The sequence below is a fragment of the Flavobacterium panacis genome (assembly GCF_024649945.1).
Lineage (GTDB): Bacteria > Bacteroidota > Bacteroidia > Flavobacteriales > Flavobacteriaceae > Flavobacterium > Flavobacterium panacis.
Genome location: NZ_JANKMS010000001.1, coordinates 230686 through 288356, shown reverse-complemented (window position 1 = coordinate 288356; position 57671 = coordinate 230686). Strand labels below are relative to the sequence as shown.

The 57671-nt window shown below is 32.8% G+C and carries 58 protein-coding genes and 1 tRNA gene (1 of these 59 running past the window's edge); 41 read left to right on the top strand and 18 right to left on the bottom strand.

The genetic code is table 11. The annotated features are described in order from the left end of the window. On the top strand, positions 1-1081 hold the 3' portion of the coding sequence (locus tag NQQ59_RS01425) for an AAA family ATPase (protein WP_257698103.1). 50 nt of this gene lie to the left of the window's left edge; the window shows 1081 of its 1131 coding nt (coding positions 51-1131); its start codon lies off the left edge, out of view; the stop codon is at positions 1079-1081. Next, positions 1078-1800: a hypothetical protein gene (locus NQQ59_RS01420; protein ID WP_257698102.1), complete on the top strand. Its 723-nt coding sequence runs from the start codon at positions 1078-1080 to the stop codon at positions 1798-1800. The genes NQQ59_RS01425 and NQQ59_RS01420 overlap by 4 nt, the downstream gene beginning before the upstream one ends. A gap of 47 nt (positions 1801-1847) precedes the next feature. On the opposite strand, the gene NQQ59_RS01415 is transcribed toward NQQ59_RS01420, so the two are convergent. Further along, entirely contained in the window at positions 1848-3530 is a 1683-nt protein-coding gene (locus NQQ59_RS01415; RefSeq protein WP_257698101.1) for an AraC family transcriptional regulator, read from the bottom strand. A gap of 335 nt (positions 3531-3865) precedes the next feature. On the opposite strand from NQQ59_RS01415, the gene NQQ59_RS01410 reads away from it, so the two are divergent. The 21 genes from NQQ59_RS01410 (at position 3866) to NQQ59_RS01310 (ending at position 21473) form a co-directional block, all read left to right on the top strand. Further along, positions 3866-4558, top strand: coding sequence for a hypothetical protein (locus NQQ59_RS01410; protein ID WP_257698100.1), 693 nt, complete (start codon positions 3866-3868; stop codon positions 4556-4558). Between the two features lie 300 nt (positions 4559-4858). Further along, complete coding sequence (locus NQQ59_RS01405) at positions 4859-5746, top strand: helix-turn-helix domain-containing protein (protein WP_257698099.1); 888 nt, start codon at positions 4859-4861, stop codon at positions 5744-5746. 35 nt (positions 5747-5781) lie between these two features. Continuing rightward, positions 5782-6975 carry a hypothetical protein gene (locus tag NQQ59_RS01400; protein ID WP_257698098.1) on the top strand — a complete coding sequence of 398 codons (1194 nt, stop codon included), beginning with the start codon at positions 5782-5784 and terminating at the stop codon, positions 6973-6975. A 100-nt stretch (positions 6976-7075) separates the two neighbouring features. Beyond that, positions 7076-7270, top strand: a complete 195-nt coding sequence (locus NQQ59_RS01395; protein ID WP_257698097.1) for a YqaE/Pmp3 family membrane protein — start codon at positions 7076-7078, stop codon at positions 7268-7270. Between the two features lie 232 nt (positions 7271-7502). Continuing rightward, the gene (locus NQQ59_RS01390; RefSeq protein WP_257698096.1) at positions 7503-7976 is read left to right on the top strand and encodes a hypothetical protein; all 474 of its coding nucleotides are present in this window, start codon (positions 7503-7505) and stop codon (positions 7974-7976) included. A 130-nt stretch (positions 7977-8106) separates the two neighbouring features. Next, positions 8107-8445, top strand: coding sequence for a DUF4134 domain-containing protein (locus NQQ59_RS01385; RefSeq protein ID WP_257698144.1), 339 nt, complete (start codon positions 8107-8109; stop codon positions 8443-8445). 12 nt (positions 8446-8457) lie between these two features. Continuing rightward, positions 8458-8772 (top strand): DUF4133 domain-containing protein, encoded by a 315-nt coding sequence (locus NQQ59_RS01380; RefSeq protein ID WP_257698095.1) that lies wholly within the window; start codon positions 8458-8460, stop codon positions 8770-8772. 33 nt (positions 8773-8805) lie between these two features. After that, on the top strand, positions 8806-11274 hold the full coding sequence (locus tag NQQ59_RS01375) for a TraG family conjugative transposon ATPase (RefSeq protein ID WP_257698094.1): 2469 nt from the start codon (positions 8806-8808) through the stop codon (positions 11272-11274). A gap of 12 nt (positions 11275-11286) precedes the next feature. After that, the gene (locus NQQ59_RS01370) at positions 11287-11970 is read left to right on the top strand and encodes a conjugal transfer protein TraI (protein ID WP_257698093.1); all 684 of its coding nucleotides are present in this window, start codon (positions 11287-11289) and stop codon (positions 11968-11970) included. A 14-nt stretch (positions 11971-11984) separates the two neighbouring features. After that, the gene (locus NQQ59_RS01365; protein ID WP_257698092.1) at positions 11985-12605 is read left to right on the top strand and encodes a hypothetical protein; all 621 of its coding nucleotides are present in this window, start codon (positions 11985-11987) and stop codon (positions 12603-12605) included. Between the two features lie 4 nt (positions 12606-12609). Beyond that, positions 12610-13245, top strand: coding sequence for a TerB family tellurite resistance protein (locus NQQ59_RS01360; RefSeq protein WP_257698091.1), 636 nt, complete (start codon positions 12610-12612; stop codon positions 13243-13245). Between the two features lie 4 nt (positions 13246-13249). Continuing rightward, complete coding sequence (gene traJ / locus NQQ59_RS01355; protein WP_307777117.1) at positions 13250-14452, top strand: conjugative transposon protein TraJ; 1203 nt, start codon at positions 13250-13252, stop codon at positions 14450-14452. 16 nt (positions 14453-14468) lie between these two features. Further along, positions 14469-15089 carry a conjugative transposon protein TraK gene (traK, locus tag NQQ59_RS01350; RefSeq protein ID WP_257698090.1) on the top strand — a complete coding sequence of 207 codons (621 nt, stop codon included), beginning with the start codon at positions 14469-14471 and terminating at the stop codon, positions 15087-15089. A 6-nt stretch (positions 15090-15095) separates the two neighbouring features. Then, entirely contained in the window at positions 15096-15362 is a 267-nt protein-coding gene (locus NQQ59_RS01345; RefSeq protein WP_257698089.1) for a hypothetical protein, read from the top strand. Between the two features lie 4 nt (positions 15363-15366). Further along, the gene (traM, locus tag NQQ59_RS01340; protein ID WP_144212948.1) at positions 15367-16641 is read left to right on the top strand and encodes a conjugative transposon protein TraM; all 1275 of its coding nucleotides are present in this window, start codon (positions 15367-15369) and stop codon (positions 16639-16641) included. Between the two features lie 15 nt (positions 16642-16656). Continuing rightward, complete coding sequence (gene traN / locus NQQ59_RS01335) at positions 16657-17505, top strand: conjugative transposon protein TraN (protein WP_144212946.1); 849 nt, start codon at positions 16657-16659, stop codon at positions 17503-17505. 28 nt (positions 17506-17533) lie between these two features. Beyond that, on the top strand, positions 17534-18337 hold the full coding sequence (locus NQQ59_RS01330) for a hypothetical protein (protein ID WP_257698086.1): 804 nt from the start codon (positions 17534-17536) through the stop codon (positions 18335-18337). A 28-nt stretch (positions 18338-18365) separates the two neighbouring features. Next, entirely contained in the window at positions 18366-19406 is a 1041-nt protein-coding gene (locus NQQ59_RS01325; protein ID WP_257698084.1) for a hypothetical protein, read from the top strand. Positions 19407-19416: 10 nt separating this feature from the next. Then, positions 19417-19701, top strand: coding sequence for a hypothetical protein (locus NQQ59_RS01320; protein WP_115887091.1), 285 nt, complete (start codon positions 19417-19419; stop codon positions 19699-19701). A 60-nt stretch (positions 19702-19761) separates the two neighbouring features. After that, positions 19762-19926, top strand: coding sequence for a hypothetical protein (locus NQQ59_RS01315; protein ID WP_167443804.1), 165 nt, complete (start codon positions 19762-19764; stop codon positions 19924-19926). Next, entirely contained in the window at positions 19923-21473 is a 1551-nt protein-coding gene (locus NQQ59_RS01310; RefSeq protein WP_257698078.1) for a recombinase family protein, read from the top strand. Before NQQ59_RS01315 ends, NQQ59_RS01310 begins: the two co-directional genes overlap by 4 nt. On the opposite strand, the gene NQQ59_RS01305 is transcribed toward NQQ59_RS01310, so the two are convergent. Beyond that, a tRNA-Arg gene (locus NQQ59_RS01305) sits at positions 21439-21512 on the bottom strand. The genes NQQ59_RS01310 and NQQ59_RS01305 overlap by 35 nt on opposite strands. Before the next feature lie 117 nt (positions 21513-21629). Here NQQ59_RS01305 and NQQ59_RS01300 point away from each other — a divergent pair. Next, positions 21630-22142 carry an adenine phosphoribosyltransferase gene (locus NQQ59_RS01300; RefSeq protein ID WP_144212936.1) on the top strand — a complete coding sequence of 171 codons (513 nt, stop codon included), beginning with the start codon at positions 21630-21632 and terminating at the stop codon, positions 22140-22142. A 1-nt stretch (position 22143) separates the two neighbouring features. On the opposite strand, the gene NQQ59_RS01295 is transcribed toward NQQ59_RS01300, so the two are convergent. From NQQ59_RS01295 to pheT, 5 genes are all read right to left on the bottom strand, one after another. After that, positions 22144-22794, bottom strand: coding sequence for a response regulator transcription factor (locus NQQ59_RS01295; protein WP_144212934.1), 651 nt, complete (start codon positions 22792-22794; stop codon positions 22144-22146). Next, positions 22784-23566 carry a sensor histidine kinase gene (locus tag NQQ59_RS01290; RefSeq protein WP_144212932.1) on the bottom strand — a complete coding sequence of 261 codons (783 nt, stop codon included), beginning with the start codon at positions 23564-23566 and terminating at the stop codon, positions 22784-22786. The genes NQQ59_RS01295 and NQQ59_RS01290 overlap by 11 nt, the downstream gene beginning before the upstream one ends. Beyond that, complete coding sequence (locus tag NQQ59_RS01285) at positions 23539-24186, bottom strand: hypothetical protein (protein ID WP_144212930.1); 648 nt, start codon at positions 24184-24186, stop codon at positions 23539-23541. The genes NQQ59_RS01290 and NQQ59_RS01285 overlap by 28 nt, the downstream gene beginning before the upstream one ends. Positions 24187-24193: 7 nt before the next feature. Continuing rightward, a complete protein-coding gene (locus NQQ59_RS01280; protein ID WP_144212928.1) occupies positions 24194-24622 on the bottom strand; it encodes a hypothetical protein in 429 nt (142 codons plus the stop codon). A 249-nt stretch (positions 24623-24871) separates the two neighbouring features. Beyond that, entirely contained in the window at positions 24872-27328 is a 2457-nt protein-coding gene (gene pheT, locus NQQ59_RS01275; RefSeq protein WP_372497203.1) for a phenylalanine--tRNA ligase subunit beta, read from the bottom strand. A gap of 237 nt (positions 27329-27565) precedes the next feature. Here pheT and NQQ59_RS01270 point away from each other — a divergent pair, with 237 nt between their 5' ends. From NQQ59_RS01270 to NQQ59_RS01260, 3 genes are all read left to right on the top strand, one after another. Continuing rightward, positions 27566-29071: an aldehyde dehydrogenase family protein gene (locus NQQ59_RS01270; protein ID WP_144212924.1), complete on the top strand. Its 1506-nt coding sequence runs from the start codon at positions 27566-27568 to the stop codon at positions 29069-29071. Positions 29072-29133: 62 nt separating this feature from the next. Continuing rightward, the gene (gene adhP / locus NQQ59_RS01265) at positions 29134-30168 is read left to right on the top strand and encodes an alcohol dehydrogenase AdhP (protein WP_144221458.1); all 1035 of its coding nucleotides are present in this window, start codon (positions 29134-29136) and stop codon (positions 30166-30168) included. A 66-nt stretch (positions 30169-30234) separates the two neighbouring features. Beyond that, positions 30235-30609, top strand: coding sequence for a DUF779 domain-containing protein (locus NQQ59_RS01260; protein ID WP_144212922.1), 375 nt, complete (start codon positions 30235-30237; stop codon positions 30607-30609). 93 nt (positions 30610-30702) lie between these two features. On the opposite strand, the gene NQQ59_RS01255 is transcribed toward NQQ59_RS01260, so the two are convergent. The 5 genes from NQQ59_RS01255 to NQQ59_RS01235 form a co-directional block, all read right to left on the bottom strand. Next, positions 30703-31626, bottom strand: a complete 924-nt coding sequence (locus NQQ59_RS01255; protein ID WP_144212920.1) for an AraC family transcriptional regulator — start codon at positions 31624-31626, stop codon at positions 30703-30705. 74 nt (positions 31627-31700) lie between these two features. Beyond that, positions 31701-32564: a bestrophin family protein gene (locus tag NQQ59_RS01250; RefSeq protein WP_144212918.1), complete on the bottom strand. Its 864-nt coding sequence runs from the start codon at positions 32562-32564 to the stop codon at positions 31701-31703. Positions 32565-32752: 188 nt separating this feature from the next. Next, positions 32753-34063, bottom strand: coding sequence for a TolC family protein (locus NQQ59_RS01245; protein ID WP_144212916.1), 1311 nt, complete (start codon positions 34061-34063; stop codon positions 32753-32755). 63 nt (positions 34064-34126) lie between these two features. Next, the gene (locus NQQ59_RS01240; protein WP_257698076.1) at positions 34127-37225 is read right to left on the bottom strand and encodes an efflux RND transporter permease subunit; all 3099 of its coding nucleotides are present in this window, start codon (positions 37223-37225) and stop codon (positions 34127-34129) included. An 87-nt stretch (positions 37226-37312) separates the two neighbouring features. Beyond that, positions 37313-38374, bottom strand: a complete 1062-nt coding sequence (locus NQQ59_RS01235; RefSeq protein ID WP_144212912.1) for an efflux RND transporter periplasmic adaptor subunit — start codon at positions 38372-38374, stop codon at positions 37313-37315. Between the two features lie 482 nt (positions 38375-38856). Here NQQ59_RS01235 and NQQ59_RS01230 point away from each other — a divergent pair, with 482 nt between their 5' ends. The 4 genes from NQQ59_RS01230 (at position 38857) to NQQ59_RS01215 (ending at position 41405) form a co-directional block, all read left to right on the top strand. Further along, positions 38857-39456: a TlpA family protein disulfide reductase gene (locus tag NQQ59_RS01230; protein ID WP_144212910.1), complete on the top strand. Its 600-nt coding sequence runs from the start codon at positions 38857-38859 to the stop codon at positions 39454-39456. Between the two features lie 33 nt (positions 39457-39489). Then, on the top strand, positions 39490-40344 hold the full coding sequence (locus tag NQQ59_RS01225; protein WP_144212908.1) for a hypothetical protein: 855 nt from the start codon (positions 39490-39492) through the stop codon (positions 40342-40344). A gap of 49 nt (positions 40345-40393) precedes the next feature. Then, a complete protein-coding gene (locus NQQ59_RS01220; RefSeq protein WP_144212906.1) occupies positions 40394-40738 on the top strand; it encodes a hypothetical protein in 345 nt (114 codons plus the stop codon). A 64-nt stretch (positions 40739-40802) separates the two neighbouring features. Next, a complete protein-coding gene (locus tag NQQ59_RS01215; RefSeq protein ID WP_144212904.1) occupies positions 40803-41405 on the top strand; it encodes a PAS domain-containing protein in 603 nt (200 codons plus the stop codon). A gap of 212 nt (positions 41406-41617) precedes the next feature. On the opposite strand, the gene recG is transcribed toward NQQ59_RS01215, so the two are convergent. Next, positions 41618-43726, bottom strand: coding sequence for an ATP-dependent DNA helicase RecG (recG, locus tag NQQ59_RS01210; protein ID WP_144212902.1), 2109 nt, complete (start codon positions 43724-43726; stop codon positions 41618-41620). Positions 43727-43960: 234 nt separating this feature from the next. Here recG and NQQ59_RS01205 point away from each other — a divergent pair, with 234 nt between their 5' ends. The 4 genes from NQQ59_RS01205 to NQQ59_RS01190 all read left to right on the top strand — a co-directional run bounded on the left by NQQ59_RS01205 (position 43961) and on the right by NQQ59_RS01190 (position 47242). Then, on the top strand, positions 43961-44368 hold the full coding sequence (locus NQQ59_RS01205) for a hypothetical protein (RefSeq protein WP_144212900.1): 408 nt from the start codon (positions 43961-43963) through the stop codon (positions 44366-44368). 135 nt (positions 44369-44503) lie between these two features. Then, positions 44504-46273, top strand: a complete 1770-nt coding sequence (locus NQQ59_RS01200) for an LYR motif-containing protein (protein ID WP_257698071.1) — start codon at positions 44504-44506, stop codon at positions 46271-46273. 31 nt (positions 46274-46304) lie between these two features. Continuing rightward, positions 46305-46844 (top strand): DUF1697 domain-containing protein, encoded by a 540-nt coding sequence (locus NQQ59_RS01195; protein WP_144212898.1) that lies wholly within the window; start codon positions 46305-46307, stop codon positions 46842-46844. Next, positions 46844-47242 (top strand): DUF4348 domain-containing protein, encoded by a 399-nt coding sequence (locus NQQ59_RS01190; protein ID WP_144212896.1) that lies wholly within the window; start codon positions 46844-46846, stop codon positions 47240-47242. The genes NQQ59_RS01195 and NQQ59_RS01190 overlap by 1 nt, the downstream gene beginning before the upstream one ends. A gap of 2 nt (positions 47243-47244) precedes the next feature. Here the strand turns inward: NQQ59_RS01190 and NQQ59_RS01185 are convergent, their stop codons facing one another. From NQQ59_RS01185 to NQQ59_RS01175, 3 genes are read right to left on the bottom strand one after another with little or no spacing between them, the layout of a single operon-like run. Then, the gene (locus NQQ59_RS01185; RefSeq protein WP_144212895.1) at positions 47245-47748 is read right to left on the bottom strand and encodes a hypothetical protein; all 504 of its coding nucleotides are present in this window, start codon (positions 47746-47748) and stop codon (positions 47245-47247) included. A gap of 1 nt (position 47749) precedes the next feature. Continuing rightward, a complete protein-coding gene (locus tag NQQ59_RS01180) occupies positions 47750-48070 on the bottom strand; it encodes a peptidase associated/transthyretin-like domain-containing protein (protein ID WP_257698069.1) in 321 nt (106 codons plus the stop codon). A 59-nt stretch (positions 48071-48129) separates the two neighbouring features. Further along, a complete protein-coding gene (locus tag NQQ59_RS01175; protein WP_144212891.1) occupies positions 48130-48873 on the bottom strand; it encodes a Dph6-related ATP pyrophosphatase in 744 nt (247 codons plus the stop codon). 94 nt (positions 48874-48967) lie between these two features. Here NQQ59_RS01175 and NQQ59_RS01170 point away from each other — a divergent pair, with 94 nt between their 5' ends. Together NQQ59_RS01170 and NQQ59_RS01165 are read left to right on the top strand one after the other, a co-directional pair. Then, a complete protein-coding gene (locus NQQ59_RS01170; protein WP_144212889.1) occupies positions 48968-51028 on the top strand; it encodes a M1 family metallopeptidase in 2061 nt (686 codons plus the stop codon). A 114-nt stretch (positions 51029-51142) separates the two neighbouring features. Further along, positions 51143-52051: a patatin-like phospholipase family protein gene (locus NQQ59_RS01165; RefSeq protein ID WP_144212887.1), complete on the top strand. Its 909-nt coding sequence runs from the start codon at positions 51143-51145 to the stop codon at positions 52049-52051. 64 nt (positions 52052-52115) lie between these two features. Here NQQ59_RS01165 and NQQ59_RS01160 read toward each other — a convergent pair whose 3' ends face one another. Continuing rightward, positions 52116-52637, bottom strand: coding sequence for a DUF7935 family protein (locus NQQ59_RS01160; RefSeq protein WP_144212885.1), 522 nt, complete (start codon positions 52635-52637; stop codon positions 52116-52118). A 123-nt stretch (positions 52638-52760) separates the two neighbouring features. Here NQQ59_RS01160 and NQQ59_RS01155 point away from each other — a divergent pair, with 123 nt between their 5' ends. Together NQQ59_RS01155 and NQQ59_RS01150 are read left to right on the top strand one after the other, a co-directional pair. Then, complete coding sequence (locus tag NQQ59_RS01155; RefSeq protein ID WP_144212883.1) at positions 52761-53528, top strand: sulfite exporter TauE/SafE family protein; 768 nt, start codon at positions 52761-52763, stop codon at positions 53526-53528. A gap of 110 nt (positions 53529-53638) precedes the next feature. Further along, positions 53639-53938, top strand: coding sequence for a hypothetical protein (locus tag NQQ59_RS01150; RefSeq protein WP_144212881.1), 300 nt, complete (start codon positions 53639-53641; stop codon positions 53936-53938). Here NQQ59_RS01150 and NQQ59_RS01145 read toward each other — a convergent pair. After that, complete coding sequence (locus NQQ59_RS01145; RefSeq protein WP_144212879.1) at positions 53915-54202, bottom strand: type II toxin-antitoxin system RelE/ParE family toxin; 288 nt, start codon at positions 54200-54202, stop codon at positions 53915-53917. The genes NQQ59_RS01150 and NQQ59_RS01145 overlap by 24 nt on opposite strands. Before the next feature lie 267 nt (positions 54203-54469). On the opposite strand from NQQ59_RS01145, the gene NQQ59_RS01140 reads away from it, so the two are divergent. Continuing rightward, positions 54470-56806 carry an ATP-dependent helicase gene (locus NQQ59_RS01140; protein WP_144212877.1) on the top strand — a complete coding sequence of 779 codons (2337 nt, stop codon included), beginning with the start codon at positions 54470-54472 and terminating at the stop codon, positions 56804-56806. Between the two features lie 104 nt (positions 56807-56910). Then, positions 56911-57531 carry an L-threonylcarbamoyladenylate synthase gene (locus tag NQQ59_RS01135; RefSeq protein WP_072970810.1) on the top strand — a complete coding sequence of 207 codons (621 nt, stop codon included), beginning with the start codon at positions 56911-56913 and terminating at the stop codon, positions 57529-57531. Positions 57532-57671 lie beyond the last annotated feature (140 nt).

Genomic DNA, 57671 nt, shown 5'->3' with positions numbered 1-57671 from the left:
GTTTGAATTGAATAAAATTACTTTACTTACTGGCTGTAATGGTTCAGGTAAAAGCAGTCTAATTCAAGCTTTGTTGCTTTATAGGACTTGTATTGAAAAAATACATAATAAGTTATCTTATATTGAAATTGCAAAGCCCGAAGTAATTAATGAGATTATTCCATTGAACGGAAATTATTCTTTAAATTTAGGAACGTATTTTGATGTTTTTAGAGAAGATTTAAAGAGAGACTCTATAAATATATCGATTGATTCTTATAATTTAAATCTTCGTATTCCAAAAGAAGAAAATGACGTTACTCTAGTAAATGCTGAAATTATAATTGATAAAAACTTTAAAAAATCGACATTCTGGAACAATGAAAATTTTTATTACTTAAATGCTGAAAGAATAGGACCACGACATCATTTGGAACATAAATTTTATGAGATATTAAGTTGTGGCTACAGTGGTGAAAATACAGCATTTATTTTAGAAAAGTATGGTAGAGATCCTAATTTCGAAAGCGCAATGTTGTCTTCTCAGAAAGAATTATTGCTTAATTTAACTAATTTTTGGTTAAATATTATTTGCCCTGGTACTTCAATAAGAACGAATCAACTCGGGCCTTTAAGTGCGACTATCAAAATTTCAACTAATAATTTTAAAACTGAACTTTCTGCAACAAATATTGGATTTGGAATAAGTTACTCATTACCGGTAATAGTTAGTGGCTTAATAGCAAAAAAGGATAGTATACTTATAGTTGAAAACCCAGAAGCACATCTTCATCCCAAAGGTCAATCCGAAATAGGTTACTTCTTGTCAAAAGTTGCCGAAAGTGGTGTTAAAGTTTTAATTGAAACGCATAGTGAACATGTTACAAACGGGGTTAGAAGAGGTGTTTTAGAAAGTGATGTTTTAAAAAATGAAGACGCTACTATTTATTTTTTCAATGGAGTAACTGATAATAGATTGGATAAAATACAAATAGAAGTTGATAGTGAAGGTGATTTAACACACTTTCCTGCAGATTTTTTTGATCAGTTAAATCAGGATTTAAGTAGAATTTTTCAATTAAAAAATACTAAAAAACAATGAGAAATTTAATTTCTTATAATGCTTCATTTTTGTGGAATGATAAATTGTTGGATAGGAATATATGTATAAGTAACTTGAATACTTTATACGTTAAAGCAAAGGAACAAGATAAATTTTATATTAAGGCAGATTTATATTCTGAAGTAAATTCGATAATTTATGAAATTGCTGCTTATCGTCCTTATGATGATTTAAAAAAAACTTTCCCATGGTTAACCGTAGATTCGTATAGTGCGCTAGGAATTTTGTTACAGATGAAAAAAACAGTGTTGATATCTGATGATTTAAATGGCTATAACAAGAATCATGAATTTGAAACCTCAAGTTGGATGGGGGTTTGCAAAAACGATTTTGTAAATTATGTTCACAATTTAGCAAGTTGGACTGAAATTCATTTGCAATTTGTTATGAATTATACAAGAAAAGAACGAATAGAAAATGAGAAATATTTTAAAAAATTTTGTGTAGGATTTTTAAAAATGGATGCTAATCAAATAAAAAAGAGAATTAGAACTGGTTCGTTTAAAGATTTTGACCGAATCGATATTCCTGTAGAAGTTGATGGTAAAACTGTACATAATCAACAGATTCATATTCACTTTAAATCTGGAGGAGCATTAAATATAGATGGTTCAGCAAAACATGCCTTTTCTAAAATTTCGACATCCGCGGCAAATGATTTAGTTGAAATAGGTTTTATTCTTCCTGAAAATTTGTAAAACATCGTAATTAAATAGAGTCTTTATAAAGCAAAGTTAGAAGTTCTCTAAAGATTTTCTTTTTTAATCTGCTCAATAAAAAACGCAGTAGGCATTCCTGTTTTGGCTTTAAAAATATTTACAAAGAGCTGCGTACTGCTAAAGCCAGCCTCCTCGGCTAGAGCCTTATTTGTAAATAATCTTACTTTCTTGTCACTTTGCAACAATTCAATCACATAATCTATTCTTAGATCATTAATATATTCTGTAAAAACTTTATCGCGGTAATGACGAATTATATTTGACAAATATCTCGGGTTGGAATTAAAGGCAGATGATAGTTTGGAAAGGTTCATGTCCTTTTCGAGAAACTTTTTTTCTTTTTCAAATTTTTCCAGCTGTTTAAGTATGATTGTGACAGTCTCTGGATTTATATCTAAAATTGCAGGTTTTTCGTTTCTTTGGCGTGGCTTATAAGTCTGTTCTGTTATATGACTTTTGTGCATCAGTTCATCATAATTTTTTTTGTATAATTTTCTGTTTCGATAATATCTGAAAGTTAAAAATAGAAAACTCAAAAACAAAAACGATGTAAATCCGACCAGAACTGAGTAGTTGCTGTTTTTCTTATCAAGCTGCTTTTGGATTTTTTCTTTTTCCAGAAGTAATTCCTGAGTCTGGTATTCCTTGTTTATTTTTCCAACTAGATATTTAAAAGTTTCATTAAGGACACGATCGGCCTTAAGGAGCTGATCTATATAATATAACTGCAGTTTTGGATTATCTTTTGTTTTATAATAGTTGATTAGCAGTTCGTACATTTCTCTTAAATCGGGACGAATATATCCTTTCGTATTAAAGAGGTAATCAACTTTTTTAAAATAGGGAATTGCCATTTCGAATTTTCCAAGCGCCCAATAGTCTTTTCCTATGTAAAAATATCCTACAGATTCATTTCCAAAATCTTTTTTATGTTTTAAATCCTCTATTGAGGATTGGATTTTTTTAATTGATGAGGCATAATCTTTCTTGTAGTATTCATTTATGCCTTCCGAATGAATAAAGTATACCTCCAATTTTTGAATTCCCAGATTTTTGCATTCCTGTAAACCTAAAGTATTTATTTCTGTAACATGTCCATAATTTCCTTGGCGATTATAGCACAGACCCAATGAGTGAAGAGAATTCAGATACGGCTGCGATGAATCCTTTTTAAAGTAAGTAACGCATTGATTCAGAAGAGATATTGCTTCGTCGTAGTATCCAAGATAATATTTGACAAGAGCAATATGATATTTTAATTTGTAGGTTAGATAGTCATCATCTATTCTTGAGATGTAATTATTTGCAATTAAATAATTATCCAAAGCCTGATTATGGCGCTTCAAACTATAGTAAACAATTCCTTTGGTTAAATATGAAGACCCAATAATTGCATTGTCACCGGTCTTTTTTGCAGCGTAGACTATACTGTCTGCATATTTAGAGCGAAATTTTTCTGGAGCTGCATGCATCAAGTTTTGATATCCATTTACAATCTCATTCCAGTTTTCTTCCCGTTTTGCTTTTTGTAGATAAGTGTAGAGATAAACTGCAGTTTTTGAATCATCTGATTCTAATTTCTCAATTCTTTTATCCAGATACTTATAACTCTTATTTTTTAGAGAGTCTGGGATTGGAAAACTGTTTCTTTGGGATATTACAAATTGAGAAAAAAACAACAGAGATAATAGTACGGAATTTGGTTTCATATAAATAAGAAGTTTTGGGAGTTATACTTTAGCAAATTACCGTAGGAAGTAAATATTAAGATAACGATATTCTTACAATATCTTAATTCAAATATAATATAAAGTATTGAATTTTAGTTTTTTAATTGTTGTTTTCTATAGTGTGGATTTTCCGAAAATCCATACCATATTTTCGGAAAACCCATACAGGTTAGGTTGCGGGAGATTTTTTAAGAAGATAGATTTGCCATGAATTCAAAAGCAAAATGTTCGGCATCGTGCCGAATTAAAGTTCTGCTTATCCGGATGAAATGAACTGAGAAGAAATTCTCATTCACTGTTCAAACAATCTTATCATGAAAAATTTATTAATCACTTATTTCTTACTATGTTTTTTGACATCTTGCTCTGATGATTCAGATCCTAATCAAACAAAGCTAAATGGTGTCTTACCTGAAAAATCAACAAGCAGTACAATAACTCCAGAGAACAAATTAAACCCATTTGATAAAAAGGGACTTTTGTACTATAACGCTCTGCAGGATTATCAAGCAGTAAATTCAGTTCCCAATTCAATTGGAGAAATTACTGATCAAGTAAAATTTTTATCCTGTCAGATAGCAAAAAGGAGTAACACCCAAAAAGGCGTAATTACATTTAATGATTCCATTGTTGAAGCTATTATGTCTGATCCAGATAGTAATATGATCAATATAGTACAGAATAGTGCACTTTCTACTAATGCTAAAAGTACTCTCATTAGTTTTCTGCAGGGATTGATTAACCATAGGCAAGTTGATTTTACTGTTTCTTACACTTATATAGTTGATTATGAAAAAACCGTCATTGATGATAATCCTTTTGATGATGATGAAACTGAGACAATCTTAACTGTTACTTCTATTTCTAGATACTCTCTCTATTCAGAATCAGAAAGAAAAGATAAAGATTGGGACCTATCGGCGGGGAACAAACCTGCAAAGAAGTTTTTTTCTACTAATGAGAGTTCAATTATTTCAATAATTGCTTTACTGCGCAATATATTTTGAAAATGTCTCTCTGATTAAACTTGTTCCGCTATGAAACCACGAATTATTCTTTATGTACTGTTGATCATTTTTAATCTTGTAAGCCTTTATTTCATCATAGCCCTTTTTGGCTATGATGAAATAGTTGGTTATCTGATTCACGGAGGCAGGAAAATTATTGATCCGCGAAAGCTGGCTTATTTACTTTTTCTGACGTGCCTTTTAAATCTGTATTTTTTATCACTAATACTAATTGAGAACTCGTTTGAAAATAAGAGCTAAATGCTGTTTTTGTCAATACAATCTAGTAAATCAAAAAAAATGATCAAAGATCTGGTAAATATAAACCTAAATGAGTCTCAGGTCGAAGGTCTGGATGTGCATATAATTAAGAAGTACATTGTCAGAACCTCTTTGGATGAATCTTTTACAACGGAAAATCTATCTATATTGCTTATAAAAGCTGGAACATTTAAAGTTCAGATACAACAGAGCATAGAAGATTTAAGTCCCTGGGATTTACTTGTACTACCTCACAATTCGCTTTGTCAAATACTAGAAGTGCATGAGAAGCTTCAGTTATTCATAATTTCCTTTTCTTCGGATTTTGCTTTCAAAAATTGTCTGAAAAAGGAGCTTGTTGAATCTTTTTATTTCTTTATACGTAATAAGCCAATTAAAATAGCATTAGAAGAAAGGGAGTTTTTAGTGCTCTCACTAGTTTATAAACTTATTTATTTTGTAAGCAGGGATTCTAATAGTAAAGGCATAGATTATGAATTGCAACGTATCAGTTTTAATCTATTTCTTTACGAGTTAAAACTAATCTATTCAAAATATACATTGGATTCCGCAATAAATTTTTCGAGAAAAGAAAGCTTAATAATACAGTTTCTTACCATTTTGTCCATTCACTGCAAAAAGCAGCATTACGTAAATTTTTATGCTGGTGCTTTATTTGTTACTCCCGGACACCTGAATAAAATAGTTAAACAGCTCACAGGTAAAACGGCAAAAGATTTGATAGTTGAAGCTATTATAATTGAAGCTAAGAATCTTTTGGAAGATACCCAATCTAACATTGGCAAAATAGCAGAAGAATTGGAGTTCAGCAGTATTTCAAGTTTCAGTATCTTTTTCAAAAAGCATACTGCGTTTTCACCTACCACGTATCGTTCGAATTCTATCGAGAGATTTAAACATCGTTAGTTTTCGTTGTATTAATTTTTTAAATTAAACAAACTATGATGAATAAAATATATCCTCTAGAATGGTTTGACTCACTTATATCTCAGACATTGAATCCTAATAATACGATACTTGAAAGTCTGCTGCCACAAGATTTTAAAATTATATCTGAACATATTGAAAAAGAATCCAAGATAATTCAAATTTCTTTGAAAAAAGAAATTTTTCTTCTTCGCAGGAAAAGGGAAGTACGGCTTCAGGTTAGAAAGTATCATTCAAATCTTGTTTCCTTTATAGATACTGTTATTGATTATCAAAAAAGATGTTCATTTGTTTGCCGTGAATTAGTTAATGTTCTGGATTTGCTTCAGAATAAACTGGAAGAGCTGCTTCTGCTTATCGAAAATCGATTTTCAGAATATTTAAGCCTCGATGAAAGAGTTCCTATTACATATCTAATGCTCTCAAGAAATGAACTTGAATCCAAATTTAAAATACTTTCAGATAAATTGTTCAATGGTCTCGAAAATAATATCATAAGAATTGTTCTTGAAAATGGGTTTCGTTTTCTCAAATCATTTTCTGGTAAAAAAATTACCTACCGTCAGTTGCTTTATCAAAAGGAATTATTAAAAAGTATTAAAAATATTGACATCAATGAACAGACAAGCTTGTTTTCGAATATAGACAAAGTCCTTATTGGTAGGAATTTTAATAGTACGGAATATATTGAGCATATAATTGAACAAATAAGCAAAGAGGTAGAAGATGAGGAATCGCTAGCTTTGCGGATAAATAGACTGCTTTATTATCAAAAAGAATTTGACAGGATCCATTCAGATGAAAGAATATCGTTCGATCCAAGCCGCAGTAATATCAAATGTGCTTTGGAAAGCTGGTTTAAGCAGGAAATCAATTATCTAGAAAGGAATCTCAAAATAGCATTCCAAACTAATAATGAAGTGGACGCTAGTATAAATTCTTTAACTGTCTCGGATTCTAAAATTGAGTGTGATCTATCAGCCGATCAAATTGCATTGATACTCCGAGCGGCAGATGAATCAAGGATAGTGAAAGCAAGATCAATGAATCATTTTTTTAAGATGATAGTTCCATATTTATCAACCCCTTTTAAAAGAGAACTGTCTTACCAGTCAGTCAGAAGCAAATCGTACAATGCAGAAGACCGAGATAAATTTATCGCAGTCCAAACTCTGGAGAAAATTATAAAAAAAATAAATTCCTATTGAAGGTAAATTCTATTCTGCTTCGGCTTTTAGAAGTAGATTTTGAATTAATACTAAGTAACAAATATTTTCATTTACGACATATAACTAAACTAAATTAATCATGACTCTAATTGCTATATTTTTTCCATGTGTTTCTTTTCTATTAAGAGGAAAGATTTTTACAGCTATAATTTGTTTGATTCTGCAAATTACTTTAATAGGATGGGTGCCGGCTGCGATCTGGGCAGTTGTATCTCTTCAGAACTCTAGAGCCGACAGGCGTAATAATAAATTGATTAAAGCTATGCGAAAGTAAAAATTATATAGCTAGTTAATATAAAGCACAAAGAAAATGATAAAACCTATCATTTTCTTTGTGCTTTTTTTTGTGCTAGTTCCTGTGTTTACTGGGGGTACAAAAAGGTACAACAAAAGTTGTACTTGTAGAAGCTTAGTTTTAACCATTCCTTTGACCTATATAAAAAATCACAAAAAATTTTATTTGTGATTAAATCCAAAGAAAATGTTTAACGATTAATGATGATGCTATGTTTACAAATATTTCATGGAGCAGTTACTTAACTGTTTTAGGTGTGGCGGTAATGATCTGGTATTTTATAATACTATTAAAGTTTTATTACAAAGATCTTTTAAAGCTATTTTCAGGAGAAAAGAAATTCAAGTTTACTTCATTTAAAGATATTACCAAAAGTAAAGTACAAGACTCTGGAGAACATAATTCTTTGTCTTCGGCTTTTTCAGAATCATTCGATACTTTGGAAGATGCCGAAGAACTTTCTGTTCGAATACTTCAGGCAGTGAAAGAGAGTAATGAAAAGAACTTTTCAAAAGAACACTTTCAAAACTATTTAAGGATGGTTCTCGATGAATATCCTTATGTGAAGATTTCTTCACTTAGAGAAAACATCAATAAACTAATGGTAACTGAATCTTCAAAATATTCAAACCTGCTTTTGACTTTAAGTGAGGCTGACAGTCTGTGGGAAGGAAGTGTTTTCTAAAATTCAGCGGAGGAATAATCCCTGTACTCTCTTGTGCGGTATGGCTTTATGTGACAAGGAAAAAGAGCTGCAACAGTGATATTTCTCTGCTTTTTAAATAAGTGTATTGAAAACTTTAAAAATGATGGTCATGAAAAAATGCGGATGGAAATTAAAGGAATTAGATGAAGAGAAAGTATTGTCTTACTGTATACTTGCGTTGTTGTTGGTATATGAAACAAAAATTTATGCCCAAGATGGTGTAGCCGGCATTAATGAAGCGAATCAAAAAGTGAGGAGCTATTTTGATGCAGGTACTGAGCTAATGTATGCTGTAGGCGCAATACTGGGCTTGATAGGCGCAGTAAAGGTTTATCAGAAATGGAATGCCGGTGATCCTGATACCGGCAAGGTTGCTGCTGCTTGGTTTGGAAGTTGTGTCTTTCTGGTTGTAGTGGCTACAGTAATTAAATCCTTCTTTGGGGTTTAAACACAGGACCTTATGAGTAACAGTGTTTACCAGATCAACAAAGGAATTAATCAAAGTATAGAATTTAAAGGCTTAAAAGCTCAGTATATCTGGTATTTGGGAGGAGGCGTTGTATCTCTTATGATCATTTTTGCGATCCTTTATATCATTGGGCTTCCTTCGCTATTATGCGTTGGACTCGTTGGGACTGCTGGTGCTTTTTTAGTTTTTAAAATATACAAAATGAGTAATCAGTACGGAGAATTCGGCATGATGAAGGCACTAGCCAAGAAGCAGATTCCAAAATGTATTAAAGTTTATAGTAGAGGTATTTTTATTAAGATATAGCTATAGAACGTTAATAGTAAAAATGAAGTGGAGATGGAGAAGAGGATGGAAGATTTACTGCCCATTATGGCAGTCGAGCATGATTGTATTTTGTCAAAGCATGGTGATGTTACGGTAGCGTTCAGAGTGGAATTACCTGAGATTTTTACCTTATCGGATCAGGAATATGAGGCTTTTCATCAGTCGTGGATCAAGGCACTAAAGGTATTACCTAAGTATTGTGTTTTTCACAAGCAGGATTGGTTTTTAGAAAAGAGATATAAAGCAGATTTTACAAGTGATGACAGCAGTTTTTTGACAAGAAGCAGTGAAAGATTTTTTAATGAACGGCCTTTTCTGGAGCATACCTGCTATATTATGCTGACAAAAAAACCGCAGGGAAGGAAGAATTCAAGTTCTTTATTTTCTAGTCTTATAAGAAATAAACTGGTACCTGACGAAACTCTGAATAAACAGCTGTTGCAGGATTTTATTGACTGCACCGGACAGTTTAAGAGAATACTGGAAGACAACGGTTTTGTTAAAGTTATCCGTTTGAAAAACAATTCGCTCAAAAGTGAAAATAGAAAAATTGGTCTTGTTGAGCAGTACTGTTTCTTATCAGAGGACGAAGATTCATTTGTCTTTAAGGATATTAAGTTTGATGAAGGTCTTGCGGTAGGAGATAAATACTGCCAGCTATTTACTCTCGGTGACGCCGCTGACCTTCCTGGCCTTTGCGGATCTAGAATCAATTTTGACCGCTATTCTACCGATAAAACTAAATTCAGTGTCGGATTTGCGTCAACTTTAGGGCAGCTTTTGTCGTGCAACCATATTTACAATCAGTACATTTTTATTGAAGATGCACAGAAAACTATCCAAAAACTGGAGAGTAAAAGATTAAGACTTCAATCGCTGTCGGCTTACAGCAGGGAGAATATGATTGCCAGAGATGCCACTAATGATTTCCTGAATGAAGCTGTGTCTCAGCAAAGACTTCCAGTAAAGGCACATTTTAATGTGCTGGCCTGGAGTACTGATAAAGAAGAACTGAAAGATATCAAAAACAAGGTATCGTCAGCACTTGCTCAGATGGATTCAGCAGCCAAACAGGAAACGGTTGGAGCTCCACAGATTTATTGGGCTGGAATACCGGGGAATGAAGCAGATTTTCCAATGAATGATACTTTTGACACTTTCACAGAGCAGGCTGTATGTTTTCTAAACATGGAAACAGGTTACAGGTCTTCTTTAAGTCCAACTGGTATCAGACTTGGAGATCGATTAACGGGCAAACCCGTACATGTGGACATTAGCGATGAGCCTGTAAAAATGGGAATATGTACTAACAGGAATAAGTTTATACTAGGCCCTTCAGGAAGCGGTAAATCTTTTTTTACTAATCACATGGTAAGAAGTTATTATGAGCAGGGTACACATATAGTTCTTGTAGATGTTGGACACAGCTATAAAGGACTCTGCGATATGGTCGGCGGCTATTATTTTACTTATGATGAAAAGAGCCCGATCCGTTTTAATCCTTTCTATATTTCTGAAGGTGATAATCTGGATACTGAGAAAAAGGAAAGTATTAAAACACTGCTTTTGGCTCTGTGGAAAAAAGATGACGAAACCTTTAACCGAAGTGAGTATGTGGCGCTTTCCAATGCTCTTCAGCTATATTATGAAAAGCTAGATAATGACTCTAGTATTTTTCCCTGTTTTGATAGCTTTTATGATTTTTTGAAAAATGATTTTGTAAAGATACTGGAAGATGATAGAGTCAAAGAAAAGGATTTTGATGTAAACAATTTTCTCTATGTACTCCGCCCATATTATAAAGGCGGTGAGTTTGACTATCTGCTTAATGCCACTGAGAATCTGGAACTTTTGAAAGAGCGTTTTATTGTATTCGAATTGGACAATATCAAAGATCATCCAATTTTATTTCCTGTAGTTACTATCATTATAATGGAAGTTTTCATAAGTAAAATGCGCAAACTAAAAGGTGTACGCAAGATGATTTTGATCGAGGAAGCATGGAAAGCCATTGCCAAAGAAGGAATGTCCGAATATATTAAGTACTTATTTAAAACTGTTAGGAAGTTCTTTGGGGAAGCCATTGTAGTCACACAGGAGATAGAAGATATCATTTCTTCACCAGTAGTAAAACAAGCCATTATAAATAACAGCGACTGCAAAATCCTATTGGACCAGAGCAAATATCAAAACAAGTTCGATCAGATACAGGAACTTCTGGGGCTTACAGATAAGGAAAAAGCTCTCGTACTTTCGGTTAATAAAGCGAATGAGCCCGATAAAAAGTATAAAGAAGTATTTATTTCTCTGGGTGGAAGGCTTTCGAAGGTCTATAGGACAGAAGTTTCTTTGGAGGAATATCTGGCTTACACAACTGAGGAAAGCGAGAAGGTAAAAATGAACGCCTATGCTAAAAAGTTTGACGGTGACATAAAAAAAGGCATAGCTGCAATGGCTCAAGATATAAGAGATGGAATTTAAATGAAAAAGAAAATGAAAGCAAAATTAATTACCTGCATGATATGTTTGCTGCTTATCGGCAATCCTGCAAGATCTGCAAATAATACAGTGACGTTGCCCATACTGGAGATCGTTAAAGCAGTTACCAAGAAAGTTATTAAAGCAATTGACCTTCGAATTCAAAAACTGCAAAATAAGACAATCTGGCTTCAGAATGCCCAGAAAAAAGTTGAAAATGTATTGTCTAAATTAAAGTTGGATGAAATTTCTGATTGGACGAAAAAGCAGAAAGATTTATATCAGGGTTATTATGAAGAACTGGCAAAAGTAAAATCTATTATTACTTACTATCAGAGGATAAAAGATATTACAAAGAAGCAGACAAAACTGGTTGAGGAATATGAAAGAGCCTGGAATCTGTTCAAGCAGGATTCTCACTTTAAAGAAAGCGAAATTCAGTATATGGAGCGAGTTTATTCAGGGATTCTAGAGGAGAGTGTTAAGAATATTGACCAGATCTTTTTAATTCTGGATTCTTTTTCAACGCAGATGAGTGACTTAAAAAGATTGGAGATTATAAATAAAGCTGCTGATCAAATTGATTCCACTTATGATGACTTGACACTTTTCAATCAACAGAATATAATGCTTAGTCTTCAAAGAGCTAAAACTGAAACGGAAGTAAATCAGGTCAAACAATTTTACGGAATTCCGTAATAAAATTAAATATCATGAAAAAATTAATCATACTGCTCTTCACGGGATTTCTTTTAAATCAAGGAATTCATGCACAGGCCAAGCAGAGAAAGGAACTGTTGCTGCAGATCGCTGCACTTCAGGTTTACATGGATTATGCTAAAAAAGGATATTCAGCTGTTTCCAAAGGTCTAAATTTCATTGGTGATGTAAAGACAGGAGAAGTTAATCTCCATGGTGATTATTTTACATCGTTATTGAAGATTAATCCGAGGGTAAGAAACTATTATAAAACAGCAGAGATTATCTCCTTGCAATTTAAGATAGTGAAAATGTATAAAAGCACTTATACTAAACTCAAGACTGATGATTTATTTCAGGGAAATGAGCTCGATTATATTGAGCGTTCTTTTGAAAGATTACTAGAAAGCTGCAATGAAACTTTAGACCAGCTTCTGGTTCTTACTACTGATTCAGAACTGGAGCTTAAAGATGACCAAAGGATAGATCGTATAGATGAGCTATACAAAACGATGGTTGGTAATTACGATTTCTGTTTGTCTTTTAGTAATGAAGCAAAGTTACTGTCATTGTCAAAATCTCATGAAAAAAGAAGTGCTGAGTCCACACAAAGTATTTACGGACTTAAAAATTAACGCTATGAAAAGGATATTGATTTTAGTATTTCTGGTTTCTTTTGGATTTATCCCAAGCAGCATGAATGCACAGTCGGCAGAAATCCAGCAGTTGATCTTAAACATTGAAAAACTCTCGCAGTTCAAAAAGATTCTAAGCGATATGAAAAAGGGTTATGAACTGCTTTCGGGAGGTTACAAAACAGTTAAAGATATGTCCGAAGGCAACTTTAATCTTCATAAAAAATTCTTAGATGCCCTTATGCAGGTAAGCCCAACGGTCAAAAATTACAAAAGGATAGCAGATATCGTAAACTATCAAATACTGTTGGTAAAAGAAAGTAAAAAAGGATTGAACAGGTTTTTGAAAAGTGAAAGTTTCAGCCATCAGGAGATCAACTATTTTGAGAAAGTTTATGGAAACCTTTTGAACCAGAGTTTAAGAAACCTTGATGAACTAACTATGGTAATTACAGCTGATAAGTTAAGAATGTCAGACGATGAAAGGCTTCAAGCAATTGATAATATTTATATGGAGATGCAGGATAAACTTTTGTTTTTGAGAGACTTTAATAAATCATCAAGCATACTGGTACTGCAGAGAGCAAAGGAAAAGAAAGATGTATATGCTTCCAAAGAACTTCTTGATTTAAAAAATTAAAACAATGAACATATATAAATCTTTTAAAACAGTGCTTTTATTAACTGGTGCAATGATAATACCCTTTGCTGCAAGTGCACAGGGACTTGGCGATAATATGCAGAGTATGCACTCGGTTTTAGATCAGCTTTATGATGAGATGATGCCCTTGTGTAGTAATCTTTTGGCTGTAGGGCAGGGGATAGCCGGATTCGGAACGATTTGGTATATAGCTTCGAGAGTATGGAGACATATTGCTAACGCCGAACCCATTGATTTTTATCCGCTATTCAGGCCTTTTGTAATTGGGTTCTGTATTATGATTTTCCCTTCGGTATTAGCGCTACTTAACGGGGTTATGAAACCAACGGTTACAGCAACTGCCGCTATGGTTACAGGTTCCAATAATGCTGTTGCAGTCCTTCTCAAAGAGAAAGAAAAAGCGATAAGAGAGACTGATCCATGGAAAATGTATGTGGGTGTTGCAGGAACTGGGGATAGGGACAAATGGTATAAGTACACCCATGATGAAGATCCGTCCAATGAGAGCATGCTGGCAGGAATCGGCAACGATGTCAAATTTGCAATGGAAAAAGCTTCTTATAACTTTCGAAATTCTGTAAAGGAATTTATGAGTGAAGTACTGAGAGTTTTATTTGAAGCTGCGGCTCTATGTATTGATACGCTCAGGACATTTCAACTCGTGGTGTTGTCTATTTTGGGACCACTTGTATTTGGTATTGCTGTATTTGATGGCTTTCAGCATACACTCACGGTATGGCTGGCAAGATATATCAATATTTACCTGTGGCTTCCTGTTGCCAATATCTTTGGAAGCATCATCGGTAAAATCCAGGAGCTGATGCTGAAGCTGGATCTGTCGCAGGTGCAGGCTACAGGAGACACCTTTTTTAGCAGGACCGATATGTCTTACTTGATTTTTATGATTATCGGAATCATAGGCTATTTTACTGTCCCATCAGTAGCTAATTACATCGTTCATGCAGGTGGAGGCGGAGCCTTAGGACAGAAAGTTACTGGTATGCTTAGCAGTACTACTAATTCAGTTATTACAAAAACCTCGCAAGGCGCTGGTATGGTAATGGACTCAATGGGAAATGCTGCAGGCCAAATGTCACAAAGTATGTCCTCATCAGCTGGTAATACTCCGTATTTTAAAGAGAAAGGAAATTACATGAACAACAAGCTTAAAGGAAATTCAGAGTAACCTAAAAAGATAAAAGATGTTTACTAAAATGAAAAATATAGATACTGCATTCCGATATGTGAGAGGATTTACAATGCTGGTAATTGTAGGATGTATTATTATCTGCTGTTACACGCTTTATAAGAGCTTTGAGTCTGTAGCTCTGATGCAGGATAAGGTTTATATTCTTGCCAATGGGAAAGCTATGGAAGCATATGCATCAGATAGAAGAGATAATGTACCTGTGGAAGCAAGAGATCATGTAAAAACATTTCATAAATTTTTCTTTACCCTTGATCCTGATGATAAAGTAATTAAAACCAATGTTACAAAAGCTCTTTATCTGGCTGATGACAGTGCAAAGCGAATTTATGATGATCTAAAAGAGAATGGTTTCTACTCTGGAATCATTTCAGGAAATATAAGCCAAACAATTCAGATCGACAGTATAACTATAGACACTAAAGAATATCCGTACCGCTTTCAATGCTATGCCAAACAAAGCATAATAAGGACTACCAGTATCTTAAAAAGAAGCCTTATAACCCAAGGAGGTCTGCGAAATGTATCGAGAAGCGACAACAATCCACATGGTTTTTTAATCGAACGATGGAATACCATCGAAAACAAAGATTTAACTGTTGAAAATAGAAAATAGACAGTTATGAAACCATTGATTAAAAAGCGAGAAGAGCCATTTATTTACAATAAGTATTACTTATCTGCACAAGATAAGTGGGTGCAAAAAATGGAATCTTTAACGGGCAGACTTTCTAAAAGAGCCATTATTTATCTGCTGGTTCTGTTTACTGTTTTGGAGGGAGGGTATTTTCTCTATAACATTTACGCGGCGTTCTCAAAGAAAAATTCTGAAATAAATAAAAATCCGGCAGCTATTTCAAAAATTAAAACAATCAATTTTAAAAAGTAATGTCATGCAGCAAAAAATAATATCACTCAAAGAATCTAAAAGAAGAAAAATGCTTTTAGTTCTGCCTCTTATAACACTTCCTTTTATAACCATATTATTCTACATTTTAGGTGGTGGAAGAATGGAAGCAGAAACGGCCAAAAGAGAAATCAAAAAGGGATTTAACTTTAATCTTCCCATTCCTAAATTTAAAGAAGATTCATCACTCGATAAAATGAGTTACTACGACCAAGCGGCAGTAGATTCGATCAAATTGCTGGAACAAATAAAAAAAGACCCTAATTACTCAAATCAAAAAATAGCAGAAGGATCAATAGATGATTTTACGGATAATAATTTAGTAAGAGCACATAGTGTATTTAATACATCCTCTTATCAAGATGCAAACGAACAGAAAGTTTATCAAAAACTTAAAGCACTTCAAAAAGTAATCAGCCAGCCTGCTGTCCCTGATAATTATGGTCAGGATATGAGTGAGTTTGAAAACTATGGATCATCAAAAGGTGAATCAGATGCGATAAAAAACTTAGAGCAAATGATGTCACAAATAGGCACTTCGCAAGAACCTGATCCAGAACTAAAACAACTCGGCGGTATGCTTGAAAACATTCTTGATATTCAGCATCCATCACGTGTACAGGAAAAGTTAAAGCAAGCTTCAGAAATAAACAAAGGAAAAGTTTTCACTGTTAGCCATAAAAAAGAAGTAGATAACACTACTTCTCTACAGCAAAATACAGCACCTCCAGATCTCTTAAAATCTAACTCATTTTATTCAGTTGATGAAAACTTAGATTCGGAACAGCAGCAGAATTCAATCGAAGCAATAATACACGAGACACAAACTATTGTAAATGGGTCAATTATAAAATTAAGATTAAAAACTGACGTATTTCTCCAGGGCATACTTATTCCTAAGAACACTTTTTTGTATGGCATTGCATCTTTGAAAGGAGAAAGGCTGGAGGTTAAAATTAATAATATCCAGTATCGAAATTCAATTTTCCCTGTTGAACTCTCTGTTTACGACTTGGATGGAATTGACGGAATCTATATTCCGGGAGCAATAAGCAGGGACGTAGCTAAAACTTCTGCAGACCGCTCTCTTCAAACTTTAGGATTAAATGGAGTTACCGACTCATGGGGTGCGCAGGCTGCAGAGATGGGAATTGAAGCAGCAAAAAGCCTTATGAGCAAAAAGGTAAAACTTATAAAAGTTGTGATAAAGGCTGGATATCAAGTTTTACTCTACGATGAAAAACAAAAGAATTTGAAATAATTAAATCTTGAAAAAATGAAAAATAATAATTGGATGAATTTGGTTTGCCTGCTTTTAAGTATACTGTCGGGTAATGCACAATTGATAAATAGAGTTGTTGATTTCAATCAGGATCAGTTTAAAAACGTGCAGATTGCTTATTCTAAAACAACAAGCATAGTGTTTCCTTATGCGATTAAAAGTATAGATAAGGGAAGTCAGGATATTTTAATGCAAAAGGCGAAAGGAGTAGAAAACATTTTACTGCTGAAAGCTGCTAAGCAGAATTTTATACAGACCAATATTACTGTAGTTACAGCCGACAGCAGGCTATATGTCTTTGTTCTGAATTATGATGAGGTATGCCCAGATTTAAACATTAAGGCTGACAATAGTGCAATAGTAAATAATGATATTTTGTTTTCGCTCGATAATGAAAATCAAAAGAAAATTGAACAGTATTCTAAGCTTGCTTTGTTGAAAAAGAAAAAAATAAGCGGTTTAAAGAGTTCAAGATTTGATATTAATCTTAGTGTGAACGGCATATTTATTCATCAGGATGTTCTTTACATCAGACTTGTTTTAGGTAATACTTCACAGATAAATTACGATATAGACCAGCTTCGTTTTTTTATTCGGGATCAGAGAAAATCTAAACGTACAGCTTCACAGGAAATTGAAATACTTCCGCTTTTTTCAACTTCCAGCTCCATGCTGATTCCAGATAAATCTGAAGTGAATTTAGTCTATGCTTTATCAAAGTTTACTATCCCTGAGAAAAAATACCTCACGATTCAACTTATTGAAAAGAATGGCGGCAGACAATTAGAAATAGACATCAAGAATAATGATCTAATTGATCTTGATGTTCTTAATAGCTTTTAAAACAATAATAACATTAAAATAATTTATCATGAATCAGAAAAATTTAGAATTCCTAAAAGATCAGTTGAAATATACTGGATTTGGAGAAACGTTCGATCAGGATCTGAAAGAAAAGATGCTAAAAGGAGAGACAGAGTTTAAGATTATAAAAGAAGGCATTTATGGAAAAGATGCAATGACTGCCGAGCTGAATTTTAAAAAATCCGACCAAAGTGATCTGTACTTTTTTAATTCTTATCATGTGAATCTTAAAAAAGAAGAATCAAAAGAAGGATTAGAACAGACTTTTTATATTAATAGCAACAGCAGTAATATTACCCTTAAAGAAGCTTATAATTTAATGGAAGGTCGTTCTGTAAATAAAGATCTTAAAACGAAGGAAGGTGAAGTGTATAATTCCTGGCTAAAAATTGACTTTAAGGAATCCGAAAGCAATGGAAACTTTAAAATAAATCATTACCATCAAAATTATGGGTACGATTTGGAAGCAAGTTTAGCAAAACATTCTATAAAGGAACTTGAAACACCTAAATACAAAGAAGATCTTTTAAATTCACTTAAAAAAGGTAATCTTCAGTCCGTAACTTTTGTTGTTAGTGGAGTAGAAAGCAAACAGTATGTAGAGGCAAATCCACAATTTAAAACTGTAAATGTTTACGACGATAATTTACAAAGGATTAATCATCGCGAGAGCAAGGATCAAAAGCAGTCGGAATCAAAAGAAAAGTCAGCATCGAAAGAACAATCCCAGAAGCAGGATAGTGATGATGAACCTGATCAGAGGGAAAAGAAAACTGCTGCCCATAAAAGAAAGGCAGGTAAATCTGTATAGAAATTCTTAACCTCTAAAGTTTAAAATTATGAATAGTGAGGTTCATACAAATAGACTGGAGTCAGAGATTGCTGGTTGGAATTCAAAAGAAGACCGACTGAAGAAACTTTTTAAATCAAGTTCATCGTTAGAAAATTCTCTATTAAAAGAGAAACTAAGGTTCTATGAAAGTATTTTATTGAAGTACAAGAATACAAATCAATTAGATGAACGTACTGCATTGCAGATTATAAGAAACGAACGAAACACTTTAATTAAGAAAATTTATCCGGACAGGTTTCGGCAGTATTTCTATAAACTAATGAGCAAATTTGTTGTAGAAAGAATCAATGCTCAAAAAGAAAGCAGAGAGGAACTAAAAAGCAATCAGTTGCTTACAGATAATCTGGAACGTGCTGGCTTTAAAGATGCATACAATAAAGTTGATAGGTATATGAGGCTGGGGCAGGATAAATTTACTGTTCCAATATCTTATTATCTTAATGAGCACGAGCAGATGCAACATTCTCTTCATTTTATCAAAAATGAACAGGGACATTATGATTTTAAAGGTTTTAATTCTAGTCTCCATAATCAGAATGGTAATAATGAGACCAGGCAATATTATTTTGATGTTGACGAGGTAAAAGCTTTTAATTCAGAGCAGGCTTACGAATTACTATCAGGTAGAGCAGTTTTAACAGCAGGGACCTGGAAGCAATTAGATTTTAATCAAAAAGGAGTTGATAATTATCAATTAAAAGAATTTCATGAATCATATGGCTTCAACATTGAAAAAAGTGTATCTGAATTATTTCTGAAGACTTCGGATCAATCGGATATCAATTCTTTAATAGATTCTCTTAAAGAAGGCAGAAGAGAAGCAGTGACTTTAGCCAAAGAAGGAAAGGAATGTAAGGTCTACATCGAAGCTAATCCTCAAAATAAGTGTCTGAATATCTACAATGAAAATTTAAGGAAGGTGACAATTGAAAGTTTGTTTAGAGTTAAAAGGGACGTCTCTTTGAAATTACAATCAAGTTTAAAAAGTCAAGATATCAAAGTCAAAAGTAAATGCAGAAAAATATAAAATAAAGGCTATGGAAAATCTTAAAAGCTTACTGGACTTCTTTTCTGCAATTGAAAATGATTTTCGAATTAGTTCCACCCATATTGCAATTTATGCCGCACTGCTAAAGTATAGAGTTGAAAAAGGTTTCGTGAATCCTATACAGGTCTATAGACATGAAATAACTCCTTTGGCAAAAATTTCTTCAGCTTACACTTATCATAAATGTATTCAGGAATTGAGTAGTTATGGATATATAAAGTACGAGCGGTCGTTTAAGAAAACACAAGGGAGTAAGATTTATTTTTTTGAGTAATATATTAATAAAAAACTAAAGCCCTTATAAGGGCTTTTTTTATATAAAATATTTTTAGGGATGGAAGATGAAGAGGAAAACACAAGAGGGAAAATAACCCCAGAGAAAGCTATGAATATGTTAAACTCTGAGGGTATGAATGTTACAATCGAAGAAGCAACTGAAATTTTGCTATTTTTACGAAAAATGGCACATGTAGCCGTATCTAAATTTTTGGAGTCATGAGTATTATAGCAGATTTATACATACGTGTAAGCACGGACGAACAAGCAGAAAAAGGTTATTCGCAAAGAAATCAGGAAGAAGTTTTAAGGAAATATTGCTCAATAAATTATATTGAAGTGCGTAACGTTATTTATGAGGATCATTCCGCTAAGACATTTAATAGACCACAATGGAATAAACTTTTACTGAATCTGAAAAAACAGAAAAACACAACTGATCTGGTCTTGTTTACCAAATGGGATCGTTTCAGCAGAAACGCCGGAGATGCCTATCAGATGATAAGTTTATTAAGAAAGTTAGGTGTAGAACCTCAAGCGATTGAACAACCTCTTGATTTGGCAATTCCAGAAAATAAAATGATGTTAGCTTTTTACTTAGCGGCTCCTGAAGTTGAAAACGATCGTAGGGCTTTAAATACCTTTCATGGAATGAGAAGGGCGAAAAAAGAAGGTAGATATATGGGTATTGCACCGTTTGGATATGCTAATAAATCCAAAGAAGACGGAAGTAAATATATTGCACTTGTAGAACCTGCCGCTTCTGTTATGCGCTGGATATTTGAAGAATTGGCTAAAGGAATATTCAATACAGAGCAAATATATCATATGGCTTGCAGAAGAGGATTTAAAAGAACTAAAAATAACATGTGGGGCCTAATAAGAAATCCTGTTTATTGTGGTAAAATATTTATACCGAAATATAAAGATGAAGAAAGCAGATTTGTTACAGGGCAGCATGAGCCACTTATTTCTGAAGGCCTTTTTTATAATGTACAAGATATCTTAGATGGAAAATCACGCCTTTACAGACCTAAAATTAAAACTGTCGTTGATTTCCCGTTAAGAGGCTTTTTTATCTGTCCAAAGTGCCAAAAGAAGCTGCAAGGAAGTAAATGTAAAGGAAGACACAAATACTATCATTATTACCACTGTGAAGCGCAATGTAAGTTTAGAATTAACTCAGAAATCGCCAATGAACTTTTTATTGAAGATCTTAATAAGTATCAGCCAATAGCTGAAATTAAGAAATTATACAGCTCGATTTTATATGAAACACATCGTGATCTCGCAAATAATGCCGGCGAACAGAAAAGAAGACTTGTAGAACAGATAAAAGATTTTGAACTCAGATTAAGCAATGCAAGAGATCTTCTCCTTACATCAAAAATTGAAGCCGATGATTATAAGCTAATGAAAGATGACTATGGTGCACGAATTGCAAACCTTGAACGTGAGCTATCAACAGTTACTAAAGATAAGCATAGTATTGAAGAGCTACTGATAAAGGGGGTTGACAACCTTATCAAGCTTAGTGATTCATATTTGAAAAGGGATTTATCTGATGCAAGAAGCCTAATTGGTTTAGTTTACCCCGAAAATTTCACAATTCACGAAAATAAAGTACAAACCGCTAGAGTGAACAAAATAGTGGAGTCTATTTATCTCATTAACAAACAGTTAAAAGCAAAAAAAAACGGGACAAAAGATGATTTTTATCTTTTGTCCCGAGAAGTGACCTCGACTGGATTCAAACCAGTAACCTTCTGAGCCGTAATCAGATGCGCTATTCAGTTGCGCCACGAGGCCTTTTTTTTGTTATCAATTAGCTATTTTTTTGTAGCTTTGTTGATTGCTTATTGCGGGTGCAAAGATAGACATAAATGTGAGATAAACAAGCAAAAAATAACAGAAAATTAAAAAAAAATGAAGATTAAAAATTATGTGCGTGATATTCAGGGATTTCCGAAAGAAGGAATTTTGTTTAAAGATATCACACCTTTGCTAATTAACCCCGAAGCGCGAACAAATTGCTTAAAAGTTTTAATGGATTCTTTAAATGGACAAAAAATAGATAAAGTTGTAGGTGCTGAATCTCGAGGCTTTTTCTTTGGAATGTTATTAGCTCAAGAGTTAAATGCCGGATTTGTTCCAGTTAGAAAACCTAAAAAACTTCCTTTTGATACCATTTCGGCTTCTTATGAATTAGAATACGGTTTTGATAGTTTAGAAATGCATGTTGACGCTATTAAAAAAGGAGAGCGCGTTTTAATTCATGATGATGTTTTGGCAACAGGCGGAACAGCAAAAGCAGTTTGCGAATTAGTAGAGAAACTAGGAGGTGAAATTATACAATGCAATTTCTTGATGGAGTTGACTTTTCTTAACGGAAGGGAAAAAATCAAAGATTATCCAGTTTTTTCAGCATTAACGTATTAGTTTAAACCAGTACGATTTTATGCTTAATGGCGTAAAGCACCAATCCGATTCGGGTTTTTATTTCAAGTTTATCAAAAAGTATTTCTCGGTAACCGTCAATAGTTTTGGGACTCAAACACATTTCCGATGCAATTTCTTTATAAGTCATTTCAGTACAGGCGTGTTTGATAAAAATAATCTCTTTCTCTTTTAAACTGATTTTTTTATTGTCACTGTTGACTTTGTTAATGAGCATTCCAGAAACTAATTCAGTGAAATAAAAACCCTTTTCTATAACACATTCAATGGATTCTCTGAATATTTCTGGTGAAGTATCCTTTAATAAATAGCCTTTTGCACCATTGGTAATCATTTTTATAATGATGTCATCATCATCATTTACAGATAAAGCGATGACCTTTAACTCAGGTCTATTGTCTTTTAGCCATTTCATTGTGCTTAATCCATCAAGAACGGGCATGTTGACATCCAGTAAAATTAGATCGATTTCAGATGATGGATTGGCTTGAAGATGGTCAATAAATACTTTTCCGTTTTCAAAACGTTCTATAACTTCATAATCACCAAAACTTTTGATGAGAAGTTCCAGTGATTGCGAAAATAACAAATGATCGTCTACGATTATTATTTTACTTTTTGAATTAGTTTTCATAGCCTTGAGTTAATGGATATTCGATAGTTACACTTGTTCCTGTTTCATCAGAATTCATAATTAGCTTGGCTCCAATTAGTTTAGCTCTCAGTTTCATGTTATTCAATCCTAAACCTGAGTTTGACTTTTTAAGATCGTAGCCAATTCCAAAATCTTTTAATTTTAATATAAAAAGTGAATTGGTGCTTTCAATAGAAACATCAAATAAATCACTTCTGGAGTGTTTTAAGTTATTGTGAAGCGATTCCTGAAAGATTCGGTAGATAATTAATTGATGTTCTTCGTTTATGGATGGAACGGTACCAATCTGATTAAAGTTATACTGAATCTTTTTGAGTTTCTTAATTCGCTCCAAATCCTGCTGAATGGCCTCCAGAAAGTCATGTTGCAATAAATTGTCTTTGTTTATAATTCTAGAAAGAATTCTAAGTTCGTCGAGAGATTTAGCTAAAACTGCTTTTAAATCTTGAAGTTCTTCAATCTGAATACTTTTATTGCTTATCGAAATATTGAGTTGCATAATAGCGACCGAAATAATCTGTCCGATATTATCGTGAAGTTCTTTACTGATTTCAGATAAAGTCTGGTCTTTTATTTCAATTCTAGTTTTTACCAATTCGGACTGGAAATACAAATCAGCTTCCATTTTTTCTACCAAAAAGTTATTTTTCTTTTTTAAGAAATAAAAGAAAATTACGAGTAACACAATGATTAGGGTAAAGAAAACAATACCCAGAGAAATAACTAATAATTGTATTTCTTTTCGCTCCATATAAATCCTGTTATAAAGCAGCTATGTGCCAGAAAATTCAAAATAAACAAAACCAAACTAAATATAGATTCGTCCTGTTTGATTAAAAACCAGTTAATTGCCAGCATAAATGGAGTAAAAGGAACATGAAAAACCAATATTCCCAATATATACCAGAAAAAAACGGACTTTTTAAAGTTTAATATTTTTTCAGAATTAAAAATCTCAATCAGATAAAAACAAGATAGTATTAATACTAATAGCACTCCGATTGCAAAACTGTATGTAAAAGAGCGGTTCATGTCTTCTTTAAAATATAATATGTTTAAGAAGAAAGAAACTATAAATAAGATTAAAAAAAGTATGGCTGCAATTCGATTGTTGTATTTGGTAAATAAGGCTCTTAAAAGTAAGATATAGGCGGAAAAACTAATGAACATGTAGAAATTGTAGACATAAAAATTCAACAAACCTGTCCATTGAGTAAAATAGTATCCTACAATCTCAGTCAAAATTGAAAACCAGATTAAAAGTACTAAAAATTTAGCCTTATTACCAGGAAGTTTTGGTAATGAAAACAAACCAACAATTCCGGATAAAAAAGCTAAATAAATGATATAAGATCTTAAAAATTCAAACATAGTTTTTTTAGTATAATAAACTTGGCGGCCTTCCGATGTTTCCGTAATTCATTGGTTCAAGGCTTTGTATGTCAGGCGAGGCTTCTTGTACTAAAGCAAAACCTTGAATTTTAGCAGTAGAAGTTTCTACTTGTTTTCCAGTCGGTACTAAGAATAAAGTAGTCAATCCTGCTTTTTCTCCATGTTTTTCGTCGTCAGGATAAACACCAAAATAAAAACGAATTCCGTCAACATTGTAACCTTCTTTTGCTCCGTTTGTTTTGATGTAATGAATATAATTTTCCAGTTCTTCCAAAGAATACCAAATGGCATTTGCATCTTCTTTTTGAGCTTTTTTTGAAGTCAGAGAAGCTTTTTTGTTGTTGTAATTCACATTCAATTGTCTAGCGAATTCTTTAGTGATTAACTGACTTGGTTTTGAGGGAGGATTTTTCATAATGTAATAAAATTTTATTGGTTAAGGGTTTATTTAATAGGTTTTTGAGTTGTTATTGGAAGCAAAAATATCCGAAACATAAAATTTGGGCAAGGGGAAATATACCCTTTTTTTGTTTCAGATTTCAAGTTTTTCAACCACAAAGAACGCAAGTATTTTAGCTAAACATATATAAAAGAAAAGTCCGCAAAGCTTAAAAAAACTTTGCGGACTTTGCGTTTATCCTTGTGCACTTTATGTTTGAAGAACTTATCTCAAACTTGCTCCAAGCTCAGTCTCAAATGTCTGTTGCAATTTAGACATGATTTTGTCGATCTGAGAATCGGTTAATGTTTTACTGTTGTCTTGAATTGTAAAACTCAAAGCATATGATTTCTTTCCTTCGGGTAATTTACTTCCTTGGTAAACGTCAAATAAATTGATGTCTTTTAAAAGTGTTTTTTCGGTCTGTTTAGCCAGATTGAAGATACTTTCATATGTAGTTTTTTCATCAATTAATAAAGCTAAATCTCTACGAACTTCAGGATATTTAGGGATTTCAGTATACTTGATTTTTCCAGTAATAATTTTTAAAACTAAATCCCAGTTGAAATCAGCATAATAAACGTCTTGTTTGATGCCGAAATGTTTTAAAATAGGCTTTTTAACTACACCCATTTCAACTAAAATATCGTTGTTGTATGTAATTGCAGTTCCTTCAGAATAAATGTCTGAATGAACAGGCGCATTAGAAATCTTTTCAATTCCTAAACGAGACAAGATTGCTTTTACATAACCTTTCAATAAGAAGAAATCTGTTGTTTTTTGTGGGCTCGTCCAGCTTTCTTTGTTTCTATTTCCAGAAATTAATAAAGAAAGATGTTTATGTTCTTCAAATCCATTTAAGTATTTGTGGTATGTTTTTCCGAATTCAAATAATTTTAAATCTGAATTTCTTCTGTTAATATTATAAGAAACAGCTTCTAATCCTGAAAATAATAAAGATTGACGAAGTGTTGCCAAATCACTACTCAATGGATTTAACATGGAAACATTATGTTCTTCTTTTAATGAAGTCGATAATTTTGCATAAGAGGCTGTTGTCAATGAATTCGCCATCATTTCGTGGAAACCTTGAGAATTCAATTGAGAAGCAATCGTATTTTGTACTTTATAATCTTCCGTTCTTGGTGAATTTGCTACTGTTGCATTGAATTTCTTAGAGAAATTAATATTGTTGTAACCATAAACTCTTAAGATTTCTTCGATTACATCAATTTCACGCTGCACATCTACACGGTAAGCAGGAATTGTTAAACCTAATCCAGAATCAGAAACACTATTTACTTTAATATCTAAAGAAACTAAAATCTTTTTGATGGTATCTTTTGAAATTTCCTGTCCAATAATCTTAGATACATGGCTGAAATTCAATAAAACAGAGAAATCTTCTACTTTTTTAGGATAAACTTCTACAACGTCAGAAGTGATTTTTCCACCTGCAACTTCTTGGATCAAAAGAGCAGCACGTTTTAAAGCATATTCAGTAATTGTTGGATCGATTCCTCTTTCAAATCTAAAAGAAGCATCCGTACTTAATTGATGTCTTTTAGCCGTTTTACGAATACTAACAGGGTCAAAATAGGCACTTTCTAAGAAGATAGTCGTTGTTCCTTCAGAAACTCCTGATTTTTTACCGCCAAAAACTCCCGCAATACAAAGCGGACCTTTTTCGTCGCAAATCATTAAATCTTCTTTATGAAGTGTTCTTTCTACATCGTCAAGAGTTACAAATTTAGTTCCTTCAACAGCAGTTTTTACAATGATTTTTCCGTTGATTTTCGCAGCATCAAAAGCATGTAAAGGTTGTCCTAGTTCATGAAGAACATAATTAGTAACGTCAACAATATTATTTTTTGGCGTTAAACCAATAGCTTTTAAACGGTCTTGTAGCCAAGCAGGAGATTCCTGAACAGAAATACCTGAAATTGTTACTCCACAATATCTTGGAGCTAAATGATTATCTTCAACATTTACGTCAATTTTTAATGTACGCATGTCTACTCTGAAATTACTTACAGAAGGTGTAATCAATTCAATGTTTACACCACGTTGCAGCATTCCAGCTCTTAAATCACGTGCAGTTCCGTAATGGCTCATCGCATCAGCACGGTTAGGTGTCAAGCCGATTTCAAAAACTTCATCATTTGCAATTTGAAATACTTCAGAAGCAGGTGTTCCAGGAACTAAATCCTCAGCCAAAACCATAATTCCGTCGTGGCTTGTTCCTAAACCTAATTCATCTTCAGCGCAAATCATTCCGTGACTTTCCTGTCCGCGGATTTTACCTTTTTTAATGGTGAATTCAGCACCATCTTTATCGTATAAAATAGTTCCGATTGTGGCAACTGGTACTTTTTGTCCTGCAGCAACGTTTGCAGCTCCACATACAATTTGTATAGGTGCTTCTAAACCAACATTGACTGTAGTAACTTTCAATCTGTCAGCATCAGGGTGTTTTTCGCATGTAAGAACGTGTCCAACAACAACTCCTTCTAATCCTCCTTTAATGGATTGGTATTTTTCGACAACTTCAACTTCCAAACCAAGATCTGTAAGTAATTCTGAAGTCTGCTCAGATGTCCAATCTGTTTTAATAAATTGTTTTAACCAGTTGTAAGATATTTTCATTGTAACTTTTTTATTCTTGAATAAGTTTACAAATATAAGGATTGCGCCGTGGAGTAAGAAAAAAATATTTGGTTTTTTCTTGCTGTTTTTTCTTGATTAAAAAATGCTGCGTAATAATTATTTGATAATTTATATATTAAAATTTTATTAAATAAATAGTATAGTTAACTAAAAAAATCGAATGTGTAATTTTTGTGCTACAAGATGACTGAAAAGTGCTATTCTGTTTCTTTTTATGAAGCTAAATTTGGAGTAAATCAAAAAAGGAATATTATGAGTACCACAGCAAAAAGACCTGAATTTAAGGCACAATACGATAATTATATTGGTGGAAAATTTGTAGCACCAGTTACAGGAGAATACTTTGATGTTGTTTCTCCAATTGATGGAAAAGTATTTACAAAAGCAGCACATTCTGGAAAAGCAGATTTAGAATTAGCGGTAGATACGGCCTATGAAGCATTTAAAACTTGGGGAAAAACTTCGGTAACCGAAAGAAGTATTTTATTGAATAAAATTGCTCAAAAAATTGAAGATAATTTAGAATATATCGCAACAGTTGAAACAATAGACAACGGAAAACCAATTCGCGAAACGCTTGCTGCTGATATTCCATTAGCAATTGATCACTTTAGATATTTTGCTGGCGTTATTCGTGCAGAAGAAAGTTCGATAGCAGAATTAGATTCGCAGACAGTTTCTATCGCATTAAGTGAGCCTTTAGGAGTTGTAGCACAGATTATTCCTTGGAATTTCCCGATTTTAATGGCAGTTTGGAAAATCGCTCCAGCGCTTGCAGCAGGGAATACAATCGTCTTAAAACCTGCAGAAAGCACGCCAATTTCGATTATGGTTTTAATGGAATTAATTGGAGATATTCTTCCTCCTGGAGTTTTAAATATTGTGAATGGTTTTGGAGCAGAATTAGGACGTCCGTTAGTAACCAATAAAAAAGTAGCGAAAGCAGCATTTACAGGTTCTACTACTACAGGACGTTTGGTAATGCAGTATGCTACAGAAAATATTATCCCGGTTACTTTAGAATTAGGTGGAAAATCACCAAATATTTTCTTCCCATCTGTAGCAGATCATGATGATGATTTCTTTGACAAAGCAGTGGAAGGTGCAGTTTTATTCGCTTTAAATCAAGGTGAAATCTGTACATGTCCTTCCAGATTATTAATTCACGAAGATATTTACGACAAGTTTATCAAGAAAGTAATTGAAAGAACAGAAGCAATTGTTGCTGGAAATCCGTTGGATAGATCAACAATGATTGGTGCTCAGACTTCAATTGTTCAGAAAGAAAAAATCATGTCTTATATCAAATTAGGAAAAGAAGAAGGAGCGGAGCTTTTAACTGGTGGTGATGAAAATAAATTAGGTGGCGAATTAGAAGGTGGTTATTACATAAAACCAACATTATTTAAAGGCCACAATAAGATGAGAATCTTTCAGGAAGAGATTTTCGGACCTGTTTTAGCGGTTACGACTTTTAAAACTACAGAAGAAGCAATCGAAATTGCAAACGATACGATGTACGGTTTAGGTGCAGGTGTTTGGACGAGAGATGCACACGAAATTTATCAAGTTCCAAGAGCAATTCAGTCTGGTCGTGTTTGGATTAATCAATACCATTCTTATCCTGCAGGAGCGCCGTTTGGAGGTTACAAACAATCTGGAATTGGTCGTGAAAACCACAAAATGATGCTAAGTCAATACCGCCAAACCAAAAACATGCTGATTTCTTATGATAAAAAGAAATTAGGATTCTTTTAAAGAATATAAACCTGAGAATAGAAAATTAATCCGATTTTCTATTCTCTTAAAACCATAGAATTATGCTTCCAAAAACAATGAAAGCCGCGGTCGTCAGAGAATTTGGATCTCTTTTGAAAATTGAAGAGGTTGAAGTAAAACGCCCAGGCAGAAATGAAATTCTTGTAAAAGTAATTGCAAGCGGAGTTTGCCACACCGATTTACATGCTGTAGATGGAGACTGGCCAGTTAAACCTAAAATGCCTTTAATACCTGGACACGAAGCTGTTGGTTATGTTGCCGCAGTAGGACAGGATGTAAAAAATGTAAAAGAAGGAGATGCCGTTGGTGTGCCTTGGCTTTACAGCGCTTGTGGTGGCTGCGATCATTGCATTACAGGCTGGGAAACCTTATGCGAAAGTCAGCAGAATGGCGGTTACAGTGTAGATGGCGGTTTTGCTGAATTTGTTATAGCAGATGCTAGATATGTTGGTATTCTACCTTCAAATGTGAACTTCATTGAAATGGCTCCTATTTTGTGTGCTGGTGTTACTGTTTATAAAGGATTAAAAGAAACTGAAGTTAAACCTGGCGAATGGGTTGCGATTTCTGGAATTGGAGGTTTAGGACATGTTGCTGTGCAATATGCAAAAGCTATGGGAATGAATGTAGCCGCAATTGATATTGGAGATGATAAATTGGAACTGGCGAAAAAACTAGGTGCAGATTTGGTTGTAAATGCCAATAATCAAAATCCTGGAGAATTCTTAAAGAAAGAAGTTGGTGGTATGCATGGGGCGTTGGTTACTGCAGTTTCGCCAATTGCTTTCAAGCAAGGACTTGAAACATTGAGAAGAAAAGGTACAATGGCATTAAACGGACTTCCTCCAGGCAATTTTGATTTATCTATTTTTGATACCGTTTTAAATAGAATTACCATTAGAGGTTCAATTGTTGGAACTCGAAAAGATATGAAAGAAGCAATTGAATTTGCAGTTGATGGAAAAGTCAAAGCAACAGTTACAACTTCAAAATTAGAAGAGGTAAACACTGTTTTTGACAAAATGAAAAAAGGAGAAATAGAGGGAAGAATCGTGCTGGATATAGCACAGTCCTAAATAGTTGGTTATGTTAAAGCAGTAAGCTCTTTAGAAAGTTTACTGCTTTTTTTAATTTTGAAAGTTATGATTAGACGTATTGATGCCACAGAAAAAGCAGTTGAATTGATCAATATCCTCAAAGAGAAACATGGTGAATTAATGTTTTATCAAGCAGGCGGATGTTGTGAAGGAACACAGCCACAATGTTTTGAAAAAGGAGGTTATTACCAGCGAACAGGAGATGTTTGTATTGGAATAATAGAGGATACCGAATTTTGGGTGGATAAAGATTTATTCGAATATTGGAAACATGCACATTTTACCTTAACTGTAATTGATGCATTTGGAGTAGGAGGTTTTTCTTTAGAAACACCATTAAAGAAAACATTTCAAATAGAATATCGAATTTTTACTCCAGAAGAAGAGAAGGATTTAGAACCAGTTACTAGGATTGAGTAGTTTTTTTAGTCGCAGTTTTCAGTCTCAGTCTCAGTCTCAGTCTCAGTCTCAGTCTAAAATTTAGTATCTTAGAACCTTAGCAACTCAGGACCTTTAATTAATATAAAGTAACTGGTACTGTTTTGGTGTAATTCCTTCGTGTTTTTTGAATAATCGAATAAAATAGTTTGCATCTTCAAAACCAGCTAAATAACAGACTTCGTTGATTTGAAGTGTTGGGTTCTTTAGTAGATTTTTAGCACATTTTATTTTTTCACTCAAAATATATTCAATCGGGCTCATTCCAAGTTCGCGTTTAAAAAAACGGTAGAAAGAAGTTGTGCTCATGCAGGCTTTTTCGCTTAAAGTTTTCAAGTTCATGTTTTCCTTTAAGTTCTGTTTTATATATTCTGTAACTTCTGTTATGGGATTATTGGTTTCATGAAATTTTCCTTCGTCTAGCGATTTTACGGTTTGAGTTTGAATAATTCGAATTAATAATTCTTTTAAAGTTAAATCGGCTAAAATATCTTTTGTGATTGAAGTGCTCATGCATTCTTTGATCAATTTGTTGATAGTAGTAGCCATTTCGACATTATTGTAAAAGAAATAATTCTCATAATTTAATTGCCAGAACATATTGTTTCCTTCTTTTGGATAATGTTCATTTAAGAAGTTTAAAATTTCAGCAATTTTTGCATGATCGATTGCTAAAGCCAAACATTGTGTAGGATTGTTTTTGGATGCTTCAGGAAAATCAATTTTCATTTCTACATTTGAGGGAACAATTACAGTTTCGCCTGGCAGATATTCAAATTCTGGATCATCAAAAAGATGCATGACTTTCTTGCCTCGAAGCATACTTGTCACCACCAAATCATTAAATTTTAAAGGAACCATTTTAGTTGATTCGTAGGTTTCAAACAAGTTCAGTTCACAATTACTAAGATTGTAAATGGTTCTATTTTCAACAAGAGTCTTTAAGGATTTTTCTTGTGATAACTGAAGCGGATTGACTAGAAATCTTTGGTTATTCATTGAAATTTAGCTTTTTGGTGAAGACTTTAAATTTAATGAAAATAAGAATATAATCAGGTAGATTTAACGTTTTATTAAATCAATTCTTCTATGTGTTTTTTAATGTTTTCCGACATTTTTTTAGTTGGTAAATCATTTTCGTCATCACCAAACGGATCTTCAATTTCTTCGGCAATAAGTTCTAAACTGGCCAAAACATAAAATATAAAAACAACAACCGGAGCAACGAAATAACCCAGACTTACAGAATATCCAAATGGAAGTGTCATGGTGTAAAAGAAAATAAATTTCTTTATAAAAGCACTGTAAGAGTAGGGAATTGGAGTGTTTTTGATCCGTTCGCAAGCTCCGCATATATCAGTAAAAGCAACCAATTCATCATTGATGGTAATCAATTGATCACCAGAAATTTTACCTGCATCATACAAATCGTTGATTTTATGATACATAATTCTTTTCAGCTGATTAGGTTTGTGTTTATGATTGTCTAATTCTAATTCAACATCTTCAAACAACATTTTGCTGGTTTCTTCATCTTTTAAATGTTTGTGTAGAATGTCAGCATACATGGGAATGTACTTTCTAAAAAAGTTTCTGTCGTTTTCATCTTTTAGAATTGCAGAAAGTTTGATAGCAAAATTTCGACTGTTATTTACAAGTCCGCCCCAAAGTTTACGGCCTTCCCACCAACGGTCATAAGCAGTATTAGTTCTAAAAACAAGCAAAAGCGAAATAACAAAACCCAGCATTCCGTGCATAATCGGAATACTGTGAATGTAATCGTTTTTTGTAACTTTAAAATATTCGACTTCCAGATAACCAACTGCAGCAGAATAAATTCCAATTGCAATCATAATAGGAAACAGTTTACGAACGGTATCCGATTTATGAAAATGAAAAATAAAAGTAAACCAGTCTTTGGTATTGTACGAAATCATTTAAGTTTGTTTTGTAACAAATTTAAATTAAAAATTGACCTAATTTGATGTAGAGTGAAAAAAAAATCTGCTAATCTGATAAACTCTGCGAGTCAATTTTGTTCTCGTAGATTTAGCACATTAGCAGATAAAGAGGGGGGGCCAATTAATGCTAAGAAAAGGTTCTTGTTTTAATTGATTTTATAAAATTAGAAATTAATATTTCCTGCTAATTCTTTTAATGCAATTTCAGATAATTTAGCTTCGTATTGTGCGTTGCTGTAACGTACTTTGGCGTTGACATAATTTAGCTGAGCCGTTCTAAAATCGATGGTTGTAATAGTTCCGATTTTGAATTTATCTAAAGTAATTTCTAAATTTTGTCTGGCAATTGCTTCATTGTCTTCTTCTAGATCGATAAGCTCTAAGTTTGTTAAATACGTTTGAAAAGCAGTACTCAATTGCGTATTCAAAATCATGTTTTGTTGTTCGATGGCAATTTGTGTGTTTTCAATCTGCATCTTAGCTACTTTTTCATTTCGATGCTGATTGAAACCATCAAAAATATTCATAGAAGCATTAAAACCGTAATTTAAACCTCTATTAGAAGTTTCGCTGGTAAAACCTAAACTGGATTGGCTTTCAGAGAAATTATATCCAGTGGTTAATCTTAGAACAGGATAACGATCTGCTTTAACTTGTTTTAATTGTAATTCGGCAATTCGTTTGTTGATAATTTGTGATTCAAGGGCAGGATTTTGTTTTGAAGCTAAATCCATTAAATCAGCCAAAACCAATTTATTGTCAACATTGACTTTATCTGTTACTTTGAAATCAATTTTTGGATCTCGAGCTAAATATTGGTTCAATAGAATTTTGGCATTGGCATAAGATTCTTTTTGTCTTAATAAAGCAACTTGATCGGAATTTAAATCTACCTGCGCATTTAAAACTTCTAATTTTGAAGCTTTTCCAATACTGAAACGGTTTTTAGCTAAAGTCAATCTCTGATTAGAAATTACAATAGTAGTATCTAAAGCAGCCAATTGATGCTGTTGTTGCACCAAGTCGTAATAAGCAGAATTAACTTGTCCGATTTTAACTAAAATAGTTCTTTTAAGTTCAGAATCACCTAGTTTTTGAAGTTCTCTTAATTGATCGTACTTGGCAAACATTTTCATTCCGTCAAAAACCGTCCAGCCTAAACTTACTCCGTAGTTTAAACTGTTGTTTTTGGCATTATTCAATGAGGTTGTAGTTCCGTCCTGACGTACTTGCGTAGAGTTAGTAACATTGTTATTGTCCGTAATATTGGCTGTTGCAGTTGGCAACATTCCTGCATTTCCAACGGTAACATTTGTGTTACTTATTCTAGAATTGTTTTTAGCGATTTTAATTTCGAAATTATTCTCCAAAGCTATTGTCATAGCTTGTTCAATGGTCATAACTTCCTGCGCATTTGCTTGGATAAGACAAGCAAAGAGCAATATTAAAGTATAGTATATATTCTTGATGTTCATTTTTATATTCTTTTACCAGACAATCACGAATTTTAGAGAATAAAATTCGTGATTTTTTGGTTTCTATTTTATACTTTCTCTTTCGTATTCATCGATATGGTCAAATTCCGGATAATGTTTTCTGGCTTTAGACCACATTAAATAGATCGCAGGAATTACAAAAAGCGTTAAAGCCAATGAGAAAATAGTTCCTCCTACAATTACAACTCCCATACCAATTCTACTCGTTGATGCAGCACCAAGCGACATTGCAATTGGAAGTGCTCCTAAAGCAATCGCTAAACTGGTCATTAAAATTGGACGTAAACGCGCCTCTGAAGCTTCTAAAATTGCTTCTAATTTTGGTTTTCCTTGTTCACGTAATTGATTCGCAAATTCGACAATCAAGATACCGTTTTTAGTTACAAGTCCAATAAGCATTACGGTACCAATCTGGCTGAAAATATTCCAAGTTTGGTTGAATAACCATAAAGAGAATAAAGCTCCTGCAACTGCCATTGGAACCGTTAAAATGATAATAAACGGATCAATGAAACTTTCAAACTGTGCAGCAAGAATCAAGAATATTAGTAATAAAGCCAATCCGAAAGCGAAAGAAGTATTTGAACTACTTTCTACGAAATCTCGAGATTCTCCAGCCAAATCGGTTGTAAAACTTTCATCTAAGACTTTGGCTTTAATGCGGTCCATTTCTTTAATTCCGTCGCCCATACTTTTTCCTGGGGCTAAACCGGCAGCAACAGTTGCTGACATATATCTGTTGTTATGATACAATTGTGGTGGATTACTTTGTTCGTAAACCTTTACCACGTTATCCATTTGAATCAATTCTCCGTTTTTGTTTTTTACAAACATCGAAGTTAAATCCAAAGGTTTAGATCTGTCTTTTTGATCAAACTGACCAATTACCTGATATTGTTTTCCGTTTTTAATGAAATAACCAAAACGCTGTCCGCTTAAAGAAAGCTGTAAAGTCTGTGCAATATCTAAAATAGAAATTCCTAGACTTTCTGCCTTTGCACGGTCAATTGTAACGTTTAATTCAGGCTTGTTAAATTTTAAATTTACATCTGTAATTGAAAAAACATCACTTTTGCCAACTTCTTCCATAAATAAAGGAATTTTTTCTCTTAATTTATCAAAAGTTGGAGCTTGAATTATATATTGAACGGGTAAACCTCCACGTCTGTTTACAGCAATAGTTGGTTGTTGAATAACAGATGTTTTAGCGTCTGGATATTTTTTTGTCCATTTCGATAATTGGTCTGCTATTTCCTTTTGTGATCTTTCTCTCTCGTCTGGTTGCTTTAAAGAAAGTCTAATAAACCCTGAATTTGCTGCAGATCCTCCAGAACCGGGTGCGGTAATGACCAAACTAACTTTTTTTTCAGGTATTGAATCATCAACCAATTTGGAAATTTCCTGCATAAAACGATTTGTGTATTCATAAGAAGAACCTTCTGGAGTCGTCATACGCATGGTTACAGAACTACGATCGTCATAAGGAGCAGTTTCTTTAGGAAGAATAGTAAAGAACAAATAAATTAATCCGAAACAAGCTATCAAAATTGGAAAACTAAGCCATTTTCTAGCCATAAATTTATTTAGCGCATCGGCATAACCGCTATTCATTTTTTCGAAGAAAGGTTCCGTTTTTATGTAAAATTTTGATTTTTTCTGTTCTCCTCCTTTCATTAAATAGGCATTCAACATCGGAGTTAAAGTCAAAGATACAAATGCAGAAATTAAAACTGCGGCTCCAATTACAACGCCAAATTCCCTAAATAAACGACCTACAAATCCTTCAAGAAAAATTACGGGTAAAAATACCGAAGCTAAAGTTACCGAAATCGAAATTACAGCGTAAAAAATCTCATTAGAACCTTTTATAGCTGCCTCAATTGGTGACATTCCTTCTTCGACTTTTTTGAAGATGTTTTCTGTTACTACAATTCCGTCATCAACCACCAAACCGGTTGCCAGTACAATAGCCAGAAGTGTCAATACATTTATAGAAAAACCAAAAAGCCACATAATAAAAAACGTAGCAATCAAAGATACAGGTATATCTATTAAAGGTCGAAATGCAATAGCCCAATCTCTAAAAAACAAGTAGATAATAATAATTACAAGAATAATGGAGATTCCTAGTGTTTCTGCAACTTCTAAAACTGATTTTTTTACAAATAGGGTATTATCAAGAGCGATATTAAGTTTGATATCTTTAGGTAAATCCTTTTTTAAGGCTTCATATTTTTTATAAAACTCAGCTGAAATATCTAAATAATTTGCTCCAGGCATTGGCACGATGGCAAGTCCAATCATTGGAAGTCCAGATGATGTTAATCCGGTTTCAATATTTTCAGGACCTAATTCAGCTCTTCCGATATCGCTTAGGCGCACAATTTTATCACCATCAGTTCTAATAATGATATCATTGAATGCTTCAGGTTTTGATAGATTTCCTATAGTTTTTACCGTTAATTCGGTATTGTTGCCTGTTAATTTTCCTGAAGGTAACTCAACGTTTTGAGAATTTAATGCCGCACGAACTTCTGCAACTGTACAACCATAGGCTGCTAATTTTGCGGGATCGATCCATAAACGCATGGCGTAACGTTTTTGCCCCCAAATTTGTACAGCACTTACGCCAGGAATCGTTTCTAATCGCTGTGAAATAACATTTTCAGCATAATCACTCAACTCTAAAGAACTTCGTGTATTACTTTGAACAGTCATTGAAATAATAGATTCACTGTCCGCATCTGCTTTAGAAACTACGGGTGGTGCATCAATGTCTTGTGGTAAATTTCTAATGGCTTGTGAAACTTTATCACGAACGTCATTTGCTGCTTCTTCTAAATCTTTGTCCAGATTAAATTCTATAGTAATATTACTGCTTCCTTGGTTACTAGAAGATGTAATGTTTCGAATACCATCAATTGCATTTACTGCCTTTTCAAGAGGTTCTGTGATTTGTGATTCAATAATATCAGAGTTCGCACCAGTATAGTTGGTACGAATAGAAACCTGTGCAGGGTCGATAGAAGGGAACTCCCTAACTCCTAAAAACGTATAACCAATGAAACCGAATAATATGATTAATAGATTCAGTACAATGGTTAAAACAGGTCTTTTTATACTTGTAGTTGATAAACTCATCTTATGATTTTAGATTTTAGATTGTTGATTTTAGATTTTAGATTTCAAGACACAAGAAATCTAAAATCTAAAATCTGAAATCATAAATTATTTTTGCACTTTAACTTTAATTGGGGCTTCATTTTTTAATGACATTACACCACTTGTAATTAAAGTGTCACCCGCTTTCAATCCAGATAGAATAAGGATTGAAGAATCAGTTCTTGTTGTCGCATCAACCATAACTTCTTTTGCTTGTCCGTTGTTAGCAATATAAACTTTTTTGCCGTCCTGAATTGGGATGATAGCTTGAGAAGGTACTACAATTGCATCTTTAATAATATTTAGAGGCAGTTTGATATCTGCAAATGTTCCCGGGAAAAGTTTTCCGTCTGTGTTGTCTGCAATGGCACGAATTTGAAGTGTACGTGTTGCAACTGCGACTTCAGGTTCGATAGCGTAAATTTTGGCATTATATGTTTTAGTTGAACCTGAAACTTTAAAATCAATTACGGATCCAGATTGTACTTGTGAAGCATATTTCTCCGGAATAGAAAAAGTAATCTTTAGTTTGCTTGTATTAACCAATTTTGCCACTAAAACAGTTGGTGTAATGTAAGTCCCAGGAGAGATATTTCTTAATCCAATTTTACCTGAAAATGGTGCTCTCACAGAAGTTTTAGAAATTTGTGCTCTAATCAATTGACTTTGCGCTTGTGCAGAAGCATGATCAGCTCTTGCGACATCTGCTTCTTCCTGGCTGATGGCTTCTTTTTGAAGTAACAGTTTTGCTCTTCTTTCATTCTCTGCAGCTAAGCCTTCTTTGGTTACAGCTTGTCTTAATTGGGCTTTTAATTCAATATCATTTACTTTAAAAAGTACTTGACCTTTGGTAACAGTAGATCCTTCATTAAAAAATATTCCTTCTACAATTCCAGAAACCTCACTATGAATTTCCACTTGTTCATTGGCTTCAATAGAGCCCGAAAGTGATAAGTTATTATCAAAAGTGGCTGTTTTTATTACAATTCCGTTAACAGTTGTTGGAGAATTTTTATCATTAAATTTTTTTGAGTCATCATTTTTGCTCTTGTTTGATATAATTCTGTAGGTAATAAAACCTCCTATTGTAATAATTAAAAGGGTGTAAATGAGGTGTTTTACTTTCATAAAATTGAGGTGAATATAGTTTTATAGGTTTATGTTTTTAGTAAGCTTACAAATTTAACTTTTTGATACGAAATCGGAAGATGTTAGCTTTTATTTAACATTTGTATGTACAAAGGTTTGCAATTAGACTCAAAAGAAATCAAAAGGTTTAACAAAAGATTAATTTTTTTTAAAATAAAAAATAGGGTGTTTCTAAAGTCAATGATTATACTTTGAAATCTGAAAAGTCAAGTGAAGTCTAGCTTTAAATAATTTTTACGCATTTTGTCTGATTTTTTTTGCACTTTATCGATTTTATTTGTAACATTGGGATGTTAAACAAAAAGGAGTTTTTTTGAGTACTATCGGTTCATAAAAGGGACAAGTATTGTTAAAATTTAGTATTTGTAGGTTGTTTTTTGAAGTTTTTACAGAATCTGGTTGATAATTGTTTTAACAAGTGTTTATTTTTTTGTTGCTTAAATAAATAAAAAAAATAATATATGAAGAAAAAATTACTTCTCACATTATGGTTTTCATTATTACTTCTTTCGGTTGGGTATTTGTTTTGGAAGAACGAGTTCAAATATAGTCTTCCAACACCAGTACCTCAAAATTACAAAGCAATCGCAATGGGCTCTAGAATTGAATTGGGAGCGTGTTGTCCGTTTGATCAAAAACCAATTTTCATTCATTTTTTTAATCCAGATTGTCCTTGTTCACGCTTTAACGTGCCTCATGTTAGTGAGTTGATTAAAAAGTACGGAGATCAGATTAATTTTAAGATTGTGGTGTTAAACAAAAACAAAAGTTTTAGCATCGCAGAAATCCAGGAAAAATTTGATGCCAAAATTCCCGTTTATTTTGAAAAATCAATTGCAGATAGATGTGGTGTTTTTTCAACCCCTCAGGCGGTTTTATTAGATTCATCGCATAATTTATATTATCGTGGTAATTATAATAAAACCAGATATTGTACAGATGCTAAGAGTAATTATGCTCAAATGGCGATTGATTCTCTTTTAAGTAAGAATCAGCACCCTTCTTTTAATGCTTTTGCCCTGAAAGCATACGGATGTTCGTTACCAAATTGTACTAAATAAATCTATTTTCCAAAAATCCAAAAACTAAAACCTATGAAAACAAAAGCTAGTTTAAACGAACAGGATTACCTGCACAGTTTTATGTCTACTATGACGCAAAAGTCAGATAGCATTATTAATTATGTTCTTGCCGTATATTTTCTTCTCGGTATTGGACTATCATTTAAATATGATACTTTCGAAATTGGGGTTGGAGTGGGAACACTCAATCTTTTGGCTTATTACTCAGCTAAGTTCTTTATAAAGAATTCAAGATTTTATCAATACGTCTTAGCTGTTGTTTTGTCTATATTTATGGCGCAATACATCTATCAAATGCATGGTATGTTCGAAATGCATTTTACGGTTTTCATTGCCAGTACAATATTGATTATTTATCAAAACTGGAAATTGCAAATACCTTTGGCTCTTTTAGTAATTCTGCATCACGCTGGTTTGGCTTATTTACAAAACTATATTTATAATGACGCAACTGGATTACAAGTATATTTTTCTCAGGTTACTTTTGATTTAGAGACCCTAATTATTCATACTTTTTTAGCAACTGTTGTTTTTTTTATGAATGGTTATTGGGCTTACTACTTTAAAGAACATAGTGAAAATCATATTTCAAAAATTTCTGATGAATACGAATTAGAGAATATGAAATTAGCTTCAGCCAAATACAGTTCTATGTCGGCTACAAAAGATTACAATGATTTTGTTCACAGAACAACTTTAGATTTAAAGCTTCCGGTAAACTCGGTTTTAAAATTAATTGATGTTTCAAAAGGACATACTGACAACGACAAATTGCTTACTTATCTCGAAATGATGAGAGAAAGTGCCAAAAAAATTGATGACTTAGTCAATGATATTCATGTAAAGTCAACAAACAGTAGGAATTAAGTTTTTACGACAAGTACCAATCCCCAAATACTAATTTTATAACTGTTGTATGTTTAAGCATGATTTACCAACTGCAGTTCCTACATTGCATAATTTGAAAAAAACTATTGACCATTTTTTAAGTGACACCATAACATTAAATTCAATCGATAAAATTGGAGCCGAATCAGAATTTGAGGCAGAAGTTGCCGAAATTCTAAAAGGCTACAGAGATAATTCGCAAGTTTATAACCTAGATTTTCAATATAAAAAACTGATTCAGATTACTAATGATATTCACAATCTTAATTTGGTCGTAAATAATGAGATTCCGGAATGGCTTGAATACGAATTAGGAATTGTTTTTCACAAAATCAGAAATATTCTTCTTGTTTTGGAAATAGAATTAAATTAAAAATTGTTTAAGGATGCATTTTATATGCTTAATTGAATTGTAAATTAATTTAAATGTAAAATTTATGGATACCAGAATTAATCGCCCAACGCCTTCAGACAGAGAAGTAGACTGGAATAAAAATAAAGTACTGCTTAGTAAAACTGATAAAAAAGGAACCATTTTATATGCCAACGAAGATTTTATAGATGTTTCTGGTTATGATGAGTTCGAACTTGTTGGCCAGCCACATAATATAGTTCGACATCCTGATATGCCCAAAGTCATTTTTAAATTTTTATGGGACAGTATAAAATCGAGTGAAAACATTCATGTAATAATAAAAAATATGGCCAAAACAGGTCGTTATTACTGGGTAGTGACCGATTTTAAAATTATTGCCGATACCGACGGCGAGATTGTTGGTTTCTTTGGAACAAGAAAATCGGTTCCAAATGAAATTATCGTCAAATTTATTGAGCCTTTGTACAAGAAATTGCTCCAGATAGAAGAAACCAGCGGAATTCACGCGTCTGAAGAATATCTTGTAGGCTTTTTAGAAGAAAGAAAGAAAACCTATATGGAATATATTGATCATTTAATTGCCACAGGTAAAGATGATAAAAACAAAATAAGTAAAGGTTTATTCGGCGGATTGTTTGATAAAAGCGCTCCAAAGAAGAAATAATTTAAGTATGCTTCATTGTATCCATTCAAATATTCAACAAAAATTTGCCCCCAACAAATCTAAATCACCTGAATATTGAAACTTTTTAAAAGTGAGATGCAGTGAAGTATATTTTTTTTAAAGTGACAGAGTTTCAAAGTAACAAAGGGACAAAGTTGTTTATGTGTAAAGCTAAGACCTTTGTCCCTTTGTTACTTTGTGCCTTTGTATCTCTAAGAAATATAATTCCAAATATTTTTCTTCTTCGTCAATTCAATGAAAATCGCTCTTAAAATGGCATTTTCTGGTTTTTGTAGTGCAGAATCTTCTTTTAGGATTTTCATGGCGTAATTTCGAGCTAGAGAAAGAATCTCTCTGTCTTTTACAATATCTGCAATTTGAAGGTTTAAAACGCCACTTTGTTGTGTCCCCATTAAATCACCTGGACCGCGAAGTTTTAAGTCAACTTCAGCGATTTCGAAACCATCGTTGGTTTGCACCATGGTTTCCATTCTGGTTTTACTGTCAGAACTCAATTTGTGTCCCGTCATTAAAATACAATAACTTTGTTCGGCGCCACGACCCACACGTCCGCGTAGCTGATGCAGTTGCGAAAGTCCAAATCGTTCGGCACTTTCTATAATCATTACACTGGCATTTGGAACATTTACACCAACTTCAATTACCGTTGTTGCCACCATAATATTGGTTTTTCCTTCAGAGAAACGTTTCATTTCGGCATCTTTATCTGCTGGTTTCATTTTTCCATGCAGAATAGAAATAGAATATTGCGGAAGCGGAAAATCACGGGAAATACTTTCGTAACCATCCATTAAATCCTTATAATCCATTTTTTCAGATTCCTGAATCAGCGGATAAACGATGTAGATTTGTCTGCCTTTTGCAATTTCATCACGAAGGAATTTCCAGACTTTCAAACGGTTGGTGTCAAAACGATGTACAGTTTGAATTGGTTTTCTTCCAGGAGGTAATTCATCAATTACAGAAATATCCAAATCACCATATAAACTCATCGCCAATGTTCTTGGAATTGGAGTAGCAGTCATTACCAAAACGTGTGGTGGAATCTCATTTTTCTTCCATAATTTAGAACGCTGTTCTACGCCAAAACGATGCTGTTCATCAATAACAGCCAAACCTAAATTTTGAAATTTTACTTTGTCTTCTAATAAAGCATGAGTTCCAATCAAAATTTTAAGCGTTCCGTTTTCTAATTCTTCATGAATAATTTTTCTTTCAGAAGTTTTAGTCGAACCTGTTAATATTCTGATATTGATGTTTAAAGTATTAGCAAATTCAGACAAACCAAGAAAATGCTGATTGGCCAAAATCTCGGTCGGCGCCATTAAACAAGCCTGAAAACCATTATCAATAGCCAAAAGCATACTCATAAAAGCCACGATGGTTTTTCCAGAACCAACATCTCCTTGAAGCAGACGGTTCATTTGGGCATTACTTCCCATATCCGTTCTAATTTCTTTAATCACTCTTTTTTGAGCATTCGTTAAATCAAAAGGAAGATGGTTTTTATAAAAATCATTAAAAAGTTCGCCCACTTTATCAAATGGATGTCCTTTAATTTTATGTTTTCTAATAAGGTTTTTAGTAATTAGCTGAAGCTGTATAAAGAACAATTCTTCAAATTTTAATCTGAATTGTGCTTTCGCTAAAATATCGGCACTTTTAGGAAAATGAATATTAAACAAAGCCGCTTTTTTCGGAATCAGTTTTAATTCTTCAATTAAAAAAGGAGGGAAAGTTTCTGTAAAAAGCGCTTGAGTTTCCAGAAACAATTGTTCCATCATTTTATTGATGGTACGATTTGAAATTCCTTTGTTGGTTAAAGCCTCAGTTGAAGGATAAACAGGCTGCATAGCAGAACGCAAACTTCTTTCGTGTTCGCTCAATAATTCAATTTCCGGATGTGCCATACTAAATTGACTTCCGTACAAAGAGCATTTTCCAAAAATAACAAGCTGTTCATTTAGCTTTAAGGTTTCACGAATCCATTTATGACCCTGAAACCAATTTAAATCAATTTGTCCAGTATCATCTACAAAAGTAGCCACAAGACGTTTTTTGTTTTTGGCGAACTCAACGGTTTTAATGTGGATTATTTTTCCAATAATCTGTACTTCAGAACCCGTATTCTGCAATTCATTAATCTTATAATAACGCGTTCTGTCAATATATCGATTCGGAAAAAAATTAACCAGATCTCCATATTTATGAATACCCAATTCCTTACGAAGAAGCTGACCACGACTGGGACCAACGCCTTTTAAGTATTCAATTGGAGTTTCTAGAAGATTATTAGACATTAAATTATTTTAGATTTTAGATTGCTGATTTTAGATTTGAGAAAATTGGAATTTGGAATTAATCAATTGGAATTTTATTAAAAAGCGAAGATAGATTTTAATTAGGAATTTTGAAAATCAATTATGAGACTTAAGATTTTGAATGTTAAGTTATCGTTATCATAAAAAAATGAACGCAACCATTATAAGAAAGTAAAATCTTAATAATAGTTAACAATCATAAAACCTTAAAAAATGAAAAAAATTGGACTTTTAATCGCATTGTTTATTTCTTTAGCTTCTTGTTCTAATGATGATTCTACTGACAAATTAAAATTAGCAACGAACGATTATTATGGGAAATGGGTAAGTATTCAAAATGAAGCGAGTTGGAATGACGAATATGTTTTTAGTACAGACGGTACTTTTACAAGGAAGAAAACAGTAAACAGCATCACTACAAATCTATCTGGTACTTTTGAAATTTTTGAAAGAGAGGGAAGGGCTAATTTTCAATTGACTTACTCTGCTCCTTCAGATTTAATTTTTAGCTGTGGTAGCGGTTTTGGTGGTAAAAGTGAGCTATTGTATATTCTTAACGGAAATTTAGAAAATTCTGGAAGAATGTGTGATTATCAACTAACATACAAAAAGGCAAAATAATTTAAAGCTTACTAATTCAATTCTTGAAAACTCCGTTATAATGTAACGGAGTTTTTTATTTAACGTCAGTTTTATTTTAATAAAAAAAGATAATCACTAGATTTGTTAGAGCATTAAAATTATAAGCCTCAAATTATGATGAAAGAAGAAAAAGTTCCTTTTGAAACGATAGTTTTTTCCGGTATTACATTCAAAGTAATTAACCGACACGAAGCTCACAATATTATTGGCGATCTTACGGATTTCAACAATCAGAAAATTTATAATGTTTTTGAAGATACCTGGCGTTTTCCTGATTATGAAGAAAACCCGATTTTTCTTTTAGCAGAAGAAGATGTCGAAATGGATATATTAGAGATGGATTTCAGTACAGAAGAACATTCCAATATTTTCATTTTAGGATTTATTTTTAAGGGAAATCTAACGGTTTCAAAATTTATAAGTTCTTATGATACAGATAATTCACCTGCTTTAATTGTTTTAGGAAAAACAACTACAGTAAATATTACTTTATTTGGTAGTGTTCATTATTTAGGCGGTGGCTTGCAATGTGATACACTTGTTGGAGAATACAATCATGGTGAACTTTTTGTAAAAGGTGATCTTGTTGCTTGGCTGATCTACAGCGATGATATGTGGCTTCATTTTGAGCGTTTTACAGATGTTCAAGCCATTGTTAGTACTAATAGACCTGATGTTTTAATTTGCAGTAACGTTACAGATGTTGATGGATCTGTTATAACGGTCGAAAATTATCTGCCTTCTACTCATAAATTATCTGATATTTTAAGTGATTCTTTTATAGAGCTTTCCTCTGATAATACAGAAATATTAGGTAATAATTATCTAGAAGTTTTTAAAGAAGGACTTTCGATCTTAGATTACAATAAGAAAGAAAAGTATCTCTACACCAATTTCCGTAACCAGTTTATAAATATGGTTGAAGTTTTATCTGAAAATGAAGAACTAAAAGCCAATGAAAAAATCGTAAGACATTTTTCTGGAACCACTTATTTGTTTATTCCTTTTGATTATGAAGGAAAGAAATACAGTCAGATTTCTGAAGAAATTTCAAATGGTTTCAACATCAGAATGCGTGCTTTATGGTGTCATGATGACAAAGAAATTATGCTTATCCTAGAATATCTAGATGAAAATGGAGATCCGAAATATCAATGGATTAATGATGAAAATGCGATAGGAATTGAACTTTTCTGTGTAAAACATGCTGCCCTAAAAACTTTTGAAATTCTTATGACTGAAGAAGATAATGATGACGAAGAAGAATCAGATGATGCAGAATATGATGGTAGTTTTTCTTTAGAAGAATTTGCTTCTCAATTTGGCGATTATAAATTACCGATTGATTTAGTAAAATTATATGAGTTTCAACAAGAATACGGTTCAGAAACTTATTCGGAATGTTTTGGATTGACGATAACAAATGATAAAACCGGCATAAAAACCTGGTCTGAAGAAGAAGAATTCTATAATAGTTTTATCGAATTTGCCGGTGCAAACGGCTCTGGGAGTTCCTATGCATATTGGCTAATTGACAAGGATTTAAATAATTGTCCGATTGTGGTTTTTGGAGATGAAGGCGGAATTCACGTTGTGGCAGAAAATATTCGCAGATTGATTCATTTGCTGACATTAGACACTGAAATTTCAGTTGATTTTGATTACGCTTATTTCTACAAAGACGAAGAGTATTATGAAGACAATGAAAATAAAGATGAATTTCATCAATGGGTAAAAGAAGAGTTTAATCTTAATGCCATAGAAACTAATGAAGAAGCAGATGAAATTCTAGAGCAGGCAAAGAGAAAGTACAAACAAAAGCTGAATGATTTTTTAGTAAAATTTGATATTGAAATTAGCGAAGAGGAGGAGGATGAAGAGTAGTTTTTTATCTTTGAATTTAAATTAGAAAAAAATGACAACACATTTAGCGCTTTTACGCGGCATAAACGTTTCGGGCCATAATATGATGAAAATGGAAGCTTTGAAAGCAATGCTCGAGAATCTTGGCTTTCAGAATGTTCGCACTTATCTTCAATCTGGAAATGTTTTTGTAGACAGTGAAGAGGAAGCATCAAAAGTTGGTTTTATGATCAAACAGGAAATTTTTAAAGTTTTCGGACATGAAGTTCCTGTTGTCATGATTACCAAAGAAAACCTAGAATCTTGTTTTGCTAATAATGCTTTTTTGAAAGAGAAAGATGTAGATACCAAGAAATTATATGTTGCTTTCGTTTCAATGGCATTGAAAAAAGAAAACATAAACGATTTAAAAATTAGTCAGTTTAAACCAGACGAAGCAAGTATTGATGAGAACAGAATTTTCATTAAATATGCCGTTGGTGCGGGAAAAACTCGTTTTGATCAAAAATATATAGAGAAAAAATTAAATGTAACTGCAACAATTCGAAACTGGAATACAGTGACGAACTTGCTTAAAATGTATAATGAATAATGAAAAAATATTTTTTAATACTTTTTGTTTGTGTAATGAGTTTCAGTTCTGCCTGTGCCCAAAATACAAAAACAGCTTCTGAAGATTTTAATACTTTTTTTAAGAAATTCAATACGGATCCAAAATTTCAGATTAGTAGAGTAGTTTTTCCTTTAAAATACAAAATGAATAATGATGATTTAGAATTAACGAATTATACAATGACAAAAGAGAAGTATAAAACGCTTAATCTAAACAACAAAGCTGATGAGAAATATTTAAAAAGCACATTGTCCATAAAGAAAAATACCGCAACGCTTCAACAACGCGGACTTGATAATGGAATTTATATTGATTATATCTTTGAACTCAAAGACAACAAATGGTTTCTTAAAACTTGGATAGATGAGTCTACTTAAGATTAATCTCGAAGCCATTTTTGCATAGCTGGAAAAGGAGACTTATTTTCTTTTTCGGCTTTTTCATTTCCAAGACATAGTCCCATCCATTCCAGAAGATGTAATCCTATATAACTTTTGGATTCAAAATTCGAAATAAACCATTCAGAACTACCTTTATATCCATTAGGATGGAATACAAATTCAGGAGGAAGTTGTAAATAACGCAACGCAGCATATGACCATAAAATAGCCGCAATCTCATCGCCTTGAGTAGGCCAATCCTTAGAGATTTTTGTTGAACCAACCAATTTTCTTTCTGAAGGAATTGTTACTGCGAGATGTCCAGCTTCATGCAAAATATCACCAGGATAGAGCAATTTATCATAATCAATATAAATACAGTCAGGGCCTAATTCTAAACCAGGCAGAAAGGTTTCTTCAAGTTTTTTTTCGATAATATCAATACCGATTTCTTTCAGAAAGAATACTACTTTTTTTACTTCAGCATTTTCTTTTAAAGCCATATTAGTTTGTTTTTATGATATTCTTCTTGATGTAAATAGTATCTGCGTTATGAAAAGCTCCTTTTTTCGCACCGCTCCCAAAAGGCTGTATGAATTGAATGTTTTGAGATTCGTAACCTTCTTTCTCAATAGCTTCATTTACGGCTAAAGTGGCTGCTTCAAAACCAAAAAATGTGAATTGATGATGACGCTTTTCAACTAATGAGAAATAACCATTTGATTGGCTTACAGTCTCACCAACTTTACAATTTTCAATAGGTTGCTTCGTTTCTGCATCGTAAATATATCCAGTAATTTGAGGTCTTTTACACCTATTAACCAAACAACTTTGCAAAGAGAAAGAAACAAGAATTAGAAAAATAAATTTATAAAAAAACTTCATTATTTTTTAATTAAATCACAATACCAAAATCCAAATTCAAAAGCAGTTTCATCATTTGTGTCACATACATTATTTGATGAATCTTGCTTTTCGGGTTTTTCATACTTTCGATAGACAATTTCACCGATTTCAAAGTTAATGGGTTTTGAAAATATTGGACCGTCAAATGTAAAGGTATGAAATTCACCATTTTCACCACAAACATCTACATTCTCAGGTAAATCATTAATAAAATTTTGATCGATAATTCTGCCAACAAAGCTTTTGTCTAGATATTTTTCGTTGACACAAACCACAATAGCTTTGAATCCCAACGAAATAAATTCCTGAATTAAATCTTGCGTTGGAATCTTCCAAATAGGAAAAACGCCTTTGAAATCAATTTTTGCCAGTTGATTTTCTCGATATAATCGTAAATCTTCCAAGAAAATATCCCCAAAAACGGAATGTGTTATACCATTGCTTTTTAATTCCGATAAAGTTTTGGTCATTACGTCTTCATAAACTTCCATTGATGGCATTTCTGGAATTTCCATAATTTTCAAAGGAATTGCGATGCTTTCAGCTTGAGCTTGCAACAATTCAACACGGATTCCATGCATCGAAATTCGCTGATATTTTTCATTTACACTGGTCAGCAGTGTTTCAATTTTATATTCAGAATCTTGAAGTATTTTATATAAAGCAAGAGCAGAATCTTTTCCGCTGCTCCAATTAAATAAGGCTTTTTGAGGTTCAGACACGATTTGTTGGTTTAATATGGTAAACTTACAAATTTCATTCTATTTGTAAAGGAAACCTTTGTAACTTTGGGATTTTGCCTTCAAATACATTTCAATGAAATATATCTTTTTATTATTCACCAGTTTTCTTTTTGCGCAACAAACTCAAAATGTTGATTTCAAATCGGTTTCAGGACAATTATTTTTAAATTCAAAAGAAAAAACGGTTTCAGGTTCTGTAGATTTTCAATTTGACCTTTTAAAAGATTGTGATACCATTTTTCTTGATGCTAAAAACATGGAATTTTCGAAAGTGAAAATTAATGATAATGACGTTGTTTTTCTAAATGACAATAAACAATTAAAACTAGTTTCACATTTTACAAAAGGACAAAATCATTTGACTTTTGATTATAAAACAAGACCAAAACAAGCACTTTATTTTGTTGATATAGAAAATGAAGAAATACAAATTTGGACACAAGGGCAGGGCAGATATACCAGCAATTGGTTTCCAAGTTTTGATGATGTAAATGAGAAACTAATTTTTAATCTCGGGATTTCTTTTGATAAAGAATATCAGGTCGTTTCAAATGGAGTTTTAAAAGCCAAAAAGACAGAAGGAAATTTAAGTCGTTGGCAATATCAAATGGAAAAACCAATGAGTTCTTATTTGTTAATGCTGGCAGTTGGAAAATTTGATAAAAAAGAGTTTAAATCTAAAACTAGAATTCCATTAGAATATTATTATGAGCCAAAAGATTCTAATCGTTTTGAGCCTACATATCGTTATTCTAAAAGAATTTTTGATTTCCTTGAAAAAGAAATCGGAGTAAAATATCCTTGGAAAATAAACAGACAAATTCCAGTTCGTGACTTTTTGTACGCGGGAATGGAAAATACGACAACAACGCTTTTTGCAACGCGTTATGTAGTTGATTCAGTTGGCTTTTGTGATCGAAATTACACCAATGTCGATGCGCACGAATTGGCTCATCATTGGTTTGGAGATTTGATTACGGCTGAAAGTAGTAAACACCATTGGCTTCAAGAAGGTTTTGCAACGTATTTTGCTTTACTGGCAGAGAAAGAGATTTACGGAGAAGATTATTTTTATTCCAAATTATACGATACCGCGCAACAGATTAAATTTGCATCCAGAACAGATACAATTCCTGTTTTAAATGCAAAAGCAAGTTCGCTTACATTTTATGAAAAAGGAGCATGGACATTGTTTGTGCTACATGAATCAATTGGTGATAAGGCATTTAAAAAAGCAATAAAAAGTTATTTAAATAAATACGCTTATCAGACAGTAAACACTCAAAATTTCTTTGACGAGATTAAAAAAGTTTCTGATTTTGATTTAGAAAAATTTCAAAAAACCTGGCTAGAATCAACACTATTTGATACTCCAACAGCAAATGCTTTGTTAAGTAAAAATAAAACAATTCAAAAGCGTTTAGAAATTGATAAGTTAAAAAAAACACCTTTGACAGAGAAATTTGATCTATTAAAAAGTATTTTAGAATCTGATGTTTATCGTTCTGTAAAAGAGGCTGTTGTTGATCAATTAGAGAATGAAAAATACGAAGATAAGAAACCGCTCTTACTCTTGGCATTAGAGACAAAAGATGTTCAGGTTCGCCAAAATGTTGCTGGAACTATGACTAAGATTCCAGAGGATTTCAGGTTGAATTATGAAACATTATTAGACGATCAATCTTATCAAACACAAGAAACGGCCTTATATTGGCTTTGGAGAAACTTTCCAGATCATAGAAAAGAATATTTGGATAAATCTAAAGACTGGATTGGTTTTAATGATTATAATCTGCGTACTTTATGGCTTTCATTGGCATTGTCTACCACAAATTACACTAACGATCCTGAATCTTTAATTAATGAATTGATCGGCTTTTCTTCTACAAAATATGAAGCAACGACAAGACAAAATGCCTTAGAAAAGTTAATTGCTTTTAAAATTATTAACGATCAGGTTTTGAGTAATTTAGTTGCATCTACTACACATCATATGTGGCAGTTTTCAAAGTTTGGAAGAGATACTATTCGACTTTTATTAAAAAATCCAGAAATGCGTGCTTCATTTAATAGAATTTTACCTAATTTGAACCCCGATGAACAGTTCCAATTGAATCGTTTGTTGAAAGAGTAATTAAGAGATTAAAAGTAGAAGAAAGAAACAAGAAGAAAGATTTTGAAACTCTTTTTCTTGCTTCTTTTCTCTAAAAGAAATCAAGAAAATCCCAAAAATACTACATTACAATTTATGAGAGCATTGGTTATTTCAGGTGGTGGCAGTAAAGGCGCATTTGCCGGCGGTGTTGCCCAGTATTTAATAGAAGAGAAAAAGCACGAATATGATTTGTTTTTAGGAACTTCGACAGGAAGTTTATTAATTCCGCATTTAGCTCTCGGTCATATCAAAAAAATTCATTCTGTATATACCAATGTAACAATGGCAAGTATTTTTAATATTTGTCCATTTGTGGTTAAAAATAAAGATGGAGTAGATATTGTAACAATCAATCACTTTAATGTTTTGCGTCAGTTTTTTAAAGGAAAAAGAACTTTTGGAGAAAGTAAAGGATTGAAGAAATACATTCAGAATAATTTCTCGCTTTCGGACTTCAATAAGCTAAAAAAAATGAAGACCGATGTTGTGGTAACGGTTACAAATTTTACTAAAAACGAGTCAGAATATAAATCGGTTAAAGATTGTAGTTATGAGGAGTTTTGTGAATGGTCTTGGATTTCAAGTAATTATGTTCCGTTTATGAGTTTGGTCGAAAAGAATAATTTTGAATATGGTGATGGAGGATTTTCAAGCTTAGTTCCAATACGTGAAGCAATTAACAGAGGAGCTACAGAAATTGATGTAATTGTACTTGAAACTGAAGTCAATACGACCAAAACTGTAATAGGTAAAAACCCGTTTTCGTTGATGATTGACTTGTTTAGAATTGCTTTAGATCAGGTCGAAAAACATGATATTGCTATAGGAAAACTTATGGCAAACAGTAAAGATGTAAAACTTAATTTATATTATACTCCTATAAAATTAACGGATAATGCCTTGATTTTTAATAAAGATGTAATGAAAGAATGGTGGGAACAAGGTTATGAATACGCTCAGAATAAATCTGAAGTTATGAGTGATAACAAGATAATGATTTGATTTTTAGATTGAAGATTTTAGATTCTTTATTCCAAATCTAAAATCTGCAATCTAAAATTATTTTTTACCAAAGTTCTGCAACTTCACTTTTAATAAAACTTAAAGCAGCATTACTTGGAGATTGTTTCTCCAATAAATCATTTAAAATTACTTCGCGAAGTTTATCAGCATTTTCTACTTTATCGCTCATGGCAGCTTTACGGATCATTTGGATTGTTGCGTTTTTTGCAGTTGAAATAATTGTCCAACATTCTTCAGACATGTAAATCTGTTGTGTCAAATTATGCTCAAATTCCTGTTCGATTTGGTCAATTACATAATTTTCATAATCATGTTTGTTTTGAGAAATAGGAGATATTCTAATTAACAATTTCGTCAAATTAATGCGTTCTAAAAACAAAGTCATACGCTCGTATGCTTGTAAACGTACTGGAAGCGATTCTTTATGAGCTTGTTTGTTTAATAAAAAAGCACGTTTTCTATCATTGTTTTTAATGTGTAATTCGAAGAAACGATACGCTACAACTCCTGTAACTAAGGCTGGTAAAGTATAACTTGCTAGTTCTATTATTTTGTTGAAATCCATTGGAATAATTTTTAAGCAAAAATATACTTTTTGATGAAAAATCCACTTTAAATTTATGGTAATAAACAAAAAGGAAGACGTACTTTTGCAACTTATTTTTACTTCGACTGAAATATAGCTTTAATGGATTCATACGTAATACTTTTTCTTTGTTTAGCTGCCTTTGCTGCAGGTTTTATAGATGCCATTGTGGGTGGCGGAGGATTAATTCAAACTCCAATGGGATTGATATTATTGCCAAATCTTCCAGTTTCGACAGTTGTAGGAACCTTAAAAATTCCGGCTTTTAGTGGAACTGCTTTTGCCGCTTTTCAATATTTGAAAAAAGTGGTAATTCAATGGAAGTTATTAATCATAATGATGTGTTTGGCCGTTCCGTCTGCATTTTTAGGTTCTACAATTTTAACGATGGTGAGTAATGATTTTATGAAACCGCTTCTATTGGTGGTTTTATCTTTATTGTTTGTTTATACTTATGCAAAGAAGAATTTTGGGCAACATGTTGCTAAAGATCATTCGGCAGCAACACAAATAATGTATGCAGTTGTAATTAGCGTTATAGTAGGTTTTTATGACGGGTTTATTGGGCCAGGAACAGGCAGCTTCTTTGTTGTAGCTTTTATTGCGCTTTTAGGTTTCGATTTTCTTCATGCTTCTGCTAATGCAAAAATGGTAAATCTGGCTACGAACTTTGGTTCAATTTGTTTGTTTATGATCAAAGGAAAAATCATTTGGTCTATTGCGATTCCGATGGCAATAAGCAATGGAATTGGTGGCTGGCTTGGTGCTAAACTCGCAATTAATAAAGGAAATGGTTTTATTCGAATTTTCTTTTTGATTGTTGTGGTAGGAACACTAATTCGATTTGCATACGATGTTTTTTTTAAATAGAGTTGCTAATGAACGAAGGTACTGAAATTCTTATTTTTTTTATGTTTTCGTAATGGGTGTCATTTTATTAGTTTATATTTGTCATATAGCAATATAATAAGTCTCATAAAATGATAGAAATTGTTGAAAATTACGAGAATTACATAAATGATTTGCCTGAATTAATAAATAAATCATACTATAAGGCTGAGTTTTTTATGCAGAAACTAGGCTTGAAACATGCTACTTACTATAGAAAATTAAAATCGAAAACATTTACGCATCAAGAAGTGAAATTGATAACTAGATTGTTGTTTCCAGAAGATATGTTAAAGCAAGAATTACAAAAAGGAGAGGATGATATAATATCTGGTCGCACTATTGATTTTGATGATTTTAAAGAGAAATTAAGAGCTAAGTATAATATCTAAATCAACAGGATTTCTTTTGTTATCCCAAAACAAAATAATATATAAGGTTTGCTTTTCAATTTTGTAGAATAAATATACCTGATTTGATATAAGAAATTTTCTGTACGATGTATTTTTGTATTTTGAACCTATATCATTGTTTTTAGCTATTATTTCTATAATGGATATGGTCTTATTTGAGAATAACGTTCCTTTTGACTCACTAAATTTATTGACAATGTCAAAATAACTTTTTTCAGCAAGTTCTGTTAATTTTATATCCATTACCCTTCTCTTAAGTTTACAAATATAATATTTTTAAGTTTTTTCTTTCAAAATGTTTTAAAAAAGCCAATTGCTTAAATGTAGCCCCGGTTGAGGCGGTATCCTCGTAGCATAGCGAAGAGATATAGCCGAAAGCGGGAAACCATGTCTAATAAAATGCCTTTTGTTTGGCTTCAAAAAAAGAAAAACTTAGTAGCTTAGAACCTTTGCAACTTAGTAGCTTATTACATCTTTAATTCTTAATTTTGCATAAAAGGAGAAAATTACATGCAGAAATATATTGACCAGCTCAACGAAGCGCAGAGAGCGCCTGTCTTAAAGAAAGACGGGCCAATGATTATTATTGCTGGTGCAGGTTCGGGAAAAACCCGTGTTTTAACGATTAGAATTGCTTATTTGATGCATCAGGGAATTGATGCTTTCAATATTTTGTCGCTGACTTTTACCAATAAAGCAGCAAGAGAAATGAAGCACAGAATCTCCGATATTGTAGGAGCATCTGAGGCAAAAAATCTCTGGATGGGAACTTTTCACTCTATTTTTGCTCGTATTTTGAGAGCAGAATCAGATCATTTGGGATATCCTTCCAATTTTACTATTTATGATTCTCAGGATTCGGCCAGACTGATTTCTTCTATTATTAAAGAAATGCAGCTGGATCGTGATATCTATAAACCTAAACAGGTTTTAGGACGTATATCTAATTATAAAAATAGTTTGATTACGGTTAAGGCTTATTTTAATAATCCGGAATTGGTTGAAGCCGATGCCATGGCAAAAAGACCAAGATTGGGAGAAATTTATCAGCAATATGTAGAACGCTGTTTCAAGGCAGGAGCAATGGATTTTGATGATTTATTGTTGAAAACCAACGAATTGTTGACACGTTTTCCTGAGGTTTTAGCAAAATATCAAAACCGTTTTAGATATATTCTGGTTGATGAGTACCAGGATACGAATCACTCTCAGTATTTGATTGTTAGGGCTTTATCTGATAAATTTCAGAACATTTGTGTGGTTGGTGATGATGCGCAAAGTATTTATGCTTTCCGTGGGGCGAATATCAATAACATTTTGAACTTCCAGAAGGATTATGAAGGAGTTATAATGTTCCGTTTGGAACAAAATTATCGTTCTACCCGAAACATTGTGGAAGCGGCAAATACAGTTATGGAGCACAACAAAACCAAACTAGATAAAGTGGTTTGGACAGCAAACGAATTTGGGCCAAAAATTAAAGTTCATAGAAGTTTGACAGATGCCGAAGAAGGGCGTTTTGTTGCCAGTACGATTTTTGAGCAGAAAATGCAAAATCAACTTCATAATGGATCTTTTGCTATTTTATACAGAACAAATGCGCAATCGCGTGCAATGGAAGATGCGTTGAGAAAACGTGATATTCCATATAGAATTTATGGTGGATTATCATTCTATCAACGTAAAGAGATTAAAGACGTTTTATGCTATCTGCGTTTGGTTCTGAATCCGAAAGACGAAGAGGCTTTGATTCGTGTGATCAATTATCCAGCACGTGGAATTGGTGATACAACGATAGAAAAACTGACTATTGCGGCAAATCATTACAAACGTTCGATTTGGGAAGTAATGGTGAATATTGATAAAATCGACTTAAAACTGAATGCTGGAACTAAAAACAAATTGAAAGATTTTGTTACTATGATTCAGAGTTTTCAAGTGATCGATCAGAATCAGGATGCTTTTTATATTACAGATCACGTTGCTAAGAAAACTGGTTTGGTTCAGGAATTGAAGAAAGATGCTACTCCAGAAGGGATGGCAAAGATTCAGAACATTGAGGAGCTTTTAAACGGTATTAAAGATTTTACTGAGGGGCAAAGAGAAATTGATGGAGCAAGAGGAGCGCTTTCTGAATTTATGGAAGATGTCGCTTTGGCAACAGATTTAGATAAAGATACTAATGATGATGATCGTGTAGCGTTAATGACGATTCACTTGGCAAAAGGACTGGAGTTTCCTCATGTTTTTGTGGTAGGTATGGAAGAAGATTTGTTTCCGAGTGCCATGAGTATGAGTACAAGAAGCGAATTGGAAGAAGAACGTCGTTTATTTTATGTGGCGTTGACACGTGCAGAACATCAGGCATATTTGACTTATGCTCAATCTCGCTACCGCTGGGGAAAACTAACAGATAGTGAACCTTCGAGATTTATTGAAGAAATTGAAGATCAGTATTTGGAATATTTAACACCAGCAGAAACGAATTATCGTTATAAATCACCAATTGATGGTGATATTTTTGGAGAAGTAGATAAATCTAAGTTAAGATTAGTAAAACCTGTTGGAGGCACACCTCCTAAACAAGTTACAGATAATAGTCCGAAACCAGATTTGAATATTCGAAAATTAAAACCTGTTTCAGGAAATGCGCCTAGTAATGAGAATTCGAATTTATTTGACAATAAACTGACAGTAGGAAACGTGGTTATGCACGAACGTTTTGGAAAAGGAGAAGTAATAAATCTAGAAGGTGTTGGCGCTGACAGAAAAGCTGAAATAAAATTTGAAGTGGGCGGAATCAAGAAATTGTTGCTAAGATTCGCAAAACTTAATGTTGTTGGGTAAAATTTGCTTTTAATTAGTATTCATACAATAAATATGAAACAAGAAGATTGAAAAGTATAATAGTTTTAACCTGAAACAGCTTTAACTTTAAACAAAAAAACAAAATGGCTGAATTTATAAAAATATACCCAGATAAACCTAGTGAAGCAGCAATTGCAAAAGTGGTAAAAGTGCTTCAGAATGGTGGATTGGTAATTTATCCGACTGATACAGTTTATGGTTTGGGTTGTGATATTACTAATTCTAGAGCTTTAGAAAAAATTGCAAAGATTAAAGGAGTTAAATTAGAGAAAGCAAACTTTTCGTTTATTTGTCATGATTTGAGTAATTTATCTGATTATGTGCGTCAGATTGATACTTCGACTTTTAAGATTTTAAAGAGAGCATTACCGGGGCCTTATACTTTTATTTTACCTGGAAATAATAATCTTCCGAAAGAATTTAAAAAGAAAACGACAGTTGGTATTCGTGTTCCTGATAACAATATTATATTAGAAATTGTGCGTCAGTTAGGAAATCCAGTTGTGTCAACCTCTATTCGTGATGAAGATGATGTAATCGAATATACAACAGATCCGGAATTAATTTTTGAGAAATGGCAGAATCTTGTGGATATGGTTATCGATGGTGGATATGGAGATAATGTTGGTTCTACAATTATTGATCTTTCAGAACATGAACCAGTTATTGTAAGAGAAGGAAAAGGAGATATCGATATTTTGTAAAAAAATACTTTAATTGAATAAAGTTTTAAAAATATTGCCTAACTTTATTATGTTAAAATTTAGTTAGTTATTTAAAATACTTTTATTCTTTTTAGAATACAAAAAAGCAGGTCAATTGACCTGCTTTTTCTGTTTTTATG

Coding starts and splice junctions, on each gene's coding strand:
- NQQ59_RS01220 (WP_144212906.1), top strand. CDS start 40,394: ATGTTTAAGCATGATTTACCAACTGCAGTTCCTACATTGCATAATTTG.
- NQQ59_RS01365 (WP_257698092.1), top strand. CDS start 11,985: ATGAAAAAATTAATCATACTGCTCTTCACGGGATTTCTTTTAAATCAA.
- NQQ59_RS01345 (WP_257698089.1), top strand. CDS start 15,096: ATGAAACCATTGATTAAAAAGCGAGAAGAGCCATTTATTTACAATAAG.
- NQQ59_RS01280 (WP_144212928.1), bottom strand. CDS start 24,622: ATGAAAAATCCTCCCTCAAAACCAAGTCAGTTAATCACTAAAGAATTC.
- NQQ59_RS01375 (WP_257698094.1), top strand. CDS start 8,806: ATGGAGAAGAGGATGGAAGATTTACTGCCCATTATGGCAGTCGAGCAT.
- NQQ59_RS01330 (WP_257698086.1), top strand. CDS start 17,534: ATGAATCAGAAAAATTTAGAATTCCTAAAAGATCAGTTGAAATATACT.
- NQQ59_RS01410 (WP_257698100.1), top strand. CDS start 3,866: ATGAAAAATTTATTAATCACTTATTTCTTACTATGTTTTTTGACATCT.
- NQQ59_RS01185 (WP_144212895.1), bottom strand. CDS start 47,748: ATGGCTTTAAAAGAAAATGCTGAAGTAAAAAAAGTAGTATTCTTTCTG.
- NQQ59_RS01195 (WP_144212898.1), top strand. CDS start 46,305: ATGACAACACATTTAGCGCTTTTACGCGGCATAAACGTTTCGGGCCAT.
- NQQ59_RS01390 (WP_257698096.1), top strand. CDS start 7,503: ATGTTTACAAATATTTCATGGAGCAGTTACTTAACTGTTTTAGGTGTG.
- NQQ59_RS01360 (WP_257698091.1), top strand. CDS start 12,610: ATGAAAAGGATATTGATTTTAGTATTTCTGGTTTCTTTTGGATTTATC.
- NQQ59_RS01320 (WP_115887091.1), top strand. CDS start 19,417: ATGGAAAATCTTAAAAGCTTACTGGACTTCTTTTCTGCAATTGAAAAT.
- NQQ59_RS01290 (WP_144212932.1), bottom strand. CDS start 23,566: ATGGAGCGAAAAGAAATACAATTATTAGTTATTTCTCTGGGTATTGTT.
- NQQ59_RS01170 (WP_144212889.1), top strand. CDS start 48,968: ATGAAATATATCTTTTTATTATTCACCAGTTTTCTTTTTGCGCAACAA.
- recG (WP_144212902.1), bottom strand. CDS start 43,726: ATGTCTAATAATCTTCTAGAAACTCCAATTGAATACTTAAAAGGCGTT.
- NQQ59_RS01270 (WP_144212924.1), top strand. CDS start 27,566: ATGAGTACCACAGCAAAAAGACCTGAATTTAAGGCACAATACGATAAT.
- NQQ59_RS01415 (WP_257698101.1), bottom strand. CDS start 3,530: ATGAAACCAAATTCCGTACTATTATCTCTGTTGTTTTTTTCTCAATTT.
- NQQ59_RS01135 (WP_072970810.1), top strand. CDS start 56,911: ATGGCTGAATTTATAAAAATATACCCAGATAAACCTAGTGAAGCAGCA.
- NQQ59_RS01420 (WP_257698102.1), top strand. CDS start 1,078: ATGAGAAATTTAATTTCTTATAATGCTTCATTTTTGTGGAATGATAAA.
- adhP (WP_144221458.1), top strand. CDS start 29,134: ATGCTTCCAAAAACAATGAAAGCCGCGGTCGTCAGAGAATTTGGATCT.
- traJ (WP_307777117.1), top strand. CDS start 13,250: ATGAACATATATAAATCTTTTAAAACAGTGCTTTTATTAACTGGTGCA.
- NQQ59_RS01200 (WP_257698071.1), top strand. CDS start 44,504: ATGATGAAAGAAGAAAAAGTTCCTTTTGAAACGATAGTTTTTTCCGGT.
- NQQ59_RS01245 (WP_144212916.1), bottom strand. CDS start 34,063: ATGAACATCAAGAATATATACTATACTTTAATATTGCTCTTTGCTTGT.
- NQQ59_RS01260 (WP_144212922.1), top strand. CDS start 30,235: ATGATTAGACGTATTGATGCCACAGAAAAAGCAGTTGAATTGATCAAT.
- NQQ59_RS01155 (WP_144212883.1), top strand. CDS start 52,761: ATGGATTCATACGTAATACTTTTTCTTTGTTTAGCTGCCTTTGCTGCA.
- NQQ59_RS01165 (WP_144212887.1), top strand. CDS start 51,143: ATGAGAGCATTGGTTATTTCAGGTGGTGGCAGTAAAGGCGCATTTGCC.
- NQQ59_RS01400 (WP_257698098.1), top strand. CDS start 5,782: ATGATGAATAAAATATATCCTCTAGAATGGTTTGACTCACTTATATCT.
- NQQ59_RS01370 (WP_257698093.1), top strand. CDS start 11,287: ATGAAAGCAAAATTAATTACCTGCATGATATGTTTGCTGCTTATCGGC.
- NQQ59_RS01310 (WP_257698078.1), top strand. CDS start 19,923: ATGAGTATTATAGCAGATTTATACATACGTGTAAGCACGGACGAACAA.
- NQQ59_RS01315 (WP_167443804.1), top strand. CDS start 19,762: ATGGAAGATGAAGAGGAAAACACAAGAGGGAAAATAACCCCAGAGAAA.
- NQQ59_RS01395 (WP_257698097.1), top strand. CDS start 7,076: ATGACTCTAATTGCTATATTTTTTCCATGTGTTTCTTTTCTATTAAGA.
- NQQ59_RS01225 (WP_144212908.1), top strand. CDS start 39,490: ATGAAAACAAAAGCTAGTTTAAACGAACAGGATTACCTGCACAGTTTT.
- NQQ59_RS01160 (WP_144212885.1), bottom strand. CDS start 52,637: ATGGATTTCAACAAAATAATAGAACTAGCAAGTTATACTTTACCAGCC.
- NQQ59_RS01230 (WP_144212910.1), top strand. CDS start 38,857: ATGAAGAAAAAATTACTTCTCACATTATGGTTTTCATTATTACTTCTT.
- NQQ59_RS01240 (WP_257698076.1), bottom strand. CDS start 37,225: ATGAGTTTATCAACTACAAGTATAAAAAGACCTGTTTTAACCATTGTA.
- NQQ59_RS01235 (WP_144212912.1), bottom strand. CDS start 38,374: ATGAAAGTAAAACACCTCATTTACACCCTTTTAATTATTACAATAGGA.
- NQQ59_RS01255 (WP_144212920.1), bottom strand. CDS start 31,626: ATGAATAACCAAAGATTTCTAGTCAATCCGCTTCAGTTATCACAAGAA.
- traK (WP_257698090.1), top strand. CDS start 14,469: ATGTTTACTAAAATGAAAAATATAGATACTGCATTCCGATATGTGAGA.
- traM (WP_144212948.1), top strand. CDS start 15,367: ATGCAGCAAAAAATAATATCACTCAAAGAATCTAAAAGAAGAAAAATG.
- NQQ59_RS01380 (WP_257698095.1), top strand. CDS start 8,458: ATGAGTAACAGTGTTTACCAGATCAACAAAGGAATTAATCAAAGTATA.
- NQQ59_RS01295 (WP_144212934.1), bottom strand. CDS start 22,794: ATGAAAACTAATTCAAAAAGTAAAATAATAATCGTAGACGATCATTTG.
- NQQ59_RS01385 (WP_257698144.1), top strand. CDS start 8,107: ATGAAAAAATGCGGATGGAAATTAAAGGAATTAGATGAAGAGAAAGTA.
- NQQ59_RS01285 (WP_144212930.1), bottom strand. CDS start 24,186: ATGTTTGAATTTTTAAGATCTTATATCATTTATTTAGCTTTTTTATCC.
- NQQ59_RS01190 (WP_144212896.1), top strand. CDS start 46,844: ATGAAAAAATATTTTTTAATACTTTTTGTTTGTGTAATGAGTTTCAGT.
- NQQ59_RS01250 (WP_144212918.1), bottom strand. CDS start 32,564: ATGATTTCGTACAATACCAAAGACTGGTTTACTTTTATTTTTCATTTT.
- NQQ59_RS01215 (WP_144212904.1), top strand. CDS start 40,803: ATGGATACCAGAATTAATCGCCCAACGCCTTCAGACAGAGAAGTAGAC.
- NQQ59_RS01145 (WP_144212879.1), bottom strand. CDS start 54,202: ATGGATATAAAATTAACAGAACTTGCTGAAAAAAGTTATTTTGACATT.
- NQQ59_RS01325 (WP_257698084.1), top strand. CDS start 18,366: ATGAATAGTGAGGTTCATACAAATAGACTGGAGTCAGAGATTGCTGGT.
- NQQ59_RS01150 (WP_144212881.1), top strand. CDS start 53,639: ATGATAGAAATTGTTGAAAATTACGAGAATTACATAAATGATTTGCCT.
- NQQ59_RS01140 (WP_144212877.1), top strand. CDS start 54,470: ATGCAGAAATATATTGACCAGCTCAACGAAGCGCAGAGAGCGCCTGTC.
- NQQ59_RS01300 (WP_144212936.1), top strand. CDS start 21,630: ATGAAGATTAAAAATTATGTGCGTGATATTCAGGGATTTCCGAAAGAA.
- NQQ59_RS01205 (WP_144212900.1), top strand. CDS start 43,961: ATGAAAAAAATTGGACTTTTAATCGCATTGTTTATTTCTTTAGCTTCT.
- NQQ59_RS01405 (WP_257698099.1), top strand. CDS start 4,859: ATGATCAAAGATCTGGTAAATATAAACCTAAATGAGTCTCAGGTCGAA.
- traN (WP_144212946.1), top strand. CDS start 16,657: ATGAAAAATAATAATTGGATGAATTTGGTTTGCCTGCTTTTAAGTATA.